This window comes from Fuscovulum sp. (assembly GCA_035192965.1).
In the GTDB taxonomy this organism is placed as follows: domain Bacteria; phylum Pseudomonadota; class Alphaproteobacteria; order Rhodobacterales; family Rhodobacteraceae; genus Paragemmobacter.
Genome location: CP136571.1, coordinates 3,328,077 through 3,384,244, shown reverse-complemented (window position 1 = coordinate 3,384,244; position 56,168 = coordinate 3,328,077). Strand labels below are relative to the sequence as shown.

General features: G+C 65.4%; 54 protein-coding genes and 1 riboswitch (2 of these 55 cut by a window edge). Of the genes, 33 read left to right on the top strand and 21 right to left on the bottom strand.

Annotated features, from left to right (window positions below):
* Positions 1-303, bottom strand: partial view of a LysR family transcriptional regulator gene (locus RSE12_16470; GenBank protein WRH61946.1) — the 5' end (the start) only. Its footprint begins 603 nt before the window's first position; 303 of the gene's 906 nt are visible here — the first part of the coding sequence; it begins with the start codon at positions 301-303; the stop codon falls past the left edge of the window.
* Positions 304-400: 97 nt separating this feature from the next.
* On the opposite strand from RSE12_16470, the gene metF reads away from it, so the two are divergent.
* The 5 genes from metF to RSE12_16445 all read left to right on the top strand — a co-directional run bounded on the left by metF (position 401) and on the right by RSE12_16445 (position 5,249).
* Positions 401-1,267, top strand: a complete 867-nt coding sequence (gene metF / locus RSE12_16465) for a methylenetetrahydrofolate reductase [NAD(P)H] (GenBank protein WRH61945.1) — start codon at positions 401-403, stop codon at positions 1,265-1,267.
* Between the two features lie 365 nt (positions 1,268-1,632).
* Positions 1,633-2,073, top strand: coding sequence for a type II 3-dehydroquinate dehydratase (gene aroQ, locus RSE12_16460; protein ID WRH61944.1), 441 nt, complete (start codon positions 1,633-1,635; stop codon positions 2,071-2,073).
* Positions 2,070-2,837, top strand: coding sequence for an aldolase/citrate lyase family protein (locus RSE12_16455; protein WRH61943.1), 768 nt, complete (start codon positions 2,070-2,072; stop codon positions 2,835-2,837). The genes aroQ and RSE12_16455 overlap by 4 nt, the downstream gene beginning before the upstream one ends.
* A complete protein-coding gene (locus tag RSE12_16450) occupies positions 2,834-4,072 on the top strand; it encodes an AMP-binding protein (protein ID WRH61942.1) in 1,239 nt (412 codons plus the stop codon). Before RSE12_16455 ends, RSE12_16450 begins: the two co-directional genes overlap by 4 nt.
* Positions 4,073-4,136: 64 nt before the next feature.
* A complete protein-coding gene (locus tag RSE12_16445; protein WRH61941.1) occupies positions 4,137-5,249 on the top strand; it encodes a thiolase family protein in 1,113 nt (370 codons plus the stop codon).
* Positions 5,250-5,283: 34 nt separating this feature from the next.
* Here RSE12_16445 and RSE12_16440 read toward each other — a convergent pair whose 3' ends face one another.
* Both RSE12_16440 and RSE12_16435 read right to left on the bottom strand, forming a co-directional pair.
* Positions 5,284-5,961: an RraA family protein gene (locus RSE12_16440; protein WRH61940.1), complete on the bottom strand. Its 678-nt coding sequence runs from the start codon at positions 5,959-5,961 to the stop codon at positions 5,284-5,286.
* On the bottom strand, positions 5,958-7,157 hold the full coding sequence (locus RSE12_16435; protein WRH61939.1) for a PLP-dependent aminotransferase family protein: 1,200 nt from the start codon (positions 7,155-7,157) through the stop codon (positions 5,958-5,960). The genes RSE12_16440 and RSE12_16435 overlap by 4 nt, the downstream gene beginning before the upstream one ends.
* Before the next feature lie 153 nt (positions 7,158-7,310).
* On the opposite strand from RSE12_16435, the gene murD reads away from it, so the two are divergent.
* Entirely contained in the window at positions 7,311-8,732 is a 1,422-nt protein-coding gene (gene murD, locus RSE12_16430; protein ID WRH61938.1) for a UDP-N-acetylmuramoyl-L-alanine--D-glutamate ligase, read from the top strand.
* Between the two features lie 353 nt (positions 8,733-9,085).
* On the opposite strand, the gene RSE12_16425 is transcribed toward murD, so the two are convergent.
* The 7 genes from RSE12_16425 to yghX all read right to left on the bottom strand — a co-directional run bounded on the left by RSE12_16425 (position 9,086) and on the right by yghX (position 18,074).
* Positions 9,086-9,769 (bottom strand): winged helix-turn-helix domain-containing protein, encoded by a 684-nt coding sequence (locus RSE12_16425; protein ID WRH61937.1) that lies wholly within the window; start codon positions 9,767-9,769, stop codon positions 9,086-9,088.
* Positions 9,766-12,447: a sensor histidine kinase KdpD gene (locus RSE12_16420; protein WRH61936.1), complete on the bottom strand. Its 2,682-nt coding sequence runs from the start codon at positions 12,445-12,447 to the stop codon at positions 9,766-9,768. Before RSE12_16420 ends, RSE12_16425 begins: the two co-directional genes overlap by 4 nt.
* Complete coding sequence (kdpC, locus tag RSE12_16415) at positions 12,444-13,034, bottom strand: potassium-transporting ATPase subunit KdpC (protein WRH61935.1); 591 nt, start codon at positions 13,032-13,034, stop codon at positions 12,444-12,446. The genes RSE12_16420 and kdpC overlap by 4 nt, the downstream gene beginning before the upstream one ends.
* Positions 13,035-13,044: 10 nt before the next feature.
* Positions 13,045-15,081, bottom strand: coding sequence for a potassium-transporting ATPase subunit KdpB (gene kdpB / locus RSE12_16410; protein WRH61934.1), 2,037 nt, complete (start codon positions 15,079-15,081; stop codon positions 13,045-13,047).
* A gap of 8 nt (positions 15,082-15,089) precedes the next feature.
* Positions 15,090-16,757 carry a potassium-transporting ATPase subunit KdpA gene (gene kdpA / locus RSE12_16405; GenBank protein ID WRH61933.1) on the bottom strand — a complete coding sequence of 556 codons (1,668 nt, stop codon included), beginning with the start codon at positions 16,755-16,757 and terminating at the stop codon, positions 15,090-15,092.
* A gap of 11 nt (positions 16,758-16,768) precedes the next feature.
* Positions 16,769-16,861, bottom strand: a complete 93-nt coding sequence (gene kdpF / locus RSE12_16400) for a K(+)-transporting ATPase subunit F (protein ID WRH61932.1) — start codon at positions 16,859-16,861, stop codon at positions 16,769-16,771.
* Positions 16,862-17,174: 313 nt separating this feature from the next.
* Positions 17,175-18,074: a YghX family hydrolase gene (yghX, locus tag RSE12_16395; GenBank protein ID WRH61931.1), complete on the bottom strand. Its 900-nt coding sequence runs from the start codon at positions 18,072-18,074 to the stop codon at positions 17,175-17,177.
* A 399-nt stretch (positions 18,075-18,473) separates the two neighbouring features.
* On the opposite strand from yghX, the gene RSE12_16390 reads away from it, so the two are divergent.
* From RSE12_16390 to RSE12_16375, 4 genes are read left to right on the top strand one after another with little or no spacing between them, the layout of a single operon-like run.
* On the top strand, positions 18,474-19,640 hold the full coding sequence (locus RSE12_16390; GenBank protein WRH61930.1) for a putative peptidoglycan glycosyltransferase FtsW: 1,167 nt from the start codon (positions 18,474-18,476) through the stop codon (positions 19,638-19,640).
* Complete coding sequence (locus RSE12_16385) at positions 19,640-20,740, top strand: UDP-N-acetylglucosamine--N-acetylmuramyl-(pentapeptide) pyrophosphoryl-undecaprenol N-acetylglucosamine transferase (GenBank protein WRH61929.1); 1,101 nt, start codon at positions 19,640-19,642, stop codon at positions 20,738-20,740. Before RSE12_16390 ends, RSE12_16385 begins: the two co-directional genes overlap by 1 nt.
* Positions 20,737-22,161, top strand: a complete 1,425-nt coding sequence (murC, locus tag RSE12_16380; protein ID WRH61928.1) for a UDP-N-acetylmuramate--L-alanine ligase — start codon at positions 20,737-20,739, stop codon at positions 22,159-22,161. Before RSE12_16385 ends, murC begins: the two co-directional genes overlap by 4 nt.
* Entirely contained in the window at positions 22,158-22,415 is a 258-nt protein-coding gene (locus tag RSE12_16375; protein WRH61927.1) for a DUF2484 family protein, read from the top strand. The genes murC and RSE12_16375 overlap by 4 nt, the downstream gene beginning before the upstream one ends.
* Positions 22,416-22,452: 37 nt before the next feature.
* Here the strand turns inward: RSE12_16375 and RSE12_16370 are convergent, their stop codons facing one another.
* The gene (locus RSE12_16370; protein ID WRH61926.1) at positions 22,453-22,767 is read right to left on the bottom strand and encodes a hypothetical protein; all 315 of its coding nucleotides are present in this window, start codon (positions 22,765-22,767) and stop codon (positions 22,453-22,455) included.
* A gap of 219 nt (positions 22,768-22,986) precedes the next feature.
* Between RSE12_16370 and RSE12_16365 the strand changes: the two genes are divergently transcribed.
* The 10 genes from RSE12_16365 (at position 22,987) to RSE12_16320 (ending at position 33,526) form a co-directional block, all read left to right on the top strand.
* Complete coding sequence (locus RSE12_16365) at positions 22,987-23,376, top strand: PRC-barrel domain-containing protein (GenBank protein ID WRH61925.1); 390 nt, start codon at positions 22,987-22,989, stop codon at positions 23,374-23,376.
* A gap of 108 nt (positions 23,377-23,484) precedes the next feature.
* Positions 23,485-24,414: a UDP-N-acetylmuramate dehydrogenase gene (murB, locus tag RSE12_16360; protein WRH61924.1), complete on the top strand. Its 930-nt coding sequence runs from the start codon at positions 23,485-23,487 to the stop codon at positions 24,412-24,414.
* A 37-nt stretch (positions 24,415-24,451) separates the two neighbouring features.
* A complete protein-coding gene (locus RSE12_16355; protein ID WRH61923.1) occupies positions 24,452-25,372 on the top strand; it encodes a D-alanine--D-alanine ligase in 921 nt (306 codons plus the stop codon).
* Positions 25,360-26,262, top strand: a complete 903-nt coding sequence (locus RSE12_16350; protein WRH61922.1) for a cell division protein FtsQ/DivIB — start codon at positions 25,360-25,362, stop codon at positions 26,260-26,262. The genes RSE12_16355 and RSE12_16350 overlap by 13 nt, the downstream gene beginning before the upstream one ends.
* Positions 26,259-27,593 carry a cell division protein FtsA gene (ftsA, locus tag RSE12_16345; protein ID WRH61921.1) on the top strand — a complete coding sequence of 445 codons (1,335 nt, stop codon included), beginning with the start codon at positions 26,259-26,261 and terminating at the stop codon, positions 27,591-27,593. The genes RSE12_16350 and ftsA overlap by 4 nt, the downstream gene beginning before the upstream one ends.
* Positions 27,594-27,800: 207 nt before the next feature.
* A complete protein-coding gene (gene ftsZ, locus RSE12_16340) occupies positions 27,801-29,444 on the top strand; it encodes a cell division protein FtsZ (protein ID WRH64846.1) in 1,644 nt (547 codons plus the stop codon).
* A gap of 236 nt (positions 29,445-29,680) precedes the next feature.
* Positions 29,681-30,601 carry a UDP-3-O-acyl-N-acetylglucosamine deacetylase gene (gene lpxC, locus RSE12_16335; protein WRH61920.1) on the top strand — a complete coding sequence of 307 codons (921 nt, stop codon included), beginning with the start codon at positions 29,681-29,683 and terminating at the stop codon, positions 30,599-30,601.
* 123 nt (positions 30,602-30,724) lie between these two features.
* A complete protein-coding gene (locus tag RSE12_16330) occupies positions 30,725-31,561 on the top strand; it encodes an outer membrane protein assembly factor BamD (GenBank protein ID WRH61919.1) in 837 nt (278 codons plus the stop codon).
* 31 nt (positions 31,562-31,592) lie between these two features.
* Positions 31,593-33,239 carry a DNA repair protein RecN gene (gene recN / locus RSE12_16325; protein ID WRH61918.1) on the top strand — a complete coding sequence of 549 codons (1,647 nt, stop codon included), beginning with the start codon at positions 31,593-31,595 and terminating at the stop codon, positions 33,237-33,239.
* A gap of 131 nt (positions 33,240-33,370) precedes the next feature.
* The gene (locus RSE12_16320) at positions 33,371-33,526 is read left to right on the top strand and encodes a DUF3563 domain-containing protein (protein WRH61917.1); all 156 of its coding nucleotides are present in this window, start codon (positions 33,371-33,373) and stop codon (positions 33,524-33,526) included.
* Here RSE12_16320 and RSE12_16315 read toward each other — a convergent pair.
* The 4 genes from RSE12_16315 to RSE12_16300 all read right to left on the bottom strand — a co-directional run bounded on the left by RSE12_16315 (position 33,523) and on the right by RSE12_16300 (position 35,614).
* Positions 33,523-33,906 (bottom strand): SgcJ/EcaC family oxidoreductase, encoded by a 384-nt coding sequence (locus RSE12_16315; GenBank protein WRH61916.1) that lies wholly within the window; start codon positions 33,904-33,906, stop codon positions 33,523-33,525. The genes RSE12_16320 and RSE12_16315 overlap by 4 nt on opposite strands.
* A 56-nt stretch (positions 33,907-33,962) precedes the next feature.
* Positions 33,963-34,625, bottom strand: coding sequence for a DUF1638 domain-containing protein (locus RSE12_16310; GenBank protein ID WRH61915.1), 663 nt, complete (start codon positions 34,623-34,625; stop codon positions 33,963-33,965).
* On the bottom strand, positions 34,616-34,774 hold the full coding sequence (locus tag RSE12_16305) for a hypothetical protein (GenBank protein ID WRH61914.1): 159 nt from the start codon (positions 34,772-34,774) through the stop codon (positions 34,616-34,618). The genes RSE12_16310 and RSE12_16305 overlap by 10 nt, the downstream gene beginning before the upstream one ends.
* Before the next feature lie 141 nt (positions 34,775-34,915).
* On the bottom strand, positions 34,916-35,614 hold the full coding sequence (locus RSE12_16300) for a B12-binding domain-containing protein (GenBank protein ID WRH61913.1): 699 nt from the start codon (positions 35,612-35,614) through the stop codon (positions 34,916-34,918).
* Between the two features lie 188 nt (positions 35,615-35,802).
* On the opposite strand from RSE12_16300, the gene RSE12_16295 reads away from it, so the two are divergent.
* Positions 35,803-36,867: a PA0069 family radical SAM protein gene (locus tag RSE12_16295; protein ID WRH61912.1), complete on the top strand. Its 1,065-nt coding sequence runs from the start codon at positions 35,803-35,805 to the stop codon at positions 36,865-36,867.
* Here the strand turns inward: RSE12_16295 and purD are convergent.
* On the bottom strand, positions 36,864-38,126 hold the full coding sequence (gene purD, locus RSE12_16290; protein WRH61911.1) for a phosphoribosylamine--glycine ligase: 1,263 nt from the start codon (positions 38,124-38,126) through the stop codon (positions 36,864-36,866). The genes RSE12_16295 and purD overlap by 4 nt on opposite strands.
* A 255-nt stretch (positions 38,127-38,381) precedes the next feature.
* On the opposite strand from purD, the gene xseA reads away from it, so the two are divergent.
* Entirely contained in the window at positions 38,382-39,941 is a 1,560-nt protein-coding gene (xseA, locus tag RSE12_16285) for an exodeoxyribonuclease VII large subunit (GenBank protein WRH61910.1), read from the top strand.
* Positions 39,942-40,007: 66 nt separating this feature from the next.
* On the opposite strand, the gene RSE12_16280 is transcribed toward xseA, so the two are convergent.
* Together RSE12_16280 and RSE12_16275 are read right to left on the bottom strand one after the other, a co-directional pair.
* Positions 40,008-40,424, bottom strand: coding sequence for a hypothetical protein (locus RSE12_16280; protein WRH64845.1), 417 nt, complete (start codon positions 40,422-40,424; stop codon positions 40,008-40,010).
* Between the two features lie 53 nt (positions 40,425-40,477).
* The gene (locus tag RSE12_16275; protein ID WRH61909.1) at positions 40,478-41,509 is read right to left on the bottom strand and encodes an alkane 1-monooxygenase; all 1,032 of its coding nucleotides are present in this window, start codon (positions 41,507-41,509) and stop codon (positions 40,478-40,480) included.
* 527 nt (positions 41,510-42,036) lie between these two features.
* On the opposite strand from RSE12_16275, the gene ftsY reads away from it, so the two are divergent.
* The 4 genes from ftsY to RSE12_16255 all read left to right on the top strand — a co-directional run bounded on the left by ftsY (position 42,037) and on the right by RSE12_16255 (position 45,130).
* Positions 42,037-43,155, top strand: a complete 1,119-nt coding sequence (gene ftsY / locus RSE12_16270; GenBank protein ID WRH61908.1) for a signal recognition particle-docking protein FtsY — start codon at positions 42,037-42,039, stop codon at positions 43,153-43,155.
* Positions 43,156-43,177: 22 nt separating this feature from the next.
* A complete protein-coding gene (locus RSE12_16265) occupies positions 43,178-44,080 on the top strand; it encodes a DMT family transporter (GenBank protein WRH61907.1) in 903 nt (300 codons plus the stop codon).
* 24 nt (positions 44,081-44,104) lie between these two features.
* Positions 44,105-44,728: an inner membrane-spanning protein YciB gene (locus RSE12_16260; GenBank protein WRH61906.1), complete on the top strand. Its 624-nt coding sequence runs from the start codon at positions 44,105-44,107 to the stop codon at positions 44,726-44,728.
* Between the two features lie 123 nt (positions 44,729-44,851).
* Positions 44,852-45,130 carry a hypothetical protein gene (locus tag RSE12_16255; GenBank protein ID WRH61905.1) on the top strand — a complete coding sequence of 93 codons (279 nt, stop codon included), beginning with the start codon at positions 44,852-44,854 and terminating at the stop codon, positions 45,128-45,130.
* 164 nt (positions 45,131-45,294) lie between these two features.
* Here RSE12_16255 and RSE12_16250 read toward each other — a convergent pair whose 3' ends face one another.
* Both RSE12_16250 and RSE12_16245 read right to left on the bottom strand, forming a co-directional pair.
* On the bottom strand, positions 45,295-45,501 hold the full coding sequence (locus RSE12_16250) for a cold-shock protein (protein ID WRH61904.1): 207 nt from the start codon (positions 45,499-45,501) through the stop codon (positions 45,295-45,297).
* Positions 45,502-45,773: 272 nt separating this feature from the next.
* On the bottom strand, positions 45,774-46,475 hold the full coding sequence (locus RSE12_16245; GenBank protein ID WRH61903.1) for a glutathione S-transferase N-terminal domain-containing protein: 702 nt from the start codon (positions 46,473-46,475) through the stop codon (positions 45,774-45,776).
* A gap of 144 nt (positions 46,476-46,619) precedes the next feature.
* A riboswitch (SAM riboswitch) is annotated at positions 46,620-46,697 on the top strand.
* A 49-nt stretch (positions 46,698-46,746) separates the two neighbouring features.
* Between RSE12_16245 and metZ the strand changes: the two genes are divergently transcribed.
* The 4 genes from metZ to RSE12_16225 all read left to right on the top strand — a co-directional run bounded on the left by metZ (position 46,747) and on the right by RSE12_16225 (position 52,352).
* Positions 46,747-47,925, top strand: coding sequence for an O-succinylhomoserine sulfhydrylase (metZ, locus tag RSE12_16240; protein WRH61902.1), 1,179 nt, complete (start codon positions 46,747-46,749; stop codon positions 47,923-47,925).
* Positions 47,926-48,138: 213 nt separating this feature from the next.
* Complete coding sequence (gene folE2 / locus RSE12_16235; GenBank protein WRH61901.1) at positions 48,139-49,230, top strand: GTP cyclohydrolase FolE2; 1,092 nt, start codon at positions 48,139-48,141, stop codon at positions 49,228-49,230.
* A gap of 151 nt (positions 49,231-49,381) precedes the next feature.
* Entirely contained in the window at positions 49,382-50,830 is a 1,449-nt protein-coding gene (locus tag RSE12_16230; GenBank protein WRH61900.1) for a TrkH family potassium uptake protein, read from the top strand.
* Positions 50,831-50,903: 73 nt separating this feature from the next.
* A complete protein-coding gene (locus RSE12_16225; GenBank protein ID WRH61899.1) occupies positions 50,904-52,352 on the top strand; it encodes a TrkH family potassium uptake protein in 1,449 nt (482 codons plus the stop codon).
* Here RSE12_16225 and RSE12_16220 read toward each other — a convergent pair whose 3' ends face one another.
* Complete coding sequence (locus RSE12_16220) at positions 52,353-54,122, bottom strand: serine protease (GenBank protein ID WRH61898.1); 1,770 nt, start codon at positions 54,120-54,122, stop codon at positions 52,353-52,355.
* A 245-nt stretch (positions 54,123-54,367) separates the two neighbouring features.
* On the opposite strand from RSE12_16220, the gene RSE12_16215 reads away from it, so the two are divergent.
* The 3 genes in view from RSE12_16215 to glyS are tightly spaced (at most 4 nt apart) and all read left to right on the top strand, a layout consistent with a single transcriptional unit that may run on beyond the window.
* Positions 54,368-55,309, top strand: a complete 942-nt coding sequence (locus RSE12_16215) for a glycine--tRNA ligase subunit alpha (GenBank protein WRH61897.1) — start codon at positions 54,368-54,370, stop codon at positions 55,307-55,309.
* Positions 55,306-55,779, top strand: a complete 474-nt coding sequence (locus tag RSE12_16210) for a DUF6446 family protein (GenBank protein ID WRH61896.1) — start codon at positions 55,306-55,308, stop codon at positions 55,777-55,779. Before RSE12_16215 ends, RSE12_16210 begins: the two co-directional genes overlap by 4 nt.
* Positions 55,780-55,783: 4 nt before the next feature.
* Positions 55,784-56,168, top strand: the beginning of a protein-coding gene (gene glyS / locus RSE12_16205; GenBank protein ID WRH61895.1) for a glycine--tRNA ligase subunit beta. It continues 1,832 nt past the right edge of the window; the window shows 385 of its 2,217 coding nt (coding positions 1-385); the start codon lies at positions 55,784-55,786; its stop codon lies off the right edge, out of view.

Genomic DNA, 56,168 nt, shown 5'->3' with positions numbered 1-56,168 from the left:
ACATTCGATGGCGATATGCAGCCGCCCCGTTTTGCCGGATTTCAGGGCGCGGAATTCCTCTTCCAACGCATCAATCTCGGGAAGGATGCGTTCGGCGAGTTTCAGCATCCGGATGCCCGCCGCCGAAAGGCGCATGGGTTTGGAGCGGCGGACGAAAAGCTCCACCCCGGCCTGATCCTCCAACCCCTTTACCTGATGAGACAAGGCGGATTGCGTCATGTTCAGGATATCGGCCGCACGGGCGAGGCCACCAGCCTGATGGATGGCGCGGATGGTGCGAAGGTGGCGGAATTCGAGATGCATGATGATGCGCAGGATTCATGTTGATGATGAGTATTATGAATTTGTCTCACATGACGTTTCCTGAGACAAGAGGGCAAGACATCAGGAGTTTCGTGCCATGACCGCCCCGCGCATCAGCTTTGAATTCTTTCCGCCGCAGACGCTGGATGCGTCTTTCCGGCTGTGGGAGACGGTGCAGGTTCTGGCCCCGCTGCGGCCGAACTTTGTGTCGGTCACCTATGGCGCGGGCGGCACGACGCGCAAGCTGACGCATGAGGCGGTAGGGGCGATCCACCGCAATTACGGGCTGAACGTGGCGGCGCATCTGACCTGCGTGGATGCGACCCGCAGTGAAACGCTGGAGATTGCCGAAAGCTACGCCGCGGCTGGCGTGACGGAGATCGTGGCCCTGCGCGGCGATGCACCCAAGGGGGCGCAGCGCTTCACCGCACATCCCGATGGGTTTGCATCGAGCGTGGAACTGGTCGAGGCGCTGGCCAAGACGGGCAAATTCAAGATCCGCGTGGGCGCCTATCCGGAGCCGCACCCCGATGCCAAGGACAGCTTTGCCGATGTGGATTGGCTCAAGCGCAAGATCGACGCGGGCGCCAGCAGCGCGATCACGCAGTTCTTCTTCAGCGCCGACACGTTTTTCCGCTTCCGCGATGCCTGCGTGAAAGCCGGGATCAACGCGCCGATCATTCCGGGCATCCTGCCGATCACGTCCTGGGACGGGGCGAAGAAGTTTGCCCATCGCTGCGGAACCCAAGTACCCGGCGCTCTGGATGAGGCGTTCCGCATCGCGGCGCGTGACGGGCGCGAGGAATTGCTGGCGCTGACGCAGTGCACCTCGCTCTGTGCGCGTCTGATCGAGGGCGGGGTGGAGGATCTGCATTTCTACACGCTGAACCGCCCGCATCTGACACAGGCCGTTGTCCGCGCGCTGGGGATTTCCCCGGAAGTGGCGCTGGAGAAAGTGGCCTGAGACGACGAAACTTCTCTGTCCCCAGAGGAGTGGCAAACTGGGCGTCCGACCCTGATCCAAGATTGCCGACCTGCACGGCTCCCGCAGGTGGTGACCATGGATCGCGATGGGGGCGGGCGCCTATTTTTATTGGGTAAGACCGCTGCGCATGGTCTTCATCTTGGCCAAAATACCCCGGGGGTTTGGGGGCAGCGCCCCCATCAGCCGAGCCAAGCGCGCAGGCGAGCAGGCGAGACAAAAGTCGTGCGGGCGTATGCCCGCGCCGCAAGATAACAGCGGGTTTTGGAATGCGGCCACGGGCAAAGGTTGCGGGCCGGGCTGGGCGCGATTAACGTCCGCGTGAACGCATCCAAGGAGCCGCAGCCGTGGCAAAGCCCATCTACATCCTCAACGGTCCCAATCTGAACCTGCTGGGGTTGCGACAGCCTGAAATCTATGGCCGTGCGACGCTGGAAGATGTGGCCGAGGATTGTGCGTCGCTGGCCGAAGAGCTGGGCCTGACGATCCGGTTTCATCAGTCGAACCATGAAGGCCAGATCATCGACTGGATTCATCAGGCGCGGGTGGAAGGGGCGGGGGTGATCATCAATCCCGGCGCGCTGACGCACACCTCCATCGCCATTCTGGATGCGCTGAACGCGTTCGACGGGCCGGTGATCGAAGTGCATATCTCGAACATCCACAAGCGCGAGACGTTCCGGCATCATTCCTATGTCTCGCTGCGCGCCGAGGGCGTGATCGCGGGATGCGGGGTTGAGGGGTATCTGCTGGCGTTGCGGCGGATCAAGACGCTGGTGACGGCATGATGTTGCCTGTGAACCGCTTCAAGCGCGGGCTTAAGGATGGGCGGCAACAGATCGGGTTGTGGAATTCCATGCCCGGTACAGTGGTGGCGGAACTGCTGGCGACCTGCGGGTTCGATTGGGTGGTGATCGACACGGAACATTCGGTCACGGATGTTCCCGACACGCTGGCGATGATGCAAGCGATGGCGCCCTATCGCACGCAAGCCGTGGTGCGGCCGGCGTCGAATGATGTGGTGCTGATCAAGCGGCTGCTGGATCTGGGCGCGCAGACCCTGCTGATCCCCTATGTACAGAATGCCGATGAGGCGCGGGCGGCGGTTGCGGCGATGCGCTATGCGCCGCGCGGCATCCGGGGTGTCGCGGGGCTGACGCGGGCAAGCGTGTTCGGGCAGGTGGCGGGTTATCATCAGCGGGCCGAGCAAGAGCTGTGCCTGATCGTGCAGGTGGAAACGGCCGAGGCGCTGGAGCGCATCCCCGAGATTGCGGCGGTGGACGGGGTGGATGCGCTGTTCATCGGACCGGCCGATCTGGCGGCAAGCATGGGGCATGTGGGCGATATGCGGCACCCGGATGTGGTGGCGGCGATCGAGGCGGCGGTGCGGGCCATCGTGGCGGCAGGCAAGCCTGCGGGCATCCTGACGCTGGACCCGGATTTCGCGCAGACCTGCATTGGCTGGGGCACCACCTTTACCGCCGTCGGCATGGATATCGCGCTGCTGGCGCAGGGCGCGCGGGCATTGTCGGCGCGGTTCCGGCCAGAGTGACCCCTGTGGCGCGCGGGGCCGGGATCGCGGATCGCTTTTGCCGCCATCCCGCGGCGCGAATTTTCGGGCCCGATGGCGCAGAGGTGACGGGCCTGCCGGATGGGGATGCAGTGGTCATCGCCGATGTTCCCTGCGGGGTAGCGGTGTCATTAGCGCTGGCGCGGGGGGCGCTGGGTCTGCCCTTCCGGGTTGGCGCAGGGGGCTTGCCTGCGCCTGAGGCCGGTAAACGCCCGGTGTTCGAGACGCTGACCTCAGGCTCGACCGGCGTGCCGCGCCGCATCCGGCGGACACAGCGCAGTTGGTGTGCGAGTTTTGAGGTGAATGCGCGGCTGTTCGGCATCGTGCCGGGGCATCGGGTCGCGGTGTTGGGCCGGATTGACCATTCCCTTGCATTATATGGGGCGCTGGAAGGGGCCTGTCTGGGGGCAGAGGTGCATCTGTTGGCCAGTCTGCGCCCGGATGCGCAGCATCGCGCGCTGGCAGAGCGGCGGGTGCAGGTGATCTATGCCACGCCCGCGCAATTGCGGCTGCTGGTGGAAAAGGGGCTGGGGATACTGCCCGATCTGGCGCTGGTGCTGGTGGGTGGGTCGAAGCTGGACCCTGCCCTGCGCGCCGCGCTGGCGGGATTGTCGCCCAAGCTTGAGGTGCGGGAATTCTATGGCGCGGCGGAGACGAGTTTCGTGACCCTGACCGACGAAGGATCAGCGGCAGAAGGGGTGGGGCGCGTCTATCCCGGCGTGCGGCTGGAAATTCGCGCGGCTGATGGCACGGTGCTGGGACCGGGGGGATTGGGTGAGGTTTGGGTGAGGTCGCCCTATCTCTGCGCGCGCTATGGCGACCGACGCGGGATGGCGCCGCTGAAGCGGCAGGGCTGGATGTCGGTGGGCGAGATGGGCTGGATGGAGCGGGGCGAGCTGCATCTGGCCGGGCGCGCCGGGCGGATGGTGACAGTGGCGGATCAAAACGTCTTTCCCGAAGAGATCGAGGCCTTTCTGGCGGCCCTGCCGGGCGTGCGGCGGGCCGTCGTGCTGCCGCGACCCGACCGGATGCGGGGGCATGTGATCGTGGCGGTGTTGCAGGGTGATCCGGCGCAGGAGGCGGCCATTCTGCGGGCGGCGCGGGCGCGGCTGGGGCCGCTGAAGATGCCGCGCGCGGTGATCTGGCGCGAGACTTGGCCCGAGACAGCTTCGGGCAAGGTCGATCTGACGCGGCTGGCGGCGGAGGTGGGGCTGTGAGGGCCGCATACTACATGGCGGTGTGCCAGATGGCGCTGTTTTTTGGGTATTTGGGCCAAGGTGAATGGGCAGGCGGTTGCGCGTGCTGGGGGGCGGGCGGATGCAGGCCTTTGTGATCGCGGCAAAGCGGACGGCGGTGATGCCGCGCGGCGGGGCGTTTCGGGCGCTGAGCCTTGAGGACCTGGCCGCGCCAGTGCTGCGGACGCTGCTGGAGGCGGCGGGGATCGCGGCGGATCAGGTGGATGAGGTCGTGCTGTCCAATGTGCTGGGCCCCGGTGGGAACCCTGCGCGGCGGGTGGCGCTGGCGGCGGGCCTGCCCGAGCGGGTGGCCGGGCTGAGCATCGACCGGCAATGTGCAGGCGGGCTGGATGCGGTGCTGATCGCGCGGGGAATGGTGATGGCCGGGCTGGCCGAGGTGGTGGTGGCCGGCGGGGTGGAGAGCTATTCCCAGCGCCCTGAGCGGCGGATGCCGGGGGCAGCGGCGGCCTATGACGAGGCACCCTTCACCCCCTGGCCCGACCGCGACCCCGGCATGGCCGAGGCGGCGGCGGCGCTGGCCCTGCGGCTGGGGATTTCGCGGGAGCGGCAGGATGGCTGGGCGGTGGAGAGCCATCGCAAGGCACGGGCGGCGGGTTTGTCGGGTGAGATCGTTGGTGTCGGCGGTAAAGTGCGGGACGGGTTCACGCGCGACCTGACGCCCGCGCTTGCGGCGCGGGCCAAGGTGGTGGCGGGCAGCGTGACAGCGGCCAACGCGGCGGTGGCGGCGGATGGCGCGGCGCTGGTTCTGGTGGTGTCAGAGCGTGTGGCGGTGCGGGCGGCGCGGGCTTTGCGGATTGCAGGCGGGGTGACGCTGGGCGGGGTGCCATGGGAGCCGGGGCTGGCCCCGGTGGCGGCGATTGGGCAGGTGCTGGGCGCGGCGGGGCTGCGGCCGGGGGCGCTGGACCGGGCCGAGGTGATGGAGGCCTATGCCGTGCAGGCCATCGCCTGTGTCGAAGGCGCGGGGCTGGATCCGGCGCGGGTGAACCTTGGAGGCGGGGCGCTGGCGCGGGGGCATCCCGTGGGGGCATCGGGCGCAGTGCTGGCGGTGCGGCTGTTTTCCGATCTGGGGCGTGGCGTGGGGCTGGCCGCGATTGCGGCGGCGGGTGGGATTGGGTCGGCGCTGTTGCTGGAAGGGTGAGGATTTCCTTCCACGGGAAGTTGCGTTGGGATCGTCAGCGGCGGAACGGGGCGGGCAGGGCGAAGGCTGCGGTGGCGGTGCCGGTGCGGAGGGCTTCGGTCCAGCGATCCTCAAGCGCGAGTTTGGCGCGGGCGGGGGTGAGGCCTTCTTCCCATGCGGCAGGGGGCAGGCAGACGAGGCCATCGTCATCACCAAGGATCAGATCACCCGCGTCTATGGTGATGCCACCAAAGGTGACCGGTCCCATGACCGCGCCCTGATCGGCGCCCGTCGGGCCACGGGGGGTGATGTGACGGGAAAAGACTGCGAAATCATCCCATAGGCCAAGGGTGCCGGTGTCGCGCACCGCACCATCGACGATCACACCTGCGACGCCTTTGTTGCGCAGATGGCCCGACAGGATATCGCCGATCATGGCGTGGTCGCGATGGGCGCGGGCGGCAATGACCAGCACCTCGCCTTTGCCAATGAGATCAAGCGCATGGAGCACGGCCCCGAAATCCGGCGCGGCGCAATCTACCGTGACGGCGCGGCCGATCAGCCGGGGCTGCCGGCCCGCCGGTCGCAAGGGGCGGATGTCGGGGTCGATCTGGCGCGCGCCGGGGACGGTGTCGACTGCGACAGCGACCGGGATATCGGCCCAACCGGAAAGATCGGGCGCAAGGGGAAGCGTGGTGCGGTGCAGCGTGACAGGCATGGCGCGGGCTTTCACATATGGGATTTCAGGCAACGGCCGAGGGATTCGATCCCCTGACGGATGCGATCCTCGGACGGGGCGGAGAAGTTGATGCGGGCGTGGTTAGCTTGGGGCGTGGTGGCAAAGAAACTGCCGCCGGGGACATAGGCCACCCGCGCCTGTGGCAGAGCATGGTCGCGCATGAAGGCCGTGGCGTCGAAGCCATCGGGGAAGCGCGCCCAGGTGAAGAGGCCACCTTCGGGATCGGTCACTGTCACCTCTTGCGGGAAATGCAGGCGGATGGCGTCGAGCATGACCTCTTTCTTCCGGCGATAGGCGTGGCGCAGGGTGGCGATGTGGGCCTGAAGGTCATGCCGTTCCAGAAACAGGCTGGCTGCGGCCATGTTGAGAGTGGAGGTCTGGGTGTCAGACGCGACCTTCAGTAGGCCCATCTTTTCAAGCAGTTGCGGCGCGGCGACCGCCCAACCCAAGCGCATCGCGGGGACGAGGATTTTCGAGAAACTGCCAAGGTGGATGATGCGACCTTGGGTATCGAGGCTTTTCAGCGTGGGCAGGGTGTCGCCCGCAAAGCGGATGTGTCGATAGGGGGTGTCCTCAATCACCGTCAGGTCATGGCGGTTGGCAAGGTCGATCAACCGGTGGCGGCGGGCGAGCGACAGGGTGACGCCGGTGGGGTTCTGGAAATCGGGGACGGTGTAGATCATCCGCGCCCGGGGGGTGGTGGCGAGGGTGGCTTCCAGCACATCCATATCCATGCCATCGGCATCGACCGGGATGGGCGCATAGCGCGGCTGGCTGGGGGCGAAAGCGATGAGGGCGCCAAGGAAGGTGGGGTCTTCGACGATGATCACCTCACCGGGGTTGACCAGCATCTTGGCTGCGAAATCAAGGCCTTGCTGGGAGCCTTGCAGGACCAGCACATCATCAGGGCCGCAGGGGGTGCCGTCATCGGTCATCAGGGCGGCGATTTGCGCGCGGAGTTTGGGCAGGCCGTTGGAAGGGGCGTATTGCAGCGGATCGCCAGAGGGATCGCGGATCGCATCGCGGTAGACCTCTTCCAGCTGGGCGCGGGGAAAGAGGCTGGCATCAGGATAGCCGCCGCCGAAAGAGATGATCGACGGGTCGGCCCCGAGGGCGAGCAATTCGCGGATGGCGGAGGGTTGGACCAGGTCCATCCGGGTGGCGAAGCGGGGGGGTGCTGGGTGGACCATGGGGTGAGGTGACACCGGATTGTCAGCCTTTGCAAGGGTTTGGGAAGCGGGCCGGGGGGCGTTGACCCCCCGTTATGCTGTGGGAAGGGGGCCTTTCCCTTTTGCCCTGTGTCCCCTATCCCTTGGGCTGGCAGACAAGGCAGGAGGTTGCTGATGATCCCGGTGGTTGGATATGCGGGCCGCAAGGTGGCGGTACTGGGATTGGGGCGGTCCGGCCTTGCCACGGCGCGGGCCTTGCAGGCGGGCGGGGCGGAGTTGCTGCTGTGGGATGACAGCCCGGAGGCGCGCGCCAAGGCCGAGGCGGAGGGGTTCGAGGTAACCGATCTGGGCCGTCACGGGGCATTGGACGGGGTGGCGGTTCTGGTGGTTTCGCCCGGGATTCCAAGCCTTTACCCCGCGCCGCACAAGATCATTGGGCGAGCTTATGAGGCGGGGATTCCTGTCGACAACGACATCGGGTTGTTCTTTCGCAGCTTTGCCACGCGGGATTGGGACGGGTTCGACACGGTGCCGCGGGTGGTGACGGTGACGGGGTCGAACGGGAAATCCACGACCACTGCGCTGATCCATCACATCCTTGAAGAGGTCGGGCGCCCGGTGCAAATGGCGGGCAATATCGGGCGGGGGGTGCTGGACCTTGATCCCGGTGTTGAGGGCGAGGTGGTGGTGTTGGAACTATCGTCCTACCAGACGGAGCTGGCGCGGGCGTTGACCCCGGATGTTGCTGTTTTCACGAACCTTTCCCCTGATCATCTGGACCGCCACAACGGCATGGGCGGCTATTTCGCGGCCAAGCGGCGGCTGTTTTCCGAAGGTGGGCCGGACCGGGCGGTGGTGGGTGTGGATGAGGTGGAGGGGCGTTATCTGGCCAACCAACTGGCCGAGGGGCCAGAGGATGACCGGGTGATCCGGATTTCATCGGGGACCAAGCTGGAAGGGTTCGGCTGGGCGGTGTTTGCGCGCAAGGGGTTCCTGTCGGAATGGCGCAAGGGGCGGCAGGTGGCGAGCGTGGACCTGAGGGAAATCAAGGGCTTGCCCGGGGCGCATAACCACCAGAACGCCTGCGCGGCCTATGCGGCCTGCCGGTCGTTGGGGGTGGGGCCGAAGGAGATTGAAAAGGCGCTGCGGTCCTTTGCAGGGCTGCCGCATCGCAGCCAGTTGGTGGGGGAACGCGGCGGCGTGCGGTTTGTGAATGACAGCAAGGCCACGAATGTGGATTCGGCGGCCAAGGCGCTGCAAGCCTTTGAAAAGATACGCTGGATTGCCGGGGGTATGGGCAAGGAGGGTGGCATCGCCGCCCTGGAGCCGCTGCTGGGATCGGTGGTGAAGGCCTATCTGATTGGCCATTCGGCGCGGGATTTTGCGTTGCAGATCGGGGACTTGCCGCACGAGATATGTGAGACGATGGAGCGCGCGGTGGCGCGGGCGGCGGAAGAGGCGGAACCGGGCGAAGTGGTGCTGCTGGCGCCGGCGGCGGCGAGTTTCGACCAGTATCCGAACTTTGAAAAACGGGGTGAGGATTTCATGGCCCGCGTGGCGGCGGTTTTGGGCCAAAGCCCTGCGGACGCTGGATAAATTTCCGGGTTTTGGGGGTTTTGGCTGTGCAGCGCGCGGTGCAGCCGCCGGTGCAGACGGCTGTGCATACGCACGGGGGGCTTACGCCCCGTTAAGGTTAACGGGGTGGTAAGGTCTGTGGTCGGCAGAGATGGCCGGGCCGGTGGGGTGGCCGTGCCTGATCGGGCGTGCAGCACGGATGTTTAGAGGGGCGGCCCGCATCTGATGTGGCGGGTATTGAGCCCACAGGTTCAGGTACCTTTAAGGGCGGCATGCGCGGGCTGGGGTGGTGTGACGGCCGATGCGGCGCGCGCGTGGTTGGGGCGCGGCGTGATACTGGCGCTGGGTGGCTGCCAGTACAACGGGCGGAGGCGTCAGCCGAGGAAGCGGTAGCCGATGCCGGGTTCTGTCATGATGTAGCGGGGATTGGTGGCATCGTCGGCGAGTTTCTGGCGCAGTTGGCGGACATAGACGCGCAGATACTGGCTGTCTTCGGCATGGGCCGGACCCCAGAGCGATTTGAGGATCATGCCTTGCGTGACCAGCCGCCCCGCATGGCTTGCCAGCAGCCAGAGCAGATCAAACTCTTTGCGCGTCAGGTGCAGGGGGGTGCCGGATTTGGTGACCGTGTGGTTGGCGGAATCGATCCGCAGGTCGAGGGTTTCGATCACCGCCGGGGCGGGGGCGTCGGCCCTGTCGCGCAGAAGGCTGCGGATGCGGGCGAGGAGTTCGTTCACGCCAAAGGGTTTGACCACGTAATCCTGTGCCCCGGCGTCGAGTGCGGCGACCTTTCCCGCCTCATCCGCGCGCACCGACAGGACGAGGACGGGAACCTTGCTCCAGCCCCGGATCTCACGCAGGACGGTGAGGCCGTCGGCATCGGGCAGGCCAAGATCGAGGATCACGAGGCCCGGGGATTCGCGCGCGGCGGCGAGGATGCCTTCGCGTGCGGTGCCGGCTTCGATGATGCTGTGACCTTCGGCCTGAAGGGGCACCCGCAGGAAGCGGCGGATCGGGGCTTCGTCATCGATCAGCAGGATACGGGTGGGGGTGGTCATGCAGAGGTCTCGGGGTTGAAGAGCGGCAGGGACAGGACGATGCGCGTGCCGGTGCCATCGGCTGCGGCGGTTTCGGCCCGGATGGTGCCGCCCATGGCTTCGGTCAAACCCTTGCAGATGGCAAGCCCAAGACCGGTTCCGGCGCGCTGACGATCGCCTTCGGTGACGCGGTAGAACATATCAAAGACGCGGGCCTGCTGGGCGGGTGGGATGCCGGGGCCGCTGTCGGTGATCGACAGTTCGAGCCGCGCGCCGTTCGGACGGGCCGCAAGGGCGATGGTTGATCCGGGCGGGGCGTATTTGGCGGCATTGTCGAGGATGTTGACCAGCACCTGTTCGAGCAGGATTTCATCGGCCAGCACGGCGGGCAGGCCGGGGGGAAGATCGGCGCTGACGGAATGGGCGCGCAAGGGCGCGCGCAGGCGGTGGCGGGCCGCGCCGATAAGTTCGCCAAGATCCACCGGGGCGAGGCGCAGGGTCAGGGCGCCGTTGCCGATCCGTGTCATGTCGAGCAGGTTCTGAACGTAGCGATCCAGCCGTTCGCCTTCTTCGCGGATGTTTTCGGCTAGGTCCTTGCGGGCATCAGGGGGCAGGCCCGGCGTATCGGCAAGACTGCCTGCCGCGCCGATGATGGTGACGAGGGGGGTGCGCAGGTCATGGCTGACAGAGGAGAGGAGCGCCGTGCGCAGGCGTTCGGTTTCCGAGGCAAGCCGCGACTGTGACAGTTCTTCGGTCAGGCGCAGCCGTTCGAGGGCGAGGGCGATCTGGTCGACCAGCGCATCCAGAAGGCGGCGGTCGGTGCGCGCGAGGTGTCGGTCATCGGCATGGGCGATGCCCAGCACGCCCAGTTTGCGTTCACCCGCGACGAGGGGAAGGAAAAACCAGCGGGCTGTCGGCAGCGTGTCCGATCCGTGCCCGGAGGGTTCGGCCCTGTCCCATGCGAATTGGGCGGCGGATTGGTCGCGAATTTCCAAACGATCTTCGGGGGGGAAGCCGCCCACGACGCGCAATTCGCCCTCGGGTGAGGGGCGCAGCAGCACGGCTTCACAGCGCAGGGTGCTGGCGACATGGCTGACCGAGGCCCAGATCACATCATCCGGTGTGGCTGCGGCGGCGACGCGGCGGCTGAAATCGTAAAGCTTGTTGGTGCGGTCGGCGATGGCCGATTGCGCCTGCACGCGGGCGCGCAGGCGGGCGGCAAGGTTTCCTGTGATCAGGGAGGCCACAAGGAACAGGCCCAGTGTCAGGAGTTCGCCTTGGCGCGAGACGTGGAAGGTGTAGCGGGGGTGGGTGAAGAGGAAGTTATAGGCCATGAAGCCGATCAGCGAGGTGGCAAGCGCGGGGCCAAGGCCGCGCTTGCTGGCCACCACGACCACGGCCGTCATGTAGATCACCGACAGGCTGGCGACCGGGAAAAGCAGTTCCGCGGCATAGGAACAGACCGAGGCGATGGCGACGGCCAGAACCGCCTCGGCCCAGGCGCGGGGTTCGCCGGGCATGGCGGGCAGGTTCCAGCCGCGCCGCTGCGGGCGTTCTTCGGGTTCGGCGGCGAGGGTGATTTCAAACTTGCCGGATTGGCGCAGGAGGTGGCTTGCGACATCCTCGCTGGACAGGCGCGCCCAAAAGGGGCGGGGCCGGGGGCGACCGATGATGATGCGCTTGACGTTGCGGTCGGCGGCATAGGCGAGGATCGCCTGCGCGACGTCGCGTTCCGCTTCGAGGGTGGCGAGTTCGGCGCCGAGGCGTTCGGCAAGGCGGAGGGTTCCGGCGAGACGGTCCTTTTCCGCCTCGGGGAGGGATTCGGCGCGCGTTTGCGAGACATTGAGCGCGATCCATTCGGCGCGGGCGCGGTCGGCGGAGCGTTTGGCGACGCGGATCGCCTCGCGCGCGGCGGGGCTTTCGTTGATGCAGACAAGGATGCGTTCCTGTGCGGGCCATGGCCCTGTGATGGCATTGGCCGCCATATGTTCGCGCAGTTGGGCATCCACACGGTCAGCGGCGGCGCGCAGGGCCAGTTCGCGCAGCGCGGTCAGATTGCCCTTGGCGAAGAAGGAGGTCAGGGCGCGGGTGGCCTGATCCTGCGGGTAGACCTTGCCCTGCCGCAGGCGTTCCTGAAGTTCGTCGGGCGGGATGTCGATCAGTTCGATCTCGTCCGCCATTTCGAGCACGCGATCGGGAACGGTTTCGCGGACCCGGATCCCGGTGATGCGGGCGACGGTTTCGTTGAGCGTTTCGATGTGCTGGATGTTGAGGGTGGTGAAGACGTCGATGCCGGCGGCGAGCACCTCTTCGACATCCTGCCAACGCTTTTCGTGGCGGCTGCCATCGGCGTTGGTGTGGGCCAGTTCATCGATCAGGGCGAGCGTGGGGCGACGGGCGAGGAGGCCGTCGATATCCATCTCGGTCAGGGCGCGGCCTTTGTAGATCACGGGTTTGCGGGCCAGTTGCGGCAGGCCGGACAGTTTGGCCTGCGTTTCGGGGCGGCCGTGGGTTTCGATCAGGGCGGCCAGCACATCGACGCCGTCAGCGAGTTTGCGCTGCGCGTCGTCGAGCATGGCCCAGGTCTTGCCCACGCCGGGTGCGGCGCCGATGAAGATTTTCAGCCGACCACGCCCTTCGCGCGCGGCCTGCGTTAGCAGGGCGTCGGGCGAGGGGCGGATGGCCGTATCTGGGGTCATGGCGCGGGCGTTTCTTCGGCGACGGGCGGCGGGGGGAAGGCCGCGTCGAGGGCGAGGTTGGTTTCCAGCACATTCACGCGCGGTTCGCCGAAAAGCCAGAGCGTTCGGCCGAGGGTGGCGTGTGCGATCAGGCGGCGGATGGTGGCTTCATCCGTGTTGCGGGCGGCGGCGATGCGGGCGGCCTGTGCGAGGGCATTTTCGGGGCTGATATGGGGATCGAGCCCGGAGGCGGAGGTGGTGATGGCGTCGATGGGGGCGGGCTGGCCGGTATCCGCCTCCCACGCGGCGCGGCGTTCGGCCACGGCGGAGATCAGGGCGGCGGATGTCGGCCCGAGGTTAGAGGCCCCGCTTGCCGCCGCGTTCCAGCCGCTGGCCGAGGGGCGTGGGTGCAGGTAGCCCGGCCCTGCAAAGGGTTGGGCCAGAAGCGCGGAGCCGATCACCCGATCCCCTTGCATCAGCAGGCTGCCGTTTGCAGCAGTGGGAAAGAGGCCTTGGGCGAGGCCCGTCAGGGCCAACGGATAGGCAAGACCGGTGAGCAGGGTGAACAGAAGCGTCAGGGTGAGGGCGGGGCGCAGATGGGACAGCATGACGATCTCCTTAAGCCAGGTTCAGGGCGACGAGGCACAGGTCGATGGCCTTGATGCCGAGGAAGGGCAGGATCAACCCGCCCAAGCCGTAGACGAGCAGGTTGCGGCGCAGCAGTTGGGCCGCGGTGGCGGGGCGGTAGGCGACCCCGCGCAGGGCCAGCGGCACCAGCGCAATGAGGATCAGCGCGTTGAAGATCACCGCCGACAGGATCGCCGAGGTGGGCGAGGCCAGCCCCATGATGTTGAGCACGGCCAGCCCCGGATAGGCCGCAACAAAGATCGCGGGAAGTACGGCGAAGTATTTTGCCACATCATTGGCGATGCTGAAGGTGGTCAGTGCGCCGCGCGAGATCAGCAGTTGCTTGCCGACCATCACCACCTCGATCAGTTTGGTGGGGTCGCTGTCGAGGTCGATCAGGTTGGCGGCCTCTTTTGCCGCCGGGGTGCCGGCGTTCATGGCGACGCCCACATCGGCCTGTGCCAGCGCAGGGGCATCGTTCGAGCCGTCGCCGCACATGGCGACGAGCCGCCCGCCCGCCTGTTCGCGGCGGATGAGATCAAGTTTCATTTCGGGGGTGGCTTCGGCGAGGAAGTCGTCCACCCCGGCCTCGGCCGCGATGGCGGCGGCGGTCAGGGGGTTGTCGCCGGTGATCATTACGGTGCGGATGCCCATGGCGCGCAGTTCGGCAAAGCGTTCCCGCACGCCGGGTTTGACGATGTCCTTTAGGTGCACGACCCCGAGGATTGTGCGCCCTTCGGCCACCAGAAGCGGCGTGCCGCCGGAGCGGGCGATGGCATCGACCTGCGCCGCCAAGGCGCCGGGCGGGGTTTGCCCGGTCAGGCGGATAACGGCGTCGATCGCGCCCTTGCGGAACTGTCGGCCATCGGGGAGGTCGAGGCCCGACAGCCGGGTCTGTGCGGTGAAGGCCACGGGTTCGGCACCCGTGGGCATGGGCGGGATGGCCCCCAGCATCTCATGCGCTTTTTCGACGATGGATTTGCCTTCGGGTGTTTCGTCGGCGAGGGAGGCGAGTGCCGCCGCTTCGGCCAGTTGCTGCGCCGTGACGCCGGGTGCGGGGATCAGCGCGTCGGCCATGCGGTTGCCGAAGGTGATGGTGCCGGTCTTGTCAAGCAGGAGCGTGTCGACATCGCCCGCCGCTTCGACTGCACGTCCGGATTTGGCGATGACATTGGCCTTGACCAGCCGGTCCATGCCCGCGATGCCGATGGCCGAGAGCAGGCCGCCGATGGTGGTGGGGATGAGCGTGACGAAAAGCGCCCCGAGCACGACCAGCGGGATCGTGGTGCCCGAATAGCTGGCGAAGGCCGGCAGGGTGACCACAACGAAGAGGAAGATCAGCGTCAGGCCCACCAGCAGGATGTTCAGCGCGATCTCGTTCGGGGTTTTCTGCCGTTCGGCCCCTTCGACCAGCGCGATCATGCGGTCGAGAAAGCTTTTGCCGGGTTCGGCGGTGACCTTCATCACCAGCCAGTCGGATGCGATTGTGGTGCCCCCGGTGACGGAGGAGCGGTCGCCGCCGGCTTCGCGGATCACGGGGGCGGATTCGCCTGTGATGGCGCTTTCGTTGACGCTTGCCATGCCGCGCACGGCTTCGCCATCGGTGGGGACGATATCGCCCGCCGTGATGTAGACGAACTGCCCGGCGCGCAGGGCGGTGGAGACGATCTCGGTTGCGGTGGTGGGGTCGGCGTCGGGGGATTCGAGCACGCGGACACGGGTTTCCGATTTGGTGGCGCGCAGCGTATCGGCCCGTGCGCGGCCGCGGCCTTCGGCCAGACTTTCTGCGAAGTTGGCAAACAGCACGCAGAGCCACAGCCAGAGCGCGATGTGGAGTGCCACGCCCGCGCCGGGGGTGGCCGAGAGCAGGTCGCGCAGGCCCAGCACCGTGGTCATGGCCGCCACGATGGCGGTGACGAACATCACCGGGTTGCGCCACAGGGTGCGGGGGTCGAGCTTTGTCACGCTTTGGCGGGCGGCAGTCCGCATCAGGCCGGACATATCGGCCGCTTTTTCATTTCTGGACATGGGAGGCCTCAAAAGCTCTGCCCGGCCAAGCGCGCGGTTTCTTCCGCGATGGGGCCGAGGGCAAGGACGGGAAAGAAGGTGAGCGCGCCGAGGATCAGCACGGTCAGTACCAGCAGCGTCACGAAAAGCGGTCCGTGGGTTGGGAAGGTGCCGGTGGTTGCTGCGGCCTTTGGTTTGCGGATGAGCGAGCCTGCGATGGCCAGCAGCGGCACGATCACGGCGTAGCGGCCCAGCAACATGATGAGCCCCAGCGCCGTGGTGTGCCAGGGCTGTGCCGCGCCCCAGCCGCCGAAGGCCGAGCCGTTGTTGCCGGTGGCAGAGGAGTAGGCGTAGAGGATTTCGCTTAGCCCGTGCGGGCCGGGGTCTTGGACGGCGGCAAGGGCGGCGGGGACGGTGGCAGCGATTGCGCCGCCGACCAGAATGCCCAGCGGCATGGAGAGGAAGGCCAGAACGGCGAGGGTGACTTCGCGCCCTTCGATCTTGCGCCCCAGATATTCGGGGGTGCGCCCGACCATCAGCCCCGCAAGAAACACTGCCAGCACGACATAGAGCAGCATCCCGTAAAGACCGGCACCCACCCCGCCGAAGATGACCTCGCCGATCTGCATGAACACCATCATCACGAGGCCGGAGAGCGGCATGAAACTGTCATGCATCGCGTTGACCGATCCGTTCGAGGCGGCGGTGGTGGAGGTGGCCCAGAGCGCCGAGAGCAGCGCGCCGAAGCGTTGTTCCTTGCCTTCGAGGTTGGCGCCGGGGCCGAGGAGGGGGTTTCCTGCCGCCTCGGCCCAGTGGATGACCGCGAGGCCCGCGACGAACATCACTGCCATGGCGGCGAAGATCGCCCAGCCTTGCCGCCGATCCCCGGCCATGCGCCCGAAAAGGAAGCAGAAGGCGACGGGGATCAGCAGGATCGACAGGCTTTGCGCGAGGTTGGAGGCGATGGTGGGGTTTTCGAACGGGTGGGCGGAGTTGACGCCGAAAAAGCCGCCGCCGTTGGTACCCAGCTGCTTGATGGCGATCTGGGCGGCGGCGGGGCCGCGGGCGATGATCTGTTCCGACCCTTCGACCGTTGTCGCCGTTACCGCGCCTTGCAGCGTCTGCGGGACGCCCTGCCAGGCAAGGAACAGGGCGAGCATGACCGACAGCGGGAGCAGGACCCACAGGACAGAACGTGTCAGGTCTACCCAGAAATTGCCCAGCGTGCTGCCTTTGGGCGCCGTGAAGCCGCGGATCACGGCCAGGGCCACCGCCATGCCGGTGCCTGCGCTGACGAAGTTCTGCACTGTCAGCCCGGCCATCTGGGACAGGTAGCTGAGCTGTGCCTCGCCCGTATAGGCCTGCCAGTTGGTGTTGGTCACGAAGCTGATGGCGGTGTTGAAGGCAGTGTCCGGGGCCATGCCGGTGATGCCGTCGGGGTTCAGGGGCAATGCGCCTTGCACCCGCAGGATCGTGTAAAGCAGCAGAAAGCAGGCGAGGTTGAACGCCAGCACGGCCATGGCATAGGTGCCCCAGGTCATGTCGCGTTCGGGATTTGCGCCACTGGCGCGCAGGACGGCGCGTTCGATCCCGGCCAGTGCGGGAAGGCCGCTATAGACGCGGCCCATCCAGAGGGCGATGAGAAGGGCCGCGCCGATGAGGGCGGCGAAATACAGGGTATATGCCAGCAAGGCCATGAGATGCGCCTTCAGAACCAGTCGGGGCGCAGCAAAGCGGCACCGAGATAGAGGAACAGGCCCACGGCCACGCCGCCGCCCAGAATCAGATCAAAAAGCGGCATGTCACATCCGCTCCAGCCTGCGGACGGCGAGGGCGAAGAGGGCGAAACCGCCCAGACCCAGGCCGATGTAAATGATGTCGAGCATTGCGGAACCTCCGTTTCAGAGAGCGGAGGGTGCGGTGGGTGGCCGTAAAGATGCCATTCCCGTTCGGGGCGAAGGGCGTAAAGGCGGCGTAAAGATTGGGGATTTGGGGGGGCGGTTGCCTCGGGGGCCGCGGTGGGGGTGGGCCTGTCCGGTGTGGGCGGCGGCAGTCGTGGCGGGAACCGCCGTGTGATCAGTGGCGGTTCCCGGTCGTGGTGTCCTTTTGGCCGGTCAGGCGAGGTATTTCGCAAACCAGGCGAGGGTGCGGTCCCAGGCGAGGATTGCGGCGGCCTCGTCATAGCGGGGGGTGGAATCGTTGTGGAAGCCGTGGTTCACGCCGGGGTAGATATGCGCCTCATAGGTTTTTCCGGCCGCTTTCAGCGCAGCCTCATAGGCGGGCCAGCCTTCGTTGATGCGCGTGTCGAGTTCGGCATAGTGCAGCAGGATGGGCGCTGTGATGCGAGCGGCATCTGCGGGGGCGGCCTGACGGCCATAGAAGGGGACCGCGCAGGCGAGATCGGGGAAGGCGACGGCTGCGGCGTTGGAAACGCCGCCCCCGTAGCAGAAGCCGGTGATGCCGACCTTGCCGGTGGTGCGGCTGTCGGCCTTTAGAAAGTCGATGGCGGCGAAGAAATCGTTCATCAGCTTTTCCGGATCGACCGAGGACTGCAATTCGCGGCCCTTTTCATCATTGCCCGGATAGCCGCCGACCGAGGTGAGGCCGTCGGGGGCGAGGGCGATGTAGCCTGCCTTGGCCACGCGGCGGGCGACATCTTCGATATAGGGGTTGAGGCCGCGGTTTTCGTGGACGACGACCACGGCAGCGCGCGGGTCGGCGGTGGCAACGCCGTCCGTGGCGGGGCGGACGAGGTAGCCGCGCACGTCGCCATGGCCATCGGGCGAGGGGTAGGTGATGTATTCGGCGATAATGTCAGGGTCGGTGAAATCGATCTGCTGGGCCAACGCGTAATCGGGCGACATGACGGACAGGATCGTGGCGGCGGTCAAGCCGCCCACGGCAAATTTCCCGGCGCGGTCCAGAAATTCGCGCTTGGTGATGCGGCCATGGGCGTAGAAATCGTAAAGTTCCAGCAATTCAGGGGAAAAGTCGCGGGCGGTGAGGCGTGTCATGTGCGGCTCCTGTTGCGATGTCATTTTGAGAATAGCGCAGATGCGGGTGGCGAGGGGACGGTTCGTGTTCACCTTGGCGTGAGGCAGCGGCGGAGCGGGGGAGGGGCTGGCGGGCTGTCAAGGGGGAAGCGCGCCGCAGCCCGCCGCGCAGGGCGCGGCGGACCTGCGGCGCGGTCCGGCCAATGGAGCAACGGGGGCCTTGCCCCCGCGCCGCCTTTGGCGGCTTCCCCCAGGGTATTTTCCGCCAAGATGAAGGGGGGAGGCTGCGAGAGGAATCGGGGCGATTCGGGCGAATCGAGGTGCGTGCTTTGGGCTGGATTGATTCGCGGAGTTGGGCTAGAGTTATGACAAGCCCGGACAAACGGGCATCGAGCAGTGCAGGCGACAGGCGTATTATCCATGACTGAGATGGTCTATGGCTCCATGCCCTCACGGGTGACGGAGCCTGTTCTTCCCCGTTGGTGGCGGACAATCGACAAGTGGTCGATGACCTGCATCATGGTCTTGTTCGGCATCGGTCTGCTGCTTGGCCTTGCGGCGAGTGTGCCGCTGGCGAGCCGGAACGGGCTTGAGCCATTCTATTATGTGCAGCGGCAAGCCTTTTTCGGCGGGCTGGCGCTGGCGGCGATGGTGGGGGTGTCGATGATGACACCCGCCATGGTGCGGCGCATCGGGGTGGCGGGCTTTGCGCTGGCCTTCCTGGCGCTGTGCCTGTTGCCGTTTTTCGGAACGGATTTCGGCAAGGGGGCGGTGCGTTGGTTTAGCCTTGGGTTTGCATCGGTGCAGCCGTCGGAATTCCTGAAGCCCGGTTTCGTGATCGTGGTGGCCTGGCTGATGGCGGCGAGTTTCGATCTGAACGGGCCGCCGGGAAAGACGGTCAGTTTCGCCATTGCGCTGGTGGTCGTGGCGCTGCTGGCGATACAGCCGGACTTCGGGCAGGCGGCGCTGGTGCTGTTTGGCTGGGGTGTGGTGTATTTCGTGGCCGGGGCGCCGATGACCCTGATCGGGGTTGTGCTCGGGCTGGTGATGGTGGGCGGTTTCGGCGCCTATGAAAGCAGCGAGCATTTCGCGCGTCGGATCGACGGGTTTCTGACGCCGGATATCGACCCGCGCACGCAGCTTGGCTATGCGACCAATGCCATTCAGGAAGGCGGGTTCTTCGGGGTGGGCGTGGGCGCAGGGCAGGTGAAATGGTCGCTGCCGGATGCGCATACCGATTTCATCATCGCAGTGGCGGCCGAGGAATATGGCCTGATCCTCGTTCTGGTGATCATCGCGCTTTACACCACGGTCGTGGTGCGGTCGCTGATGCGGCTGACCAAGGAGCGGGACCCGTTCATCCGGCTGGCGGGGACGGGGCTTGCCTGCATCTTTGGCGTGCAGGCGATGATCAATATGGGTGTGGCGGTGCGGCTGTTGCCCGCGAAGGGGATGACGCTGCCATTTGTGAGTTATGGCGGGTCTTCGGTGATTGCGGCAGGGATAACGGTGGGCGCGCTTCTGGCGATGACGCGGATGCGTCCGCAGGGGCAGATGGGCGATATCTTCGGGCGCGGAGGGCGCTGATGGCGCAGGGTCCGCTTCTGCTGATCGCGGCGGGGGGCACGGGGGGGCATATGTTTCCCGCCCAGGCCTTGGCCGAGGCGATGGTGCGGCAGGGCTGGCGGGTGAAGCTGTCGACCGATGCGCGCGGGGCGCGTTACACGGGCGGGTTTCCGCATGTTGTCGCGGTGGAGGAGGTGGCGAGCGCCACCTTTGCGCGCGGCGGGGTGGTGGCAAAGCTGGCCGTGCCGTTCCGGATTGCGGGCGGGGTGTTGTCGGCGGTCTGGGCGATGCTGCGCGACAAGCCTGCGGTGGTGGTGGGGTTCGGCGGCTATCCGACGATCCCGGCGCTTGCGGCGGCCTGGGTGCTGCGGCGACCGCGGATGATCCATGAACAGAATGGCGTGCTGGGGCGGGTGAACCGCGTCTTTGCGCGCCGGGTGGACCGGGTGGCCTGTGGCACCTGGCCCACGGACCTGCCCGAGGGCGTGGCGGGCGTGCATACCGGCAATCCGGTGCGGGCGGCGGTGCTGGAGCGGGCGGCGGCGGGGTATATTCCGCCAGGCGATTATCCGATGAGCCTGTTGGTGATCGGGGGCAGTCAGGGCGCGAAGGTGCTGTCGGATGTGGTGCCGGCGGCAGTGGCGGCGCTGCCGGAGGGCATCAAGCGATATTTGCGCGTGGCGCATCAGGCGCGGGAAGAGGATCTGGAGCGGGTTGTCGCGGCCTATGCGGCGGCGGGCATCATGGCCGAGGTGGAGCCGTTCTTTCGCGACATCCCGCGCAGGCTTTCAGAGGCGCAACTGGTGGTGTCGCGGTCGGGGGCATCGTCGGTGGCGGATATCAGCGTGATCGGGCGGCCTGCGATCCTGATCCCCTTTGCGGCGGCAACGGGCGACCATCAGAGCGCCAATGCGCGCGGGCTGGTTGACGCAGGGGCGGCCATCCTGATGCCGGAAAAGCTGCTTGACCCCGTGGCGCTTGCCGCGCAATTGGAAGCGGTGCTGGGCCAGCCGGATGCGGCAGTGGCGATGGCGCAGCATGCGTTGGGTCAGGGAAGACCCGATGCGACCGCGCGTCTGGTGGCGCTGGTCGAGGAACTTGCGAAGGGGAAAACAGCATGAACGCGGCGACAAAGCTTCCGGGGGAGCTGGGCCCCATCCATTTCGTGGGGATCGGCGGGATCGGTATGTCGGGGATTGCCGAGGTGTTGATGACGCTGGGCTATCCGGTGCAGGGATCGGACAGCAAGGCATCCAAGATCACCGACCGGCTGGTCGGGTTGGGGGCTGTGTTCTTTGAGGGGCAACGGGCCGAGAATATCGGCGAGGCGGCGGTGGTGGTGATTTCCTCGGCCATCAAGAAGGGCAATCCGGAACTGGAAGAGGCCCGGCGGCGCAAGCTGCCGGTGGTGCGGCGGGCCGAGATGCTGGCCGAGTTGATGCGGTTGAAATCCAACATCGCGATTGCCGGGACGCATGGCAAGACGACCACCACGACGATGGTGGCGACGCTGCTGGACAAGGGCGGCTTTGACCCCACGGTGATCAATGGCGGCGTGATCCATGCCTATGGATCCAATGCGCGGGCCGGGGCGGGCGAGTGGATGGTGGTAGAGGCGGATGAAAGCGACGGGTCGTTCAACCGACTGCCCGCGACCATCGCCATCGTGACCAATATCGACCCCGAGCATATGGAGCATTGGGGGAATTTCGATGCGCTGCGGAAGGGGTTCTACGATTTCGTGTCGAACATCCCGTTCTATGGTCTGGCGGTGTGCTGCACGGATCATCCGGAGGTGCAGGCGCTGGTCGGCAAGGTGACGGACCGGCGGATCGTGACCTTTGGATTCAACGCGCAGGCCGATGTGCGGGCTGTGAATCTTTCCTATCGGAATGGAATCGCGATGTTCGACGTTCTTCTTCAGAATGAAGGGGAGGGTTCGATGATCGAGGGGTGCACTTTGCCGATGCCGGGGGATCACAACGTATCCAACGCGCTGTCGGCGATTGCCGTGGCGCGGCATCTGGGGATGAAGAAGGACGAGATCCGCGAGGCTTTGGCCGCGTTCGGGGGCGTGAACCGCCGTTTCACCCGCGTGGGCGAGGTGAATGGCGTGACCATCATCGACGATTACGGCCATCATCCGGTGGAGATTGCCGCCGTGCTGAAAGCGGCGCGGCAGGCGGTGGCGGGCAATCCGGGCGCGCGGATCATCGCGGTCCATCAGCCCCACCGCTATACGCGGTTGGCGAGCCTGTTTGACGATTTCTGCACCTGTTTTAACGAGGCGGATGTGGTGGCGATTGCCGATGTCTATGCTGCGGGCGAGGACCCGATCCCGGGGGCGAGCCGCGATGACCTGATCTCGGGCCTGATCGCGCACGGGCATCGCCATGCGCGGGGGATCACGGATGAGGCCGATCTGGCGCGGTTGGTGAAGGAACAGGCGCGGCCCGGCGACATGGTGGTGTGCCTTGGCGCGGGGACGATCAGCGCTTGGGCGAACAATCTGCCCGGCCGGTTGATGGGGGCGGCGGCATGACCTGGGCGCTGGCGGCGGCCTTTGTCTGGCTGATCGTGGCCAATGTGGCGGCGATGCTGCCGAGCCGGGATCATCATTGGCGGCGGGCGTTCGGCCTGATTGCGGTGGGGATACCCATATTGGGCTGGGTCACGTGGACGGCGGGGCCGGTCTGGGGGATGATCCTGCTGGCGGCGGGGGCGAGTGTGCTGCGCTGGCCGGTGATCTATCTGGTGCGCTGGATCCGGCGCAAGGGCGCGGAGCCGGCGGAATAGGGCGGGGGATCTCCCCGCCTTTTTCATTTGGCACCGATTATTGTTTAGCAGGTTCGGCGCGGCCCTGATCAGCGGCGGCGGGATAGGGTTCCGGGCGGTGGGGGTTGACCGCGCGGGCGGCGGCGTCCGGGTCCATCGTGGGGCTTTCGGGGCGCGCGAGGGGCGTTGTGGCGCGCATTCGGCGCACGCTCCACAATCCGGCGGGCACGCCGACCACAAGGCCGATGGCGATGGCGGCGGCAAAGAGTTTCCAGCTGTAAACCCCCGCGGTGAGCCCGGCGATTACCACGGCACCAGCGATGCAGCCGACTGTCAGGGGCAGGATGGTGGAGCGCAGATAGGGAAAGGTCATGGGATGTTCCTTGAATTGTGGGGAAACGCGTGACGGGGCCGGGGCGTTCCCTGACAGGGGCGTGATGGGCGTTGTTTCGCCGGGCTTGGGGGGCGGGATCGGCGGTTAAGCGCAGGGTGGGGTGGGGGCCGGAACCCCGGCGGGCGGGGGACGTTGACCCGATATCAGGCAAGCAGCCGGCCAAGGTGGCCCTGTTCGCCCCATGATGGAGGACGACCCATGCCGATGCAGAATACCGGTGCAGCCACTTCGACCATGCCCAAGGATGGCAACCACACCATGATTTCGGGCCAGACCATTCAGGGCACGCGGGTGTTCAACCCGGCGGGCGAAGAGTTGGGGCATATTGACGATGTGATGATCGACAGCGCCTCGGGGCGGGTGGTTTACGGCGTGTTGCAGTTCGGGGGCTTTCTGGGGATCGGCAGTGCGTTCCATGCCATTCCGTTCGGCAAGCTGCGCTATGACTCGGCGCGCGAGGGCTATGTCACCGATCTGACGAAGGACCAGTTGGAGAACGCGCCGAAGCAGGATGAGACCTGGCTGAAGGACCGCGACTGGCAGCAGCGCAGCCATGAATATTACGGTGTGGCGCCTTACTGGATCTGATCCGGGGTTTGGTGCGGGGGGCCACGGCCCCCCGCACACCCCTGATGCCCCGGCCTGCAAGGGCCGGGGCATCTTGCATTTCGGGGCAGGGCGCGGATACGAAGCGGTATGGCGCATGATTACCCCCCCACCCGTGGCACCCTGACCGAGCAGCGGCCTTTGGCCGATTTGACATGGCTGCGCGTGGGCGGGCCTGCGGATGTGGTGTTCCAGCCTGCGGATGTGGCGGACCTTGCTGCATTCTTGCGCGATCTGGACCCGAGCGTGACGGTGTTTCCCATGGGGGTGGGATCGAACCTGATCGTGCGGGATGGCGGGATACGGGCGGTGGTGATCCGGCTGGGGCGGGGGTTCAACGGGATTGCCGTGGAGGGCGACCGCGTGACGGCGGGGGCGGCGGCGCTGGATGCGCATGTGGCGCGGCGGGCGGCGGAGGCGGGGCTGGACCTGACCTTTTTGCGCACCATTCCCGGCAGTGTCGGCGGGGCGGTGCGGATGAATGCGGGCTGTTATGGCAGCTATGTGGCCGATCATCTTGTTTCAGTGCAGGCGGTGACGCGGGCGGGGGATGTGGTGACCATTCCCGCCGCAGAATTGGAGTTGCGCTATCGCCAATCGACGCTGCCCGAAGGGTGGGTGATCGTGGAGGCCACGTTCCGGGCAGAGCGGGGCGATCCTGCGGCGCTGGAGGCGCGGATGGCGGAGCAGATCGCCAAACGCGATGCGAGCCAGCCGACCAAGGAGCGTTCGGCCGGATCGACATTTCGCAATCCGCTGGGGCGATCATCGACCGGGACGGCCGATGACACGCATGAATTGAAGGCCTGGAAAGTGATCGACGACGCCGGGATGCGCGGCGCGCGGCGGGGCGGCGCGCAGATGAGCGAGATGCATTCCAATTTCCTGATCAATACGGGGGGCGCGACTGCCGCCGATCTGGAAGGATTGGGCGAAGAGGTGCGAAAAAGGGTTTTCCAAGCGAGCGGTATCACGTTAGAGTGGGAAATCATGCGGATCGGCGAACCGACCGCAGATTAATGACAAAAACGGGCGCAAGACCCGGCTTGAGGCGAAAATGGCGGGCGGTTCTGGCAAGAGCGTCCCCCTCGTGGCGGTGATAAAGGGTGGGCTTTCCGCAGAGCGGGAGGTTTCTCTTTCTACAGGGCGTGAATGCGCCGGGGCACTTCGCGAGGCGGGATATGATGTGATCGAGGTCGATGCCGGCCTCGACCTTGCCATGCGTCTTGACGAGATCAAACCCGACGTCTGTTTCAACGCCCTGCATGGCCGCTGGGGCGAGGATGGCTGCGTGCAGGGCATCCTGGAATGGATGCGGATTCCCTATACCCATTCGGGCGTGTTGGCCTCGTCGCTGGCGATGGACAAGCAGCGCGCCAAGGAAGCCTACCGCGTGGCGGGTCTGCCCATCGTGGAGAGCGTCGTGGTGCCGCGCGAGGCGGTGGAGGCGGGGCATGTGATGGCCGCGCCTTATGTGGTGAAGCCTGTGAATGAGGGGTCTTCGGTTGGCGTGTACATCGTGCGCGAAGGATCGAATGCGCCGCGTCTGTCGGCCGAGATGCCCGCGATGGTGATGGTCGAGACCTATGCGCCGGGGCGCGAGATGACGGTCAGCGTGCTGGGGGACCGGGCGTTGTGCCTGACCGATATCATCACCGATGGCTGGTATGATTATGACGCGAAATACAAGCCCGGCGGGAGCCGCCATGTGCTGCCTGCCCAGGTGCCCGACGAGATTGCGGCGGCCTGCATGGATTACGCCGTGCGGGCGCATCGGGCGCTGGGCTGCCGCGGGCTGAGCCGGACGGATTTTCGCTGGGATGAGGCGCGGGGATTGGCGGGGCTGATCCTGCTGGAGACGAATACCCAGCCGGGGATGACGCCCACCTCGCTGTCGCCGGAGCAGGCGGCGCATGTGGGGATTTCCTTCCCGGAGTTGTGTAGGTGGATCGTGGAGGATGCGTCATGCAACCGTTGAGACCGGAGCCGCGCGTCTATTCCCGTTCGCCCCGGCGTGATCCGGCGCCGTCGCGCTGGGCTTACCGGATGCAGCGGCTGTGGCTGACCCCGGTGTTCCGCGTGATGGCGCGTGTGGGCGTGCCGGTGTTTGTGCTGGCGATGGCGGTGGGTCTTTATGCCGGGAATGCCGATCGCCGTGCGGCGGTGACGGGGATTTACACCGACCTGAAGGACAAGTTCCAGAACCGGCCGGAATTCATGGTGGGGCTGGTATCGGTTGAGGGGGCCTCGCCTGAACTGGCCGAGGCGATCCGGGGGCGGGTGGATCTGAAGCTGCCGCTGTCTTCCTTTGACATTGATCTTGATGCCGTGCGGGCGCGGGTCGAGGAGTTGGACGCCGTGGCCAAGGCCGAATTGCGGGTGCGGTCGGGCGGTGTGTTGCAGGTTGCGATCACCGAGCGGATGCCGGTGGTCGTGTGGCGGCAGGGCGAGCGGCTGGAGATGCTGGATGAGGGCGGGGTGCGGGTGGCGGGGCTGGCCGCGCGGACCGACCGCCCCGATCTGCCGCTGATCGCGGGCGACGGCGCGGATCAGGCCACGGGCGAGGCGCTGGAACTGTTTGCCGCCGCCCAGCCGATCCTGCCGCGTGTGCGCGGACTGGTGCGGATGGGCGAGCGGCGCTGGGACATGATCCTGGACCGCAACCAGAAGATCATGCTGCCCGCCCATGACGCCGTGGCGGCGATGGAACGCCTGATGGCGCTGGACAAGGCCGAAGACCTTTTGGCGCGCGACGTGCTGAGCGTTGATCTGAGAAATGACAAACGACCCGTGCTGCGGTTGGCGCCATACGCGCTGAATGAACACCGCAGGGAACAGGGCATTGATGTGAGCGGGAGCGAATTATGACCGGGCTTTATGAAACCCAGCGGGCAATGCGGCATATGCGGCGGGCGGCAATGCAGCGCGGCGTGGTGGCCGTGCTGGATGTGGGGACATCAAAGATCGCCTGTCTGATCCTGCGTTTTGACGGGCCGGAGCGGCTGCGCGAGGCGGATGGCGTGGGGCCGATGGCGGGGCAATCGTCTTTCCGGGTGATCGGGGCGGCGACGACGCGGTCGCGCGGCGTGAAATTCGGCGAAATCGCCGTGATGAACGAGACGGAGCGCGCAATTCGCACCGCGGTGCAGGCGGCGCAGAAGATGGCCAATGTGCGGGTGGATCATGTGATCGCCTGTTTCAGCGGGGCCGAGCCGCGCAGCTATGGGCTTGCAGGCGAATGGGATTTGCAGGATTCGGTCGTGACCGAGCAGGATGTGGCCAATGTGCTGGCGGCCTGTGACGTGCCCGATCTGGGGCCGGGGCGCGAGGTGCTGCACGCGCAGCCCGTGAATTTCGCGCTGGATCATCGCACGGGGCTGGGCGATCCGCGCGGGCAGATCGGCAACCGGATTGCGTGCGATATGCATCTGCTGTCGGTGGATGGGGCGGTGGTACAGAACCTGCTGTACTGCATCAAGCGCTGTGATCTGGAATTGGCCGGGATTGCATCTTCTGCCTATGTGTCGGGGATTTCGTCGCTGGTGGAAGACGAGCAGGAATTGGGCGCAGCCTGCATCGACATGGGCGGCGGGTCGACCGGTATTTCGATATTCATGAAGAAGCACATGATCTTTGCCGACTCGGTTCGGCTGGGCGGGGACCATGTGACATCGGATATCTCCAAAGGGTTGCAGATCCCGATGTCGATGGCCGAGAAGATCAAGACCAAGCATGGCGGCGTCTATGCCACCAGCATGGATGACCGCGAGATGATCGAGACGGGTGGCGAAAGCGGCGATTGGGAGAAGGACCGCCGCCAGATCAGCCGGACGGAGCTGATCGGGATCATGCGGCCGCGGGTCGAGGAAATTCTGGAAGAGGCGCGGTCGCGGTTGGATGCGGCCGGGTTTGAATATCTGCCGAGCCAGCAGATCGTGCTGACCGGGGGCGCGAGCCAAATTCCGGGGCTGGACGGGTTGGCCGCACGGATTTTGGGCCAGCAGGTGCGGCTGGGCCGTCCGCTGCGCGTGCAGGGACTGCCGCAGGCGGCGACAGGTGCGGCTTTTGCGAGTGCGGTGGGCCTGTGCCTGTTTGCGGCGCATCCGCAGGACGAGTGGTGGGATTTCGAAATCCCGAGTGAGCGGTATCCCGCGCGGTCGCTGAAAAGGGCCTTCAAATGGTTCAAGGACAACTGGTAACGACCATATGCAGTGCTGACGGCGAAATCCCGCTGATCGCGGGAAACAATTCCCTATATTTTGTGGCGTTTTGGTGTTTTTCGCGTGACCTGAGGCCCCCTTGTGGATAGAATCGTGGATAAATTCGGATTCCTGCGCCCGGGACAGGCGCGACTAACAGCCGGACGGCAAAAAACGCCGGCACAACGAACAGCAGGCGGAGTGGCAATGACCCTTAATCTGATGATGACCTCGCAGCAGGAAGAGCTGAAGCCGCGCATCACCGTCTTTGGCGTTGGTGGGGCTGGCGGGAACGCCGTCAACAACATGATCGACAAGAACCTGGAAGGGGTCGAGTTCGTTGTGGCGAACACGGATGCGCAGGCGCTGAAGCACAGCCGCGCGCATTCGCGTATCCAGATGGGTCTGAAGGTCACCGAAGGGTTGGGCGCAGGCGCGCGGCCGCAGGTCGGCGCGGCAGCGGCAGAGGAAACGATCGAGGAGATCGTCGATCATCTGGCGGGCGCGCATATGTGTTTCATCACCGCCGGCATGGGTGGCGGCACCGGGACCGGTGCGGCCCCGATCATCGCGCAGGCAGCGCGGGAATTGGGCGTGCTGACGGTTGGGGTTGTGACCAAGCCCTTCCAGTTCGAAGGCGCAAAGCGGATGAAGCAGGCCGAAGACGGGATCGAGGCGCTGCAAAAGGTTGTTGATACGCTGATCATCATTCCGAACCAGAACCTGTTCCGTCTGGCCAATGAGCGCACGACGTTTACCGAAGCCTTCGCCATGGCCGATGACGTGCTGTATCAGGGCGTGAAGGGTGTGACGGACCTGATGGTGCGCCCCGGCCTGATCAACCTGGACTTTGCCGATGTGCGCGCCGTGATGGACGAGATGGGCAAGGCCATGATGGGCACGGGCGAGGCGACGGGCGAAGACCGCGCCGTGCAGGCCGCCGAGAAGGCGATTGCCAACCCGCTCTTGGACGAGATTTCGCTGAACGGCGCCAAGGGTGTGCTGATCAACATCACCGGCGGTTATGACCTGACGCTGTTCGAGTTGGACGAGGCGGCCAACATCATCCGCGAGAAGGTGGACCCCGAGGCCAATATCATCGTGGGTTCGACGCTGGACGAAACGATGGAAGGCGCGATCCGCGTGTCGGTTGTGGCGACCGGGATCGACGTGAGCCGGGCATCCAAGCAGGAAGCCCCGGTGGCCCGTCGCAGCATGGCGGCCCCGTTGCAGCATGCCGAGCCGCGCCGCGAAGTGCCGCTGACCGTGCAGCAGGTGGCCCCCGCGCCGATGCCCGCACCCGCGCCGCAGCCGGAACCGGTGATGACGCATCACGCTGCGCAGGAACCTTCGCTGTTCGATCCGGCCCCGTCTTTCGACGAGCCGGAAATGGACATGGCCGACGATCTGCCGCCCCCGGCCTATCGCCCGCAGCCAGCACCGATGCCTGCGCCGCAGCCCGCGATGCAGGCGCGTGCGACCGCGTCGCTGGATCAGGATGCCGGGAACTTCACCGCGCCGCGCCCGCCGCGTGCGCCCGGAACTCCCACGCCTGAGGCTTTGGCACGGTTGCAGGCCGCTGTCAGCAAGGCCCCGGGAATGCAGGGCCAGTCGCGCCCCGCGCCGCAATCGCCGCGTGTGCAGGCCCCGGCGGCCAAGCAGGCCGAGGCCCCGCGTCCGCGCTTTGGCATCGGGTCGTTGATCAACCGCATGGCCGGTGGCCATGGCGAAACACAGGGCAATGCCGTGCGCCAGCAACCGCAGGTGCAGGGCTATGACGATGAGCCGGAAATGAGCGCCGATCAGGAACGGATCGAAATCCCGGCCTTTCTGCGCCGTCAGGCGAACTGACAGCCCGTTGCAGGGGCTGTAACAAAGATGGAAACCCGGCCCGCAGTGGCCGGGTTTTTTCTTTGCAGAACAGAGGCTTGGATTGTTTCCAAACCTGTCACACTCCGTCACAAAGAGTGAGTTGAGTTTGCAGGTGCAGCAACTTAACTAACACAAGCGATGTTCCGAGGGGATATTGCTGCGCAGACGGGCCCCGCCCGAAAAGCAAAAAGAAACGAGACCGGGACGAACCGACCTTGCAACGCACGTTGAAAACAGCAGTCACCTTTGCCGGGCTTGGCCTTCATGGCGGCAAGCCGGTGCAGATGACGGTGCGTCCGGCGCAGGCCGGGCACGGCATCGTTTTCTTGCGCACGGATGTGACGGAGGGCGAGGCGCGGGTGGCGGCGTTGTGGGATCAGGTGATCCCGTCGAAGCTGTGCACGCTGGTTGCCAATTCCGACGGGATTTCGGTTTCCACCATCGAACATGTGATGGCGGCGCTGTCGGGCTGTGCAATCCACAATGCGCTGATCGAGATTGACGGGCCGGAAGTGCCGATCCTGGACGGCTCGGCGATGCCCTTTGTCGAAGGCTTCCTTGAGGCCGGGATCACGGGGCAGGATGCCGTGGTGCGTGCCATTCGCGTGTTGCGCCCGATCGAGGTGCGCGACGGTGAGGCTGTGGCGCGTCTGGAGCCTGCTGACAATCTGGAAATGAATTTCGCCATCGAGTTTGCCGAGGCTGCTATCGGGCGGCAGGAAAAGCGGATGAGCCTGGCCAATGGGGCCTTTGTGCGGGAACTGTCCGATAGCCGGACGTTCTGCCGCCAGTCGGATGTGGACCTGATGCGGGCCAATGGCCTTGCACTGGGTGGGACGCTGGAGAACGCGGTTGTGTTCGACGGTGATCAGGTGCTGAGCCCCGGCGGGCTGCGCTATAGCGATGAGCCGGTGCGGCACAAGATGCTGGATGCGATGGGCGATCTGTTTCTGGCAGGATCGCCGATTCTGGGCCGTTACACGGGAATTCGGGCGGGCCATGCGCTGACCAACAAGCTGCTGCGTGCGCTGTTTGCGGCACCTGATGCCTGGACCATGGTCGAGGTGGGCGAGCAGACCGGCTGCAAGCTGCCGGGTGTGGGCGTTCATGAGGCGGATTTGCCGAACCGCGCCTGACGGTTGCGTGAAGCGCGAAAGCCGTTTTGCGCCCCGGATTTTTCTGTGCTAGGACGACTGCAAGAACACGGGTGGTGCGGTCTTGCCGTGCGCCTGGAAGGAATGACGTGGGGTAGGCGGAAGATGGCAGTCGTGAAGTCAGGCGCGCGATTCCTGGGCATGGCGGTGCTTGCCTCGGCTCTGGCCGCATGTGGCGGGCAGCGGGAGGCCCCTCTCGACAGCTTTACCGCCGAAGAAATCTTCAAGCAGGGCGAGTTGCGGCTGACGAATTCGCGGCGCCCGGATGAAGCGATCCGCTATTTCCAGGAAGTGGAACGGCTGTACCCCTATTCGGAGTTCGCCAAGCGCGCGCTGATCATGCAGGCCTTCAGCTATCACAAGGCCAAGAAATACGAAGAATCGCGGGCGGCGTCGCAGCGGTATCTGGATTTCTATCCGGGTGACGAGGATGCGCCCTATGCGCTCTATCTCATGGCGCTGAGCTATTATGACCAGATTGATGATGTGGGCCGTGACCAGGGCGTGACCTTCCAGGCGCTGACGGGGATGCGCGACGTGATCGAGCAATATCCCGACAGCGACTATGCGCGGTCGGCGATGCTGAAGTTCGAATTGGCGTTTGACCATCTGGCGGCCAAGGAAATGGAAATCGGGCGCTATTACCTGAAGCGCGGGAATTACACGGCGGCGATCAATCGGTTCCGCTCTGTTGTGCAGGATTTCCAGACCACGACGCATACGGCCGAGGCGCTGCATCGTCTGGTGGAGGCCTATCTGGCGCTGGGCTTCACGCAAGAGGCGCAGACGGCAGGGGCGATCCTTGGGTACAACTATCAGGCGTCGCCCTTCTATGACGACAGCTTCCGTCTGTTGAAGGGCCGCGGGTTGAACCCCGAGGCGGTGGGCGACAGCTGGCTGCGGCAGGTCTATCGCCAGATGGTCAAGGGCGAGTGGTTGTGACGGGCTGAGGCCCGTCAACGGGGGCAGGCGCGTGCTGCGGACGCTCGAAATCCGGGATGTTTTGATCATTGACCGGCTGGACCTAGAGTTCCGGCCGGGCCTGAACGTGTTGACCGGTGAGACGGGGGCGGGGAAATCCATTCTGCTGGACGCGCTAGGGTTCGTGCTGGGTTGGCGCGGGCGCGCGGAACTGGTGCGGCAGGGGGCCGAGCAGGGCAGCGTAACGGCGGTGTTCGATCTGCCGGGCGATCATGCGGCGCATGGGGTGCTGGAGGCGGCGGGGATCGTGGCCGAGGATGGCGAGTTGATCCTGCGGCGGGTGAATGCGGTGGATGGGCGCAAGACGGCCTGGGTCAATGACCGGCGCGTGTCGGGCGAGGTGCTGCGCGACCTGTCGGAAACGCTGGTGGAATTGCATGGGCAGCATGATGACCGGGGGCTGTTGAACCCGCGCGGGCATCGGGCGTTGCTGGATGCCTTTGCGGGGCTGGACCTTGGGGCGCTGCGGGCCGCGTGGCGGGCGCAATCTGCGGCGCGGGCCGATCTGGCGCAGGCGGAGGCGGCGCTGGCTGCGGCGCGGCGCGAGGAGGAGTTCCTGCGCCATGCGGTGGCGGAACTGGACAAGCTGAACCCCGAAGCCGGCGAGGAGGCCACTCTTGATGCCCGCCGCCGCATGATGCAGGGGGCGGAGAAGATCCGCGCAGATATCGCGCGGGCGCATCAGGCGCTGTCGGATCAGGCGGCAGAAGGGATGATGCGCGACGCTGTGCGCTGGCTGGAAGGGGCGGCAGACCGGGCCGAGGGGCAGCTTGAGGGGGCGCTGGCGGCGCTAGACCGGGCGCTGATCGAGTTGGGCGAGGCGCAGCAGGGGGTGGAAGACTGTCTGGCGGCGCTCGACTTCAACCCGGCTGAGTTGGAGGCGCTGGAGGAGCGGCTGTTCGCGATCCGGGCGCTGGCGCGCAAGCATGGGGTGTTGCCCGATGATCTGGGCGGGTTTGCCGATGATCTGCGGGGGCGGCTGGCGGCGCTGGATGGGGGGGCTGCGGGGATTGCGGCCAAGGCCAAGGCGGTGGTGCAGGCCGAAGCGGCCTATGCAGCCGAGGCGGGCCGGGTGACGGCGGCGCGGGTGGCGGCGGCCAAGCGGCTGGATCTGGCGATGGCGGCGGAACTGGCACCATTGAAGATGGAGCGGGCAGTGTTCGCGACAGAGGTGACGGCGGGTGAGCCGGGGCCGGATGGGGTGGATGCGGTGACGTTCACGGTGGCCACGAACCCAGGAGCGCCGTCGGGGCCGCTGAACCGGATCGCGTCGGGCGGGGAGTTGAGCCGGTTCCTGCTGGCGCTGAAGGTGTGCCTGACGGGGGATGCGCCGGGGCTGACGATGATCTTCGACGAGATCGACCGGGGCGTGGGTGGCGCGACGGCGGATGCGGTCGGGCGGCGGTTGAAGGCGTTGGCCGAGGGGTGCCAGGTGCTGGTGGTGACCCATTCGCCGCAGGTGGCGGCGCTGGGTGGTGCGCATTGGCGGGTAGAGAAGCGGGTGGCGGGCGAGATGACGCTTTCGACCGTGACTCCACTTGATCCGGCGGCGCGGGTCGAGGAAGTGGCGCGGATGCTGGCGGGGGATACCGTCACCGAGGCCGCACGCGAGGCGGCGCGGGCACTTTTGTCGGCATGATTGCCGGGTGATTGCCCGAAAATGCGGCGCTGAGGCATGACGTCGGCGCATGGCGGGTTTCGAATTTGCATGGGTGGAATGCTGCAGTGCGGCATCCTATCTTTCTTCCATCGGCAGAAGGAAAAAAGACCATGTTTGAACGTGTGAAGAACTTTATCAGCGCCTTTCACCTGCCCACGGCGGCAGAGCTGGAGCGGGAATATCTGAACGGTGCTGCAAACCGTGTGGACCTGGAATTCCGTCAGCGGCAGATTGACCGCGGGATGTTCCGTCGGTTTGACGGCTAATCCGCAAGAACAGACAGTTGCGCGGCAAGCGCCTGCCAGCCTGTGGGCGTGGCGGCGAGGGTCGCAGTCAGCACAAGCGCACAGCGGGGCAGGTCTGCCCCGCTTTCATTTTGGGCACCGGTCACGACATAGCGTTGCGTGATGAGCGCCGCACCGGGGCCGAGGGCGCGCAGGCGCAGCTTGCCCTTCACCAATCTGGCATTGCGAAAGACACCGGCGAATTCGGCCGCGAGGGCGGCTTCGATGGCAGGGCGGCCTTCGGCGTGCTGACCCGTGGGGGTGATGAGATCGGCGCCTTCCTCCATCATCGCGGCGAGGGTGGCGGCATCCTGGGATGAGAAGGCGGTGGCAAAGGCGCGGGGGAAATCTTCGGCTGTCATCTGCCCATTCTGCTTTTGCCATCCTGCTTTGCCGCGCAGGATAGGGGAGGCGGGCGTCAGGTGCCAGCCACGCGGGCGAGGCTTGTGGCAAGATCGCCGTAACCGGTCAATCTCCGCTCATAGGCGAGGCCGAGGCGGGCGGCGCAGTCGCGGGCCTTGGCATCGAGCGCGGGATCGTCAAGCTGGGCCTGATAGACGAGCTTGGTATAATTGCCGAAATACATGTCGCGCAGTTCGGGGTGCCGGTCGAGGCCCATGGGCCGCCAGACAAAGGCATCGAACTGGCGGACGAGGAAATCGGTCAGGTAGAAGGCGGTGAATTCGGTTTCCGCCTTTTCCGCAAAGACGGCGTTGCCTTCAAAAAACGAATAACAATGCGGGCCTGCGACCATGTCGACGCCCAGATCCTTGCACTTTTGCTGCAAGAGGCCGCCGGTGCCGCAATCGGCGTAGACGATGAAGATATCGTCATAGTCGGCACGGTGCTGGGTGACGGCGGTTTCAACTGCGGCGGGGATGCGGTCGGGCCAGAGATGCAGGTTGGCGGGCAGGCATTGCAGATCGAGGTGGTCCCAGCCGTTGGTTTTTTTCAGGGCCAGAATCTCATGCGCCAGCGCGCCGCAGGCGATGAGAAGGACGCGGCCCTGCGCCTGTGGCGCGAGGCCCTGTTCGGTGAGGGTGGTGTCGTCGAGGGGGGCGGTGTCGCCGATCAGCGCCATTGCCGTGCGCCGAGGATCAGGCTGCCAGCCAGCGCGGCAAGGCCCAAGGCCACAAGCGGCAGGTCAGCCCAGACGGCAAGGCCGATGGTCGCCCCGGCGGCGAGGATCACGAAGGTGAGGAGGGCAAGGAAATGGGTGAGCGGCATCATGGGCGGCATCCTTTCCCGATCAAGATGGCGCTGTGAAGGCGGAAAGCCAAGGGCCTGTCGCGGAAGGGTGATGAGGGGGAGGGCGTGAACGTTCCCCCCCACTCCGACCCTCCCCCGCGTGGCGGGGGAGGGAGAGGCGCATCAGGCGCCGATCTGGTTGTGCTTGCGGGCTACGAATTGCTTGGCGGTTTCCACCGCAACGGCGGCATCGCGGCAATAGGCATCGGCGCCGATAGCCTTGCCGAATTCTTCGTTCAGCGGTGCGCCACCGACGAGGACGATGTAATCCTCGCGCAGGCCTTTTTCCTTCATCGTGTCGATCACGACTTTCATGTAGGGCATGGTCGTGGTCAGCAGGGCCGACATGCCGAGGATATCGGGCTTTTCAGCTTCCAGCGCCTCAAGGTACTTTTCGACCGAGTTGTTGATGCCGAGGTCGAGCACTTCGAAGCCCGCGCCTTCCATCATCATGGCGACAAGGTTCTTGCCGATGTCGTGGATGTCGCCCTTGACGGTGCCGATGACCATCTTGCCCATGCGCGGCGCGCCGGTTTCCACCAGAAGCGGCTTGAGGATGAACATCCCGGCCTTCATGGCGTTTGCGGCCAAGAGCACTTCGGGCACGAAGAGGATGCCATCGCGGAAGTCGGCGCCAACGATCGTCATCCCGGCGACGAGGGCCTTGGTCAGGACATCATAAGGGGTCCAGCCACGGGCGATGAGGATGTTGACGCCTTCCTCGATCTCTTCCTTCAGGCCATCGTAGAGGTCGTCATGCATTTGCAGGACAAGTTCGTCGTCGGAGAGTTCGGAAAGGATGATCTCGTCTTCGTCGGCCATGGTGGCGTTCCCTTTGGGGTATGCAGTCACAGTCTGCATGATCCGAAAGCGGCATGCAGACTTATCGGATAGCGACATGCCCCGAATGAAAGCCGACAGCAAGGGGTCGCCAATGGGTAAGCGGTGAAATAGGCGTGACATATGTTTCTGTTTTGTTCTAGTTTGGCGGTATGGAGAAGGCGGATGGGATGTTGCCGGGGCGCAGGGTGCGGGCGCGGGGTGTGCTGTCGAATGCGGCAGGGCGGTTCGAGGCGCATGACCTCGCCGGGTTCGCCGATGGGTGGGAGCCGGTGGAGGAGCATCTGGTTCGTACCGAGGTGCGGGTGGAGCGGGCGCGGTCGGCCCTGAGTTACAACCGGTCGCCCGATCTGCCGTTTGATCGGTCGGTCAACCCGTATCGGGGCTGCGAGCATGGCTGTGTGTATTGTTTTGCGCGGCCGACGCATGCCTTTCTGAACCTGTCGCCGGGGCTGGATTTCGAGACGCGGCTGATTGCGCGGCCGGGGATCGGGGCGGTGTTGGCGCGGGAGTTGCGGGCGAAGGCGTATCGCTGTGCGACCGTGGCTATTGGCACGAATACCGACCCGTATCAGCCTTGTGAGGCGGAATACCGCGTCATGCGCGAGGTGGTGGAGGTGTTGGCGGGTTGTGATCATCCGCTGGCAATCACCACCAAGGGGACGCTGATCGAGCGCGATCTGGATCTGTTGGCGCCGATGGCGGCGAAGGGGTTGCTGCGGGTGGGGGTGTCGATCACCACTCTGGATGCAGGTCTGTCGCGGCGGATGGAGCCGCGGGCGGCGCTGCCCGCGCGGCGGCTGGAGGTGATCCGGCGGCTGAGTGCGGCGGGGGTGCCGGTGCGGGTGATGGTGGCGCCGGTCATCCCCGGTCTGACGGATCACGAGATGGAAGGGATATTGGCTGCGGCGCGGGAGGCAGGCGCAGTGGGGGCGACGTGGATCATGCTGCGCCTGCCGCTGGAAGTGGCGGGGCTGTGGCGCGACTGGCTGGAGGCGGCGGAACCCGGGCGTGCGGCCAAGGTGATGGCGCGGGTGCGCGAGGCGCGGGGCGGCAAGGATTACGATGCCGAATGGGGCAAGCGAATGCGCGGCGAGGGGCTGTTTGCGGGCCTGATCGCGCAGCGGTTCGACAAGGCGGTGGCGCGGCTGGGCCTCGCGCAGGCCTTGCCGCCCTTGCGCTGCGATCTGTTCCGGCCCCCGGTTTTGCCGGGGGATCAGCTGGCGCTGTTCTAAAGCGCCCGCCAGCCGATATCGCGGCGGCAGAAGCCCTCAGACCAGTCGATGGCATCGACCATGGCGTAGGCTTTCTGCTGCGCCTCGGCCAGCGTGGTCCCGCGGGCGGTGACGTTGAGGACGCGGCCGCCGGTGGCGGTGATCTGGCCGTCCCGTGCGGTGGTTCCGGCGTGGAAGACCATCTGCGACGAGGTTTCGGGCAGGGCGTCGAGGCCTTTGATGACGGACCCTTTGGTATAGCTGCCCGGATAGCCCTTGGCGGCCATGACCACGGTGAGGGCGTGGTCATCGGCCCAGTTGACGCGGGCCTGATCGAGGCGGCCTTCGGCGCAGGCGAGCAGCAGGTCGAGCGCCTGCGCGCCAAGGCGCATCATCAGGACCTGACATTCCGGATCGCCAAAGCGGGCGTTGTATTCGACAAGACGGCCTTGGCCGTTTTCGATCATCAGACCGGCGTAGAGAACGCCCTGATAAGGCGTGCCGCGCCGGGCCATTTCGCGGATGGTGGGAAGAACGATTTCCTCCATCGCGCGGGCTGCGATGGCGTCGGACAAGACGGGGGCGGGGGAATAGGCGCCCATGCCGCCCGTGTTGGGGCCTGTGTCGCCGTCGCCCACCCGCTTGTGATCCTGCGCGGTGCCGATGGGCAGGGCGTGGGTGCCATCGGTGAGGATGAAGAACGAGGCTTCTTCGCCTGTCATAAACTCCTCGATCACCACTTCGGCCCCGGCGGCACCGAATTCGCCACCGAACATGTCGTCGATCGCGGCGAGGGCTTCGTCCACCGTCATTGCCACGATGACGCCCTTGCCCGCGGCGAGGCCGTCGGCCTTGACCACAATAGGGGCGCCTTGGGCCTGCACATAGGCGCGGGCGGGGGCGGCTTCGGTGAAGCGGGCATAGGCGGCGGTGGGGGCGGCGCAGGCGTCGCAGATTTCCTTGGTGAAGGATTTGGAGGCTTCGAGCTTTGCGGCCTCGGCCGAGGGACCGAAAGTCAGGAGACCTGCGGCGCGGGTGGCATCAGCCACGCCAGCGGCGAGGGGGGCTTCGGGGCCGACGATGACGAAGTCGATGGCGTTCTCTTCGCAGAAGGTGACGACTGTCTGGCCCGACAGGATGTCGATATCCGCGCATTCAGCGAGTTGGGCGATGCCCGCATTGCCGGGGGCGACGATGAGGCGGTCGGTTTTGGGGTTCTGCTTGACCGCCCAGGCGAGAGCGTGTTCGCGGCCACCGGAGCCAAGGATGAGGATGTTCATGGCTGCGCTCCCTCTGCTGCTTGGCTGCGGCTATACGGTCGGAGGGGGGAGGGGTGCAAGCTGAGTGGTAGGCGGGGGCGAAATCTGACGCAGATTTCGCGACGATTTCTGCACGCAGAAATCGGGCGTGGGCGTCGCGCTGGGTGCGGGCGGAATTTGCGGCAAATTCCGGCGCGGTTTCTGCGTCAGAAACCGCTTTGTGGTTTTCCTTGCTGGCGGCGGGGCTTATCCTTTCGGCCAGTCATGGAGACGCATATGGACCTGTTCGAAGACGCCCCCGCCCCGCAGGGCAATCAGCCGGAATATACCGTGTCGGAGCTTTCCGGTGCGGTGAAGCGGGTGATCGAGGGGGAGTTCGGGCTGGTGCGCGTGCGGGGCGAGGTGGGGCGCGTGTCGCGGCCTGCCTCGGGGCATCTGTATTTCGACCTGAAAGATGATCGCAGCGTGATTGCCGCCATTTCCTGGAAGGGGCAGGTGGCGAAGATGCAGGTCCGCCCCGAGGAGGGGATGGAAGTGGTTGCCACCGGGCGAATGACCACCTTTCCGGGGCAGTCGAAATACCAGCTGATCGTCGAGGATGTCGCCCCGGCGGGCGCGGGCGCGCTGATGGCGATGCTGGAAAAGCGCCGCGCTGCGCTGGCGGCGGAGGGGTTGTTCGATGCGGAGCGCAAGAAGGCGATTCCGTTTCTGCCGGGGGTGATCGGGGTTGTCACGTCGCCGTCGGGTGCGGTGATCCGGGATATCCTGCATCGGTTGCGGGACCGGTTTCCGCGCCATGTGCTGATCTGGCCCGTGGCGGTGCAGGGGCAGGCCTGTGCGCCGGAAGTGGCCGCCGCAATCCGGGGGTTCAACGCGATTGCACCCGGCGGGCCGGTGCCGCGCCCGGACCTGATCATCGTGGCGCGGGGTGGCGGATCGCTGGAGGACCTTTGGGGGTTCAACGAGGAGATCGTGGTGCGGGCGGCGGCGGCGTCAGATATCCCGCTGATTTCCGCCGTGGGGCATGAGACAGATACGACGCTGATCGACTTTGCCGCCGACCGGCGCGCTCCGACGCCCACGGCGGCGGCAGAAATGGCGGTGCCGGTGCGGCTGGAACTGCTGGCGGCGGTGGATGGTTTGGGCGCGCGGGCGGTGCGGGCGGCTGTCACCGGTGTGGGGATGCGTGGGCAGCGATTGCGCGATCTGGCGCGTGCCTTGCCGCGGCCGGAGGTGTTGACGCAAACGGCGGCGCAGCGGCTGGACCTGTGGGGCGGGCGGCTGGGTGCCGGGCTTGGCATGGCGGCGGCGCGCAAGCGGCAGGTTTATGAGGCGCGGGCGGGATTGGTGCGGCCGGAACTGCTGCTCGGGCTGGTGGCGCATCGGCGGCGCGATCTGGGCGAGCGCGCGCGGGGATTGGAGATCGCGCTAGAGCGACCGATGGAGCGGGTGAAGGCGCGGGTGCAGGTGCTGGGCGAACGGTTGCAGCCTGCGCTGGCGCGGGTGATTGCGGGCGCGGAGCGGACCACGCGGGAGGGCCGTGACAAGCTGGTGCCGCTGGCGGCGCGGCTGGAGGCGGCACCTTTGGCGCGGTTCGAGCGGCTTTCACAGCGGTTGGAGGCATTGGACCGGACGCGGGTGACGCTGGGCTATGCCGAGACGCTGCGGCGCGGCTATGCGGTGGTGCGCGGCGATGGCGCGGTGGTCACCACCAAGGCGGGAGCGGAGAAGGCGGCGGCGCTGGAGATCGAGTTCGCCGATGGGCGGCTGGCGCTGGGCGGCAAGGCGCGGGCGCGGAAGGCGGATAGCGGGCCGGAGCAGGGGAGTTTGTTCTAAAGGCGGGATGGGGAGGCAAAAATCTTGGAAGATTTTTGCAAATTTCTTCGAATAAATTTGATCCTGTCAGACGCCGACATCCGGGCCGGGGCAGCTGAGCGGTTGGTCGCTTTGGCCCACTTCGGACAGCGAGGTGCCGCCATCGGCCCCCATGAAGATGGCGCGCAATCCGCTGTCTTCGCGAAAGAAGCGCCAGCATTGCGGTTGCAGGTCGCTTTCATAGAGAAAGCAGATATTGCCCTGATCTTCGAACCAGTGGCCGTATTGGCATTCATCTTCGGTGAAGGCCCAGATCACGCGGCGGTCTGACAGGTATTGTTCGGACCCCCAGACCACGCCGTCCTGTGCATAGGAAAGGGTCTTGCCTGTGGCATAGGCCTCAAACTCGGCAGCGCTGAGGGGGGCGTCGGCGACTTGAAACACAGTTTCGGCCAGCGCAGGTGCGGCGAGGGCAAGGCAAAAGGTCAGGGTGGCAAGGCGCATGTCGGCTCCGGTCAGATGGCGGGACCATGCCAGAATGGCGGCCGTTTGGCCAGTCACGGCTGTGTTGGCGTCTGCAGCGTGGCCCAACGGGCGAGTTGGGGTTTCATCAGGCGATGCCAGAGCGGGGGGAAGAGTGCGATGGTGCAGGCCAAGGGCAGGGGCCAGGGCAGGCGCGGTGCCTCTTCGGGCAGGCGCAGGGCGGGGTAGGGGCGTGAGGGGTTGCTGTGATGGTCCGAATGGCGTGGTGCGTTCAGAAGCAACGCCGAGGAGAACCAATGCGCGGTGTTCCAGGAATGGCGGGCGTTGACGGGTTCGGGGCGGCCATCGGGGCCGATGCTGCGGGTCAAGCCGTAATGCTGCACATAATCCGACAGGTGGATCTGGAGTTGCGCATGGGCGGCGAGGGCCAGCCAGAGGAGCAGGCCCGCGGGGCCCCCGATCAAAAGGGCAAGGGTGAGGGCGGCGGCAGACAGCAGGGCGTAGCGGGCATAGGGGTGCAGGCCCGGCTGCGGGCTGCGACGGCGCAGATCACCTTCGGCGGCAAGGCCCGCGCGGAACGCGCCTATCGAGGCGCGGGGCAGATAGCGCCAGAAGCCCATCCCCCGGCGTGCGGTGGCGGGGTCCTGCGCTGTGGCGACATGGCGGTGATGTACGAGGCGGTGGCTGGAGGTATGATGGCCGATCAGCATCCAGGCATAGACGAGGATGCCCAGACGGACGTGGCGGCGGGCCGGGCGGTGGATGAGCTCATGCGCGGTGGGGTGGGCGATCTGGCCCAGCCAGAGGCCCGTGGCGAGGAGGAGGGCGGCTTTTTCCGGTAGTGTCAGACTGTCGCTGGTGGCCCCGGCGGTGGCGAGCGGCGGCAATGCGAGGGCGATGAGACCGAGAAGCAGGAGAAGGCTGTCGGCGGCGGGGAATTCTGTGCCGTCTTCGGGGGCGGAGTCCACGAGGGGGAGGATCTGATCAAGCAGGATCGACAGCAGGCCCATGTAGATAAGCGCGGCCCAGAGCCAAGCGCTGCCCGAAGCTGCCCCCAAGGCCAGGAGTGGCAGTGGCGCGAGGGTTGCCGCGGCAAAGGCGGTCATGGGGAGGGGGGGACGGGGGGCGGCTTTACTCATCACTGAGCAAGGATAGCAGGGGCGCGGGCTTGCGTCACGGGGGCGGGATCGGTCGCCTTTGTCGCAGCGGTGGGTCTGTTGGAACGGTTGGATGGGTATTTTGGCCAAGGTGAGATGGCAGGGGAGAGGGGTGAGGGTGGTGTCACTGATCCTGCATCGTCGGGGGGGTGGTGAGGCAGGAGAGTGATCCGTTTTCTGAAGCTGTTGGCCTGCATGGACACTGTTGCATGGGTATTTGGGCCAAGGTGAAATGGCAGGGGGCGGGAGGGTGATGCGCGCGGTTTTGCCGGGCGCGGATAGCGGGGGGCGGTGCGGGGGCGGGTGGATGTCTTTTCGGGCGCGGGTGTTGGGGCGGGGGGGCCCTTGCCGGTGGTGTTGTGGGAGGAAAGGGCAGGGGCTTTGGGGTTTGGGGGACGCGTCGGCATCGGTCGGGCCTTCCGTTGCGGTGTGGAAGGGATTAGGTGACGGTAAGGCCATTGGCGGAAAGGGGCGGCATGTCCTTCTTCAAGAAACTGCGCGACAAGATGTTCCGGTCTTCGGACAAGATCGGGGAGGGGCTGGAGGCGCTGGTCGCCGAGGATGCGGCCCCGCCAGAGACCCCTGAGCCGGTGGCGGCCAAGCCGGCGGGGGCCCCTGCGGCGGGCCCCGTCGCGGCCCCTGTCCCTGCTCTGGCCGTCGCGCCGGAGCCGGCGGTTGAGCCGAAGGCCGAAGTGAAGGCTGAGCCGAAGCCGGGGTTGTTGGGGCGTCTTTTCGGCGGCGGGGCGGCGGTGGAAGAGCCGCGGCGGCTGGTTGATGATGCCATGCTGGAAAGTCTGGAAGAGGTGTTGATCCAGGCCGATATGGGCGTGGATACCGCGATGCGGGTGACGGCCAATATCGCCGAGGGGCGGTTCGGCAAGCGGGTTTCGACCCGCGAGTTGAAGGGCGCGCTGGCGGATGAAGTGACGCGGATCATGGAACCCGTGGCGCGGCCCCTGCCGATTTACCCCAAGCGGCCGCAGGTCGTGCTGGTGGTGGGTGTGAACGGGTCGGGCAAGACCACGACCATTGGCAAGCTGGCCAGCCAGTTCAAGGCGGCGGGTAAGACGGTGGTGATCGCGGCGGGCGACACGTTCCGCGCAGCGGCGGTGGAACAGTTGCAGATCTGGGGACAGCGGGCGGGTGTGCCTGTGCTGACTGCGCCGGAGGGATCGGACCCAGCCTCGCTGGCTTTTGATGCCTTGACCCGCGCGCAGGCGCAGGGGGCGGACCTGTTGTTGATCGACACGGCGGGGCGGTTGCAGAACCGGCAGGATCTGATGGAAGAACTGGCCAAGATCGTGCGGGTGATCCGAAAGGTGGATGCCACCGCGCCGCATAACACTCTGCTCGTTCTGGATGCGACGACGGGGCAGAACGCAATTTCTCAGGTGGAGATTTTCCGCAAGATTGCGGATGTGACCGGGCTGGTGATGACCAAGCTGGACGGCACCGCGAAGGGCGGCGTGCTGGTCGCGCTGGCCGACAAGTTCGGCCTGCCCATCCATGCCATCGGGGTGGGCGAGCAGATCGACGATCTGTCGCCTTTTGATCCGGAGGATTTCGCCAAGGCTCTGGTGGGGCTGGACGGCTGATGCAAGGCGCGCGTGAGACGGCGTGACGGAGTGGCTGCTTTCCATTGCGGGCACGCCTGCTGGCATGACGCTGGCGCTGTGCCTTGCGCTCATGTCGGCGCTTGCCCACGCGGTCTTTGGCGCGTTGCAGAAGGGGCAGCATGACCCCTGGGTCACGCGGGCGTCGATTGATGTATGGATCTTCCTGCTGATCGCGCCGGTGGCGTTGTTTGCGGTGCCTTGGCCGCAGGGGTTTGAGTGGCTGGTGTTGCTGGGGGCGTTGGGGATTCACTTTGCCTACAAGCTCACCATGGCGCTGGCCTATGAGCGGGCGGCCTATACGGTGGTTTATCCGGTGGTGCGGGGGACGGGGCCGCTGGTGACGCTTGCCTTTGCCGCGCTGTTTCTGGGCGAGCATTACCGTGTGTTGCAATGGGGGGGCGTGGCGCTGCTGTCGGGGGCGATCCTGATGCTGGCAGTGGTGAACCTGCGGGGGGTGCAGATCGGGCGGCGGGCGCTTTATGCCGGGCTGGGTTGGGCGTTGGCGGGGGGGCTGCTGGTCGCGGTCTATACAACCTATGACGCCTGGGGCATCCGGTTGACGCCGGACCCGTTCACCTTTCTGGCGTGGTTTTTCCTGATCACGGCGGTGGATTTCCCCACGTTGATGGCAGTGCGGCTGGCGCGGGGGCGGGCGGTGTTGCCGCCGTTGCGCCCGCTGGTGCTGCGCGGTGTGATCGGGGCGCTGGTGGCATTCGTCAGCTTTGGCGGCGTGATGCTGGCCACGCGGCTGGGCCGTGTGGGTGAGGTGGCGGCGCTGCGCGAGACATCGACAGTCTTTGCCGCCATGATTGGCTGGGCGGTGCTGGGCGAAAAGGTGGGCATGCTGCGGGGCGCGCTGATGGGGTTGATTGCGCTGGGGGCAGTTCTGGTGCAGATCGGGTAGGCCGAAGGAAGGATACGACACGACATGTCCGATGCGACACCTGAAAAGAAGGTTCATCCCGCGCTGAAGCTGGCGCTGGAACTGGGGCCGATTGCGCTGTTTTTCGCCGGTTACGTGAAGCTGAAGGATCAGGTCTTTACGATTGGTGGCGCGGAGTATGACGGGTTCATCGTGGTGACCGCGCTGTTCATTCCGCTGATGCTGATCACGACAGGGATCTTGTGGTGGCTGTCGGGCAAGCTGTCGAAGATGCAGGTGGCGACGGTGGTGCTGGTGGTGCTGTTCGGGGGGCTGTCGGTCTGGTTGAACGACGAGCGGTTCTTCAAGATGAAGCCCACGATGATCTATCTGCTGTTCGGGGGCATTCTGGGCTTTGGCCTGATGCGCGGGCAGAGCTATCTGCGGGTCGTGATGGAAGAGGCGCTGGCCTTGCAGCCTGAGGGGTGGATGATCCTGACCCGGCGGCTGTGCGCTTTCTTCTTTGGCCTGGCGGTGGTGAATGAGGCGGTGTGGCGGCTGATGTCGACCGAGGCTTGGGTGAATTTCAAAACATTCGGGCTGACGGCTGCGCTGTTCATCTTCTTCATGACGCAGGGCGGGTTGTTGAGCCGGTATGGGATTGAGAAGGACGAGGATAAGGCAGGCTGAAGCGGGCGGCAAAAACTCCGGAGAGGTGTTTCCCGGGGAACAGCGCGGGGCCGGGCGAGCGGGCAGATTGGGTGCATGAGGCCAACCCCGCGCCCAAGTGGCGCCGCATGAAGGATCCCCGCCATGACCGCCTTTCCCGTTCCTGCTGCCGTTTCTGCCACTGTTTTGTCCCCTCGCGTCCGGCCGGGTTTGGCCTTGGCAAGATTGCTGTCCCGATTGCGGGCAGTGCCGTCTTTGCACTGGGCCGCAGAGGCGGCGGCACGTCGTGAGGCGCGTGACTTGCAGTCCGAAATCCGCCGTCTGGAGGCGTTGTCGCCGCATCTTCTGAGCGATATCGGCGTGCGCCAGATTGCGCGTGACAGCTATGTCGTCGAGGAGGGCGGCTTTGACCATGCTATCTGACATGGTTCGCATCTGATTGCCGAGCGGGGGGCGGGGCTGGCATCCTTCTTTCGCTAGGGGGCGTCACGACCGAAGATTTGTAAAAGAAAGAAGCCCGCGCAGCGACTGCGCGGGCTTCGACTATTCTGGTCCGGTGGTCAGAGCCGCCGGGCCTGTGCCTTGGCTTATGCCAGAGCGAGGTTCATCGCGGATTCGCGACCGTTGCGGTCACGCTCCAGATCGAAGGTGACGGCCTGACCGTCAGCCAGCGAACGGATGCCGGCGCGCTCCAGCGCGGTGATGTGGACGAACACGTCCTTGGTGCCACCCTCGGGTGCAATGAAGCCGAAGCCTTTGGTGGCGTTGAACCATTTCACGGTGCCGTTGGCCATCGTGAGATCTCCTGTCGAAATACGCCACCCGCGGACTTGCGGTGGCCTGGCTCAGGGTCATCAAGTTCGCGTCTGACAGCCCGAGGGAAGACAGAAGGTCGAAAGATCGAATAAAGCCCTATGGCTATGCGCCCTTTCGGGCCATGTAGCAAGGAGATTCGGGCAGATGCGGGCTGCGCGCGGTGGCCATCGGCGGAAAAGGGCGGCCTTTGGGAGCCGCCCTTTCAAATTCGTTGGAACGAATTTGCAAATTTCTTCGAAGAAATTTGGACTTAGCGCTTGAAGAGGATTTCCTGCGCCTTGCGGTCGGTGGTGTTGTTGTTGCGCTGATCGGCCCCCACGGCGGCGCCTTTGACAAAGGCGGGGCGGGCGGCCAGTTCATCAAGCCAGCGTTTGAAGTTGGGTTTGTCGTCCAGCGTCTGTTGCTGGCCGGTCCAGCCCATGGCCCAGGGCCAGATCGCGAAATCTGCGATGGAGAGGAAATCGCCGGCGGCGTAGCGGGTTTTGGCAAGCTGCTTGTCCAGCACGCCGTAGAGGCGGCCCACCTCGCGGCGGTAGCGGTCCTTGGCGTAGGGCAGGTCTTGCGGCGGGTCCATCGCGGGGGCGTAGGTCAGGAAGTGGTGCGCCTGACCGGCCATCGGGCCGACGCCGCCCATCTGCCACATCAGCCATTGTTCGACGGCCGCTTGTTCGCGGGCGTTGGAGCCGCCGAACTGGCCCGTCTTGCGCACGAGGTATTGCAGGATGGCGCCGGATTCGAAGATCGAGATGGGCTGGCCATCCGGGCCTTCGGGATCGGTGATCGCAGGCATGCGGTTGTTGGGGGCGATGGCGAGGAATTCAGGTTTGAACTGATCGCCCGCGCCGATGTTGACGAGGTGGATAGTGTAGGGAAGGCCCATCTCTTCGAGCGCGATGGTGATCTTCTTGCCGTTGGGGGTGGGCCAGTAATGCAGGTCGATGGGGGCGGTCATGGCGGCTCCTGTTGCTTTGACCTGATGTTGAGGCTTTGGCGCGGGGGAACAAGATGCAAATGGGGCGCAAAATGCGCCATAGACCTGTGCGCGGATGCGAAGGCCCGTCAGGCGGGCGTTGACCTTTGCCGTCCGTGGGCGTATCGCCCTTGGCGTGGCGCTTTGTTACCGGATTGCGGGCCACGTTAAACAAGCCGCTAAAGAGGTGAGGGGTTTGGCCCCGGCACCTTTGGGTTTTGCCGGGGCTTTTTCTTGGCCGGAGGCCGTGACGATGACGGATTGGAAGACGCGCACGAAGCTGGTGCATGAGGGAACCCGCCGCAGCCAGTATGGCGAGATGGCGGAGGCGATCTTCCTGACGCAGGGCTTTGCCTATGACAGCGCCGAAAGCGCGGAGGCGCGGTTCGTGAAGGCGGGGGAGGACGAGTTCATCTATGCCCGGTACGGCAACCCCACAACGCGGATGTTCGAGGAACGGATCGCCGGGCTGGAGGGGACGGAGGATGCCTTTGCTACTGCGTCCGGCATGGCGGCGGTCAATGGGACGCTGGTGTCGATGCTGCGGGCGGGGGATCATGTCGTCAGTTCACGCGCGCTGTTCGGATCATGTCTTTACATCCTTGAGGAAGTGCTGACTCGCTATGGCGTGAAGGTGACTTTTGTCGACGGGGCCGATCTGGACCAGTGGCGCAAGGCCGTGGTGCCGGGGACGAAGGCGGTATTCTTTGAATCCATGTCGAACCCGACGCTGGAACTTGTTGATATTCGTGCCGTTTCCGAGATTGCCCATGCGGTTGGCGCGGTGGTGATCGTGGACAACGTGTTTGCCACGCCGATTTTTTCACGTGCGGTCGAACAGGGGGCGGATGTGGTGGTCTATAGCACCACCAAGCATATCGACGGGCAGGGGCGCGCGCTGGGCGGCGTGGTCTGTGGCACGAAAGAATGGATCCGCAAGGTTCTTGAGCCCTACATGAAGCACACCGGCGGGTCGATGAGCCCGTTCACGGCCTGGATGCATCTGAACGGCATGGCGACGCTGGATCTGCGCTGCCGGGCGATGGCGGAAAGCGCGCTGACCATCGCGCGGGCGCTGGAAGGTGATGCGCGGGTGTCGAAGGTGATCTTTCCGGGGCTGGAGAGCCATCCGCAGCATGGGCTGGCCATGGCGCAGATGGGATCGGGCGGCACGCTGGTGACGTTCGAGGTGGCGGGCGGCAAGGAAGCGGCGTTCCGCTTCATGAATGCGCTGGAGATTGCCAAGATTTCCAACAATCTGGGCGATGCCAAGACGATTGCCACCCATCCGGCCACCACCACCCATCAGCGCCTGCCGCAGGATCAGAAGGACAAGCTGGGCATCACGCCGGGGCTAATCCGGCTGTCGGTGGGGTTGGAAGATGCGGGTGATCTGATCGCCGATCTGCGCCAGGCTTTGGCGGCCGTCTGACTGCGCTGATTTGCGCCGCTTTGCGGGGTGATGTCGGAATCCGCTGAAAAGGGCGCGCGGAGTGTCATTCCCATGTGACGGGGGAATGCCTATATTGACGTTCTGTCGCACCCCAATCGGGTGCGGCGGAGTGATCCGGGTGCCACTGGCCCGCGTATACCTGCTGACATTGAAGGCTACCCTTGGGGTGGCCCGAACCGAAAGGCCCCTGCCATGAATATCCATACCCCCGAAATCGACCGTCAGCCCTCGCGTGAAGAAGCCGAAGCCGCGCTGGCCGTGCTGCGGCGCTGGGCCGGCAAGGCATCGGACAGCGAAATTGCACGGCTGGATTCCGCCGTGGGCTATCTGCTGCCCGGCGAGGGGTATCCGGCGCTGAGCCGTGCCTATCCTGAGGATTTCGCGGTGGATTCCGCCTATAAGGACAGCCTGCCCGATTTGCAGAACGGTCCGGCAAGCCTGATCCGTGGTGAAAAAGCCGTGATCCAGCATGTCGGGATTTCCAATTTCCGCCTGCCGATCCGTTACCGCACGCGCGACAATGGCGATCTGGCGCTGGAGACCAGCGTGACCGGCACGGTCAGCCTGGAGGCCGAAAAGAAGGGCATCAACATGAGCCGCATCATGCGGTCCTTCTATGGCCATGCGGAGCGGGATTTCAGCTTTGCGGTGATCGAGCATGCGCTGGAGGACTATAAGCGCGATCTGGAAAGCTTTGATGCGCGAATCCAGATGCGGTTTTCCTTCCCGGTGAAGGTTGGTTCGCTGCGGTCGGGCCTGTCTGGGTGGCAGTATTATGACATCGCGCTGGAACTGGTCGACGTGGCCGGGGTGCGCAAGAAGATCATGCATCTGGACTTTGTCTATTCGTCCACCTGCCCCTGTTCGCTGGAATTGAGCGAACATGCCCGGCGCACGCGCGGGCAGTTGGCGACGCCGCATTCGCAGCGGTCGGTGGCGCGCATCTCGGTTGAGGTGAAGGCGGGCAAGTGCCTGTGGTTCGAAGATCTGATCGATCTGGCGCGGGCGGCCGTGCCGACGGAAACGCAGGTGATGGTGAAGCGCGAGGATGAGCAGGCCTTTGCCGAGTTGAACGCGGCGAACCCGATCTTTGTGGAAGATGCGGCGCGCAGCTTCTGTCAGGCGCTGAAGGGCGATGCTCGGATCGGGGATTTCCGGATCGTGGCAAGCCATCAGGAAAGCCTGCACAGCCATGACGCGGTGAGCGTGCTGACCGAAGGGCCGACCTTCGCGCAGGAAAGCCTGGACCCGCGCCTGTTCCAGACGCTGTATCACGTCGGCTGAGGGCGACCTGAACACTGACAGCAAAGGCCCGGTTTGCGCCGGGCCTTTTGCCATTGGCGGGGCGCGGTGTCGCGGGTGGTTTGTCGGCGGGCTTGCCTCTTGTCCTGCGCGTGATAGACCGCGCTGCAGCGAAGTGTAGCCAAGGCATATCGTGGTTGATTTCCGGCCCATCGCCTATGTCTTCGGGCGCATCCTGATCGTGTTGGCGGTCCTGATGCTTGCGCCAGCCATTGTGGATTGGAGCGCGGGCGATCCGAATGCCAAGGCCATCCTGTTTTCCGCACTGATCACCGGAGGAGTTGGCGGGGCGATCGCGCTGGCCACGGCGAACCGCATGGGCGGGGCATTCGACATCAGGCAGGCCTATCTGTTGACGGCGGTGATCTGGTTCGGGGTGCCGGCTTTTGGGGCGCTGCCCTTTATGCTGGGTGTGCCGCAACTGCATTTTACCGAGGCCTATTTCGAGGCGGTGTCGGGGATCACCACCACGGGGGCCACGGTGATCTATGGGCTGGATGCGATGCCAGCGGGCATGAATCTGTGGCGCGGGCTGCTGAACGCGGCGGGGGGGCTGGGCATCGCCTTTGTGGCGATGATCTTTCTTCCCGTGATGCGGGTGGGGGGGATGCAGTTCTTTCGCACCGAAGGGTTTGACACATTCGGCAAGGCGCTGCCGCGTGCGACGGATATCGCGAAGCAGTTGCTGGGCGTCTATCTGGGGCTGATCGTGATTGCCGGGCTGACCTTTGCGGCGATCGGGATGAACGCGCTGGATGCGACGGTACATGCCATGGCCGCGATTGCGACGGGCGGGTTTTCACCGCGCGATACATCCTTTGGCAGCTATGCCGGGGCCGGCGAGTATTTCGGGGCGCTGTTCATGTTTCTGGGGAGCCTGCCCTATGTCCGCTATGTGCAGCTGGTGAATGGTGACAGCCGCCCGCTGTGGCTGGACAGCCAAGTGCGGGCCTATGTGAAGATGCTGGGTCTGGCGGTGGGCACGGTCACGCTGTGGCGGTGGTGGACATCGGACATGGAGTTCGAGGACGTCTTTCGCGAAAGCCTGTTCAATCTGACGTCCATCATGTCATCGACCGGGTTCTTTTCGGGGTCTTTCCCGGTCTGGGGCGGTTACATGCTGGTGGTGGCCTTTGTGATCGGGGTGATCGGGGCCTGTTCGGGATCAAGCGCGGCTGGGTTGACGGTGTTCCGGGCGCAGCTGATCTGGGCGGCGCTGATCCAGCAGATGCGGCGGATCATCCTGCCGGGGCGGGTATCGCCGGTGAAGTATGACGGGCGCACCGTTGAGCCGGATGTGATGGATGCACTGATCCTTTATGTCAGCGGCTTTGTGCTGACGCTGGGCGTGCTGACCGTGGCGATGACGTTGACGGGGGTGGATATCACATCATCGCTGTTCGCAGTTTGGACGGCGCTGGGCAATATCGGATACGGCTTTGGTCCGCTGGTGGAGCGGACAGGGACTTTCGTGGATTTCCCCGATGCGGCGAAATGGATCATGACGCTGGCGATGCTGCTGGGGCGGTTGGGGCTTTTGGCAATCTTTGTGCTGGTGTTGCCGCGGTTCTGGTTGCGATAGGCAGGCCCGGCGGCAGCCTATCGGACCCCCGATTGGTTGACACCGGGGATGGGGCATCCCACCTTGGCAGCCAATGCTGGATGTCAGACCGGTTGCCCATATCATTGGACTGGTGATCGTTGCGCTGGGCGCGGCGATGCTGTTCCCGATGGCGCTGGACTGGTCTGTGGGCGATCCCAACTGGCAGGCCTTTCTGAAATCGGCGTTGCTGTGCGTGGTTGCAGGCGGGGCGGTGGCGTTGGCCACGGCGAATGCTTTGTCGGGCGGGCTGAGCTTGCAGCAGATCTTTTTGCTGACGGTGTTTGCCTGGGTCGCGGCCTGTTTCTTTGGCGCGCTGCCGCTGGTGCTGGGTGCGCCGGGGCTGGGCTGGCTGGATGCGCTGTTTGAGGCGACATCGGGGCTGACCACGACAGGGGCCACGGTCATTGTGGGGCTGGACGATCTGCCGATGGGGGCGAACCTGTGGCGGGGGATGCTGCATTGGCTGGGCGGGCTGGGGATCGTGATCGTTGCCATGCTGTTTCTGCCCGTGATGAAGGTGGGCGGGATGCAATTTTTCCGGTCCGAGGGGTTTGACACGCTTGGCAAGGTGCTGCCGCGGGCTTTGGATATCTCATCCGCGCTGGTGCAGATCTATGTGGCGATCACGGTGGCCTGCGCGCTGAGCTATGCGGCGCTGGGGATGGGCGGGTTTGATGCGGTGGTGCATGCGCTGTCGACGGTATCGACGGGCGGGTTTTCGACATCGGATCAGTCCTTTGCCAAGTTTGCCGGGCCGCTGGAATATGTGGCGGTGGTGTTCATGCTGGCGGGCAGTCTGCCGTTCATCCGGTTCATTCAGGCATGGCAGGGGGAATGGGTTCCCTTGTGGAAGGACCGGCAGGTACGGGCCTATCTGCGCTGGAACGCTTATGCCATCGGCGCGATCGTGGCTTTTGAGGTGGTCACCGGGGATATGCCCTTTGAGACGCTGCTGCGCGAGACGGCCTTCAATGTGGTGTCGGTGTTTTCGGGGACGGGGTTCACGAGCGCGAACCTTGCGGCCTGGGGGGCGTTTCCCTTTGCCATTCTGTTCATCACCGGGCTGATCGGGGGCTGCACGTCATCAACCGGCTGTTCGGTGAAGGTGTTCCGCTATCTGATCCTGTTCGAGGCGGTGAAGCTGCAATTGCGCCGCCTGTTTGGGCCGAATGCGGTGAACACGTTGCGCTATGAGGGGCGGGCGGTGGATGACGACGTGCTGAACGCGGTGATTTCGTTCTTTACGTTGTTCATGCTGAGTTTTGGCCTGCTGGCGGTGGCGCTGGCGCTGACGGGGTTGGGGACGAAAACCGCAGTCACCGCCGCCTGGACCGCGATTGCCAATGTCGGCCCCGCTTTTGGACCAGAGGTGCATCCGACAGGGGCCTTGCTGGCCTTTCCGGATGCGGCCAAGTGGATCATGATCCTGGGCATGCTGCTGGGACGGCTGGAATTGATGGCCGTCTTTGTGATCCTGATGCCAAGGTTCTGGCGCGGGTGATCAATCCCAGCAGGACACAAGAACGGTCATCCGGCCCACTTCTTTGGCAAGATCTTCGGGCGGCAGGGCGCCCTGACGGGTGGCTTGGGTCAGGGTGATGCCTTGCGCCTGCAACGCGGCGGCGATGGCCGGGCCAGTGGTGGCAAAGGCCACGCCTTCGGGCAGCACGCGGGCAGGATCAAGCGAGGCGGGCAGCAGAAGGCCCAGCACCGCACCGGTGCTGTCTACCACGGGGCCACCGGCATCGCCGGGCAGAGCGGTAAGGGCGAGGCGTTTCAGCCCCTGTTCCCCGGCCAGCCCTTCGGCGGCCTGAAGCGTGCCGAAGGTGAGGACGGGGGCGGGCAGGGCATCGCCGTAGCTGTAGCCGGACACCGCGATTTCAGTGCCGATGCGATCCGGGGCAAGCTGGAATTCCGCTGTGGCGGGGGGGCTGACCGGGGTGGCGGGCGCCAGAAGCGCAATGCCCGTTGCCGGATCGGCCAGTGTCAGGCGGGCCTCTGTCACGCCATCCAGCGTGATGCGGGCGCATTGATCGACAGCATCGGTGGAGGTGAGGACATTGCCCGCCCCGTCGATGTAAAAGCCCGAGCGGGTGAGGCGGGGTTTGCGCACCTCAAGCCCCGAAAGAAGCCCGGCTTTGGTGGCCCCGTCCATCGGGACGATGCCCGGATCCAGCGCGCGGTCGCCGACGGGGCGGAAGCTGGCTTCGACGGCGGACAGGATCCGGTCGATGGGCAGCAGTTCGGCGTCGGGTTTCCAGGTCACGATCCAGCCCTTGATCAGCCCGCGCGACAGTTCGGCATAGGCGGCAGAGGTGACAGTGGCGCTGTCGCCGCGCAGGGTGAAGCTGCGCTCGCCCCGTTCGCGGGGGCCGGTGGTGGGCATGATTTCCAGCGTCTGGAGCGTGTCATAGAGCGCATAAAGCGCGGATTGATCGCCCGGCTGGCTGATCAGGGTGATGCGCAAGGCATCCGAGCCGTTCTTGGCGGTGAAATGCACGAAGGGCGGTTCGTAATGATCGAACTGCACCAATGCGGTGGGGATCGTCACCTCGATCCCGGCTTCGGGTTCGGTGATGGTGGCAAGGCCGAGGGCGGATTGTTCGGCAAGGTAGTTGGCGGTCAGCGTGTCGCGCTGGAAGGTGGTGAGGATGCCGGTGGGTTCATAACCCATCGCCTCTTGCCATTCCGTCATGGAGCCGCGCGTGCCGCGCCCGAAGGCCCCGTCGATGGTGCTGGTATAGAAGCCAAACCATTTCAGCGCGGTTTGCAGTTGTTCGCGTTCTGCCTGTGACAGCAGGGATTCGGATTGGCGGGCCTGTTCGGGGGTTTCATCGGGCACGACAGGCGCCGGGGCGAGTTCCTGAGCGAGGTCTTGCGCCAGTTCGGGGGCTTGTTCGGTTGCGGTGGTTGCCTCTGGCGTGGCGGGCGCTGTGTCTGTGGGCCAGAAGCTGCCTTCAAAGCTGCGGCCATCGGTGATGTAGCTGTCGCGCGGCACCAGATTTTCACGCAGAAGCCCGGCAAGGCGGGTTTCTGCATCGGCGCGGGTGAAGGGGCCAAGTGCGATTACGTGCCAGCCGGAGCCGATGCGGTAGCCCTGCACATCATCGAACATGGCCTGCCACGCGGCGGCGCGGTCCTGCGCATCGGCGAGGTTGGGTTTGGCTTCGATCTGGATCCAGACCTGATCCTGGGATTGCTGGGCTGCGGTGGGAGGGGCGGTCAAAAGGGACAGGCAAAGGGCAAGGCAGGCAAGAACCAGACGCAGCATTCGGCAATTCCATTTTCGTTTCAGCAAGCAGACTAGCAGAGCGTGCCGGGGATTCACATAGCTTGTAAAAATGCCGGGTATGAGAGTGGCCTGTACTGTGTGGGCCGCTTGGCCCCTGTCTTGTGCGCGCAGCCTTGGCGAGGTGCGCCGCACGACCCCGTGAAGGCCGCCGCAAGCCCCCCGCAAGGATTGACCCTCCTGCGCCCGTTGCCTATGGAGAGGGCGGTTTGCAAGAGGGCCCCGGCATGGCTGATACCGCGACGCTTCCCCGCAGTTTCCAGGAGATCATTCTGCGCCTGCAATCCTATTGGGGGGCCAAGGGCTGCGCGGTGTTGCAACCCTATGACATGGAAGTTGGGGCGGGCACGTTTCACCCGGCCACCACGCTGCGGGCGCTGGGATCAAAGCCATGGGCGGCGGCCTATGTGCAGCCGTCGCGCCGCCCCACCGACGGGCGCTATGGCGAGAACCCGAACCGGCTGCAGCATTACTATCAGTATCAGGTGATCATCAAACCATCGCCGCCGGATTTGCAGGAGCTGTATCTGGGCAGCCTGCGCGCGATCGGGCTGGACCCGATGCTGCATGACATCCGCTTTGTCGAGGATGACTGGGAAAGCCCAACGCTGGGCGCCTGGGGCCTGGGCTGGGAGGTGTGGTGTGACGGGATGGAGGTGAGCCAGTTCACCTATTTCCAGCAGGTCGGCGGGCATGATTGCCGCCCGGTTTCGGGCGAGCTGACCTATGGGTTGGAGCGGCTGGCGATGTATGTGCTGGGGATCGACCATGTGATGGAGATGCCCTTTAATGATCCGCAATCCCCCATCCCGTTGAAATACGGCGATATCTTCCGCCAGACCGAGGAAGAATACAGCCGCCACAACTTTGACGGCGCAACGACCGAGATGCTGTTTCAGCATTTCAAGGATGCTGAGGCGGAATGCGGGCGGCTTTTGGCCTTTGACGCGCTGGACCCAAAAAGCGGCAAGCGCATCGTGATGGCCCATCCCGCCTATGACCAATGCATCAAGGCCAGCCACCTGTTCAACCTGCTGGATGCGCGGGGCGTGATTTCGGTGACCGAGCGGCAGGCCTATATCGGGCGGGTGCGGGCGCTGGCCAAGGCCTGTGCCGATGCCTTTGTCACGACTGAGGCTGGTGGCGCATCGGGGGGGGCGGCGGCGTGAATGGCAAGATCATGGCGGGGGGGATCGTGTTAATCGGGGCAGTTGCGGGTGTGGCCATGTATTGGCTGCAGGTCTATGCCTTTTACGAAGAAGCGGCTTTCGTGCCGGGCGAAGAGATTCGCCTGACGCTGATCGAGGGGGGCCAGCCTGAGCCGATCATCGCCGAAGAGGTGACCGGGATCGACAGCGAGTCGTCCCCGATCCGGTTCCGCGCCTGCTTCCGCACGCCGATGACGCAGGCGATGTTGACGGAGACCTACAAGATCTATGAAGGCGCGGTGCCCAACATCGCGCCGGGCTGGTTCGACTGTTTCGACGCGCAGGCCATCGGGGCGGCGCTGGAGCGCGGCGAGGCCATTCCCTTCCTGTCGGAAGCCAATATTCACCCCGGCGTGGACCGCGTTGTTGCGGTTTTCCCCGATGGCCGGGCCTTTGCCTGGCACCAGTTGAACGCCTCGGCGAGCGAGTGATCCAATGCCTGATCTGTTGATCGAACTGTTCTCGGAAGAAATTCCTGCGCGGATGCAGGCCAAGGCGGCGGCCGATCTCAAGCGGCTGGTGACGGATGGGCTGGTTGAGGCGGGGCTGACCTATGCCAGCGCCGGGGCCTTTTCGACGCCGCGGCGGTTGGTGCTGTCGGTAGAGGAGCTGACGGCGGAAAGCCGCGCGGTGCGGGAAGAGCGCAAGGGGCCGCGCACGGACGCGCCGGCGGCGGCGCTGGAGGGGTTCTTGCGGTCAACCGGGCTGACGCTGGATCAGCTTGAGGTGCGCGACGACAAGAAGGCGCAGGTCTATTTCGCGGTGGTCGAAAAGCCCGGGCGCAGCGCCGATGCGATTGTGGCCGAGGTGCTGGAAAGCG

Coding starts and splice junctions, on each gene's coding strand:
- metF (WRH61945.1), top strand. CDS start 401: ATGACCGCCCCGCGCATCAGCTTTGAATTCTTTCCGCCGCAGACGCTG.
- RSE12_16455 (WRH61943.1), top strand. CDS start 2,070: ATGATGTTGCCTGTGAACCGCTTCAAGCGCGGGCTTAAGGATGGGCGG.
- RSE12_16445 (WRH61941.1), top strand. CDS start 4,137: ATGGGCAGGCGGTTGCGCGTGCTGGGGGGCGGGCGGATGCAGGCCTTT.
- RSE12_16435 (WRH61939.1), bottom strand. CDS start 7,157: ATGGTCCACCCAGCACCCCCCCGCTTCGCCACCCGGATGGACCTGGTC.
- murD (WRH61938.1), top strand. CDS start 7,311: ATGATCCCGGTGGTTGGATATGCGGGCCGCAAGGTGGCGGTACTGGGA.
- RSE12_16425 (WRH61937.1), bottom strand. CDS start 9,769: ATGACCACCCCCACCCGTATCCTGCTGATCGATGACGAAGCCCCGATC.
- RSE12_16420 (WRH61936.1), bottom strand. CDS start 12,447: ATGACCCCAGATACGGCCATCCGCCCCTCGCCCGACGCCCTGCTAACG.
- kdpC (WRH61935.1), bottom strand. CDS start 13,034: ATGCTGTCCCATCTGCGCCCCGCCCTCACCCTGACGCTTCTGTTCACC.
- kdpB (WRH61934.1), bottom strand. CDS start 15,081: ATGTCCAGAAATGAAAAAGCGGCCGATATGTCCGGCCTGATGCGGACT.
- kdpA (WRH61933.1), bottom strand. CDS start 16,757: ATGGCCTTGCTGGCATATACCCTGTATTTCGCCGCCCTCATCGGCGCG.
- kdpF (WRH61932.1), bottom strand. CDS start 16,861: ATGCCGCTTTTTGATCTGATTCTGGGCGGCGGCGTGGCCGTGGGCCTG.
- yghX (WRH61931.1), bottom strand. CDS start 18,074: ATGACACGCCTCACCGCCCGCGACTTTTCCCCTGAATTGCTGGAACTT.
- RSE12_16390 (WRH61930.1), top strand. CDS start 18,474: ATGACTGAGATGGTCTATGGCTCCATGCCCTCACGGGTGACGGAGCCT.
- RSE12_16385 (WRH61929.1), top strand. CDS start 19,640: ATGGCGCAGGGTCCGCTTCTGCTGATCGCGGCGGGGGGCACGGGGGGG.
- murC (WRH61928.1), top strand. CDS start 20,737: ATGAACGCGGCGACAAAGCTTCCGGGGGAGCTGGGCCCCATCCATTTC.
- RSE12_16375 (WRH61927.1), top strand. CDS start 22,158: ATGACCTGGGCGCTGGCGGCGGCCTTTGTCTGGCTGATCGTGGCCAAT.
- RSE12_16370 (WRH61926.1), bottom strand. CDS start 22,767: ATGACCTTTCCCTATCTGCGCTCCACCATCCTGCCCCTGACAGTCGGC.
- RSE12_16365 (WRH61925.1), top strand. CDS start 22,987: ATGCCGATGCAGAATACCGGTGCAGCCACTTCGACCATGCCCAAGGAT.
- murB (WRH61924.1), top strand. CDS start 23,485: ATGGCGCATGATTACCCCCCCACCCGTGGCACCCTGACCGAGCAGCGG.
- RSE12_16355 (WRH61923.1), top strand. CDS start 24,452: ATGGCGGGCGGTTCTGGCAAGAGCGTCCCCCTCGTGGCGGTGATAAAG.
- RSE12_16350 (WRH61922.1), top strand. CDS start 25,360: ATGCAACCGTTGAGACCGGAGCCGCGCGTCTATTCCCGTTCGCCCCGG.
- ftsA (WRH61921.1), top strand. CDS start 26,259: ATGACCGGGCTTTATGAAACCCAGCGGGCAATGCGGCATATGCGGCGG.
- ftsZ (WRH64846.1), top strand. CDS start 27,801: ATGACCCTTAATCTGATGATGACCTCGCAGCAGGAAGAGCTGAAGCCG.
- RSE12_16330 (WRH61919.1), top strand. CDS start 30,725: ATGGCAGTCGTGAAGTCAGGCGCGCGATTCCTGGGCATGGCGGTGCTT.
- RSE12_16320 (WRH61917.1), top strand. CDS start 33,371: ATGTTTGAACGTGTGAAGAACTTTATCAGCGCCTTTCACCTGCCCACG.
- RSE12_16315 (WRH61916.1), bottom strand. CDS start 33,906: ATGACAGCCGAAGATTTCCCCCGCGCCTTTGCCACCGCCTTCTCATCC.
- RSE12_16310 (WRH61915.1), bottom strand. CDS start 34,625: ATGGCGCTGATCGGCGACACCGCCCCCCTCGACGACACCACCCTCACC.
- RSE12_16305 (WRH61914.1), bottom strand. CDS start 34,774: ATGATGCCGCTCACCCATTTCCTTGCCCTCCTCACCTTCGTGATCCTC.
- RSE12_16300 (WRH61913.1), bottom strand. CDS start 35,614: ATGGCCGACGAAGACGAGATCATCCTTTCCGAACTCTCCGACGACGAA.
- RSE12_16295 (WRH61912.1), top strand. CDS start 35,803: ATGTTGCCGGGGCGCAGGGTGCGGGCGCGGGGTGTGCTGTCGAATGCG.
- purD (WRH61911.1), bottom strand. CDS start 38,126: ATGAACATCCTCATCCTTGGCTCCGGTGGCCGCGAACACGCTCTCGCC.
- xseA (WRH61910.1), top strand. CDS start 38,382: ATGGACCTGTTCGAAGACGCCCCCGCCCCGCAGGGCAATCAGCCGGAA.
- RSE12_16280 (WRH64845.1), bottom strand. CDS start 40,424: ATGCGCCTTGCCACCCTGACCTTTTGCCTTGCCCTCGCCGCACCTGCG.
- RSE12_16275 (WRH61909.1), bottom strand. CDS start 41,509: ATGACCGCCTTTGCCGCGGCAACCCTCGCGCCACTGCCACTCCTGGCC.
- ftsY (WRH61908.1), top strand. CDS start 42,037: ATGTCCTTCTTCAAGAAACTGCGCGACAAGATGTTCCGGTCTTCGGAC.
- RSE12_16260 (WRH61906.1), top strand. CDS start 44,105: ATGTCCGATGCGACACCTGAAAAGAAGGTTCATCCCGCGCTGAAGCTG.
- RSE12_16255 (WRH61905.1), top strand. CDS start 44,852: ATGACCGCCTTTCCCGTTCCTGCTGCCGTTTCTGCCACTGTTTTGTCC.
- RSE12_16250 (WRH61904.1), bottom strand. CDS start 45,501: ATGGCCAACGGCACCGTGAAATGGTTCAACGCCACCAAAGGCTTCGGC.
- RSE12_16245 (WRH61903.1), bottom strand. CDS start 46,475: ATGACCGCCCCCATCGACCTGCATTACTGGCCCACCCCCAACGGCAAG.
- metZ (WRH61902.1), top strand. CDS start 46,747: ATGACGGATTGGAAGACGCGCACGAAGCTGGTGCATGAGGGAACCCGC.
- folE2 (WRH61901.1), top strand. CDS start 48,139: ATGAATATCCATACCCCCGAAATCGACCGTCAGCCCTCGCGTGAAGAA.
- RSE12_16225 (WRH61899.1), top strand. CDS start 50,904: ATGCTGGATGTCAGACCGGTTGCCCATATCATTGGACTGGTGATCGTT.
- RSE12_16220 (WRH61898.1), bottom strand. CDS start 54,122: ATGCTGCGTCTGGTTCTTGCCTGCCTTGCCCTTTGCCTGTCCCTTTTG.
- RSE12_16215 (WRH61897.1), top strand. CDS start 54,368: ATGGCTGATACCGCGACGCTTCCCCGCAGTTTCCAGGAGATCATTCTG.